At 70.3% G+C, this 44,407-nt stretch carries 35 protein-coding genes; 22 read left to right on the forward strand and 13 right to left on the reverse strand.

Annotated elements, in window-relative coordinates; genetic code table 11:
* Positions 1-49: 49 nt before the first annotated feature.
* Positions 50-1,669: a helicase HerA-like domain-containing protein gene (locus PKD06_RS07180; protein WP_324379049.1), complete on the reverse strand. Its 1,620-nt coding sequence runs from the start codon at positions 1,667-1,669 to the stop codon at positions 50-52.
* A gap of 96 nt (positions 1,670-1,765) precedes the next feature.
* On the opposite strand from PKD06_RS07180, the gene PKD06_RS07185 reads away from it, so the two are divergent.
* From PKD06_RS07185 to PKD06_RS07215, 7 genes are all read left to right on the forward strand, one after another.
* Positions 1,766-2,146, forward strand: coding sequence for a DUF2267 domain-containing protein (locus PKD06_RS07185; RefSeq protein WP_324379051.1), 381 nt, complete (start codon positions 1,766-1,768; stop codon positions 2,144-2,146).
* A gap of 85 nt (positions 2,147-2,231) precedes the next feature.
* Complete coding sequence (locus PKD06_RS07190; RefSeq protein WP_324379053.1) at positions 2,232-3,473, forward strand: glycosyltransferase family 4 protein; 1,242 nt, start codon at positions 2,232-2,234, stop codon at positions 3,471-3,473.
* A gap of 106 nt (positions 3,474-3,579) precedes the next feature.
* Positions 3,580-3,903: a preprotein translocase subunit YajC gene (yajC, locus tag PKD06_RS07195; RefSeq protein ID WP_324379055.1), complete on the forward strand. Its 324-nt coding sequence runs from the start codon at positions 3,580-3,582 to the stop codon at positions 3,901-3,903.
* Between the two features lie 22 nt (positions 3,904-3,925).
* Positions 3,926-5,530 (forward strand): protein translocase subunit SecD, encoded by a 1,605-nt coding sequence (secD, locus tag PKD06_RS07200; protein ID WP_324379057.1) that lies wholly within the window; start codon positions 3,926-3,928, stop codon positions 5,528-5,530.
* A gap of 25 nt (positions 5,531-5,555) precedes the next feature.
* Positions 5,556-6,509 carry a protein translocase subunit SecF gene (gene secF, locus PKD06_RS07205; protein WP_324379111.1) on the forward strand — a complete coding sequence of 318 codons (954 nt, stop codon included), beginning with the start codon at positions 5,556-5,558 and terminating at the stop codon, positions 6,507-6,509.
* A gap of 25 nt (positions 6,510-6,534) precedes the next feature.
* Positions 6,535-6,918, forward strand: a complete 384-nt coding sequence (locus tag PKD06_RS07210) for an MTH938/NDUFAF3 family protein (RefSeq protein WP_324379113.1) — start codon at positions 6,535-6,537, stop codon at positions 6,916-6,918.
* 13 nt (positions 6,919-6,931) lie between these two features.
* Positions 6,932-7,783 carry a phytoene/squalene synthase family protein gene (locus tag PKD06_RS07215; protein WP_324379059.1) on the forward strand — a complete coding sequence of 284 codons (852 nt, stop codon included), beginning with the start codon at positions 6,932-6,934 and terminating at the stop codon, positions 7,781-7,783.
* Here the strand turns inward: PKD06_RS07215 and recJ are convergent.
* The gene (gene recJ / locus PKD06_RS07220) at positions 7,780-9,600 is read right to left on the reverse strand and encodes a single-stranded-DNA-specific exonuclease RecJ (RefSeq protein ID WP_324379061.1); all 1,821 of its coding nucleotides are present in this window, start codon (positions 9,598-9,600) and stop codon (positions 7,780-7,782) included. The genes PKD06_RS07215 and recJ overlap by 4 nt on opposite strands.
* Before the next feature lie 304 nt (positions 9,601-9,904).
* On the opposite strand from recJ, the gene PKD06_RS07225 reads away from it, so the two are divergent.
* Entirely contained in the window at positions 9,905-10,696 is a 792-nt protein-coding gene (locus PKD06_RS07225) for an SPFH domain-containing protein (protein WP_324379063.1), read from the forward strand.
* Between the two features lie 13 nt (positions 10,697-10,709).
* Here the strand turns inward: PKD06_RS07225 and PKD06_RS07230 are convergent, their stop codons facing one another.
* Together PKD06_RS07230 and PKD06_RS07235 are read right to left on the reverse strand one after the other, a co-directional pair.
* Positions 10,710-14,054, reverse strand: coding sequence for a PAS domain-containing protein (locus tag PKD06_RS07230; protein WP_324379064.1), 3,345 nt, complete (start codon positions 14,052-14,054; stop codon positions 10,710-10,712).
* A gap of 70 nt (positions 14,055-14,124) precedes the next feature.
* On the reverse strand, positions 14,125-15,096 hold the full coding sequence (locus PKD06_RS07235) for a tripartite tricarboxylate transporter substrate binding protein (protein ID WP_324379066.1): 972 nt from the start codon (positions 15,094-15,096) through the stop codon (positions 14,125-14,127).
* A 105-nt stretch (positions 15,097-15,201) separates the two neighbouring features.
* Here PKD06_RS07235 and PKD06_RS07240 point away from each other — a divergent pair, with 105 nt between their 5' ends.
* From PKD06_RS07240 to PKD06_RS07250, 3 genes are all read left to right on the forward strand, one after another.
* Positions 15,202-15,450, forward strand: a complete 249-nt coding sequence (locus PKD06_RS07240; protein ID WP_324379068.1) for a hypothetical protein — start codon at positions 15,202-15,204, stop codon at positions 15,448-15,450.
* 52 nt (positions 15,451-15,502) lie between these two features.
* Positions 15,503-18,151, forward strand: a complete 2,649-nt coding sequence (gene pepN / locus PKD06_RS07245; protein ID WP_324379070.1) for an aminopeptidase N — start codon at positions 15,503-15,505, stop codon at positions 18,149-18,151.
* A gap of 199 nt (positions 18,152-18,350) precedes the next feature.
* Entirely contained in the window at positions 18,351-20,615 is a 2,265-nt protein-coding gene (locus PKD06_RS07250; protein ID WP_324379072.1) for an ATP-binding protein, read from the forward strand.
* A gap of 4 nt (positions 20,616-20,619) precedes the next feature.
* Here PKD06_RS07250 and PKD06_RS07255 read toward each other — a convergent pair whose 3' ends face one another.
* The 4 genes from PKD06_RS07255 to PKD06_RS07270 all read right to left on the reverse strand — a co-directional run bounded on the left by PKD06_RS07255 (position 20,620) and on the right by PKD06_RS07270 (position 27,267).
* A complete protein-coding gene (locus PKD06_RS07255) occupies positions 20,620-23,475 on the reverse strand; it encodes a bifunctional [glutamine synthetase] adenylyltransferase/[glutamine synthetase]-adenylyl-L-tyrosine phosphorylase (RefSeq protein ID WP_324379073.1) in 2,856 nt (951 codons plus the stop codon).
* A complete protein-coding gene (locus PKD06_RS07260) occupies positions 23,472-24,920 on the reverse strand; it encodes a HAMP domain-containing sensor histidine kinase (protein ID WP_324379075.1) in 1,449 nt (482 codons plus the stop codon). Before PKD06_RS07260 ends, PKD06_RS07255 begins: the two co-directional genes overlap by 4 nt.
* Before the next feature lie 9 nt (positions 24,921-24,929).
* Positions 24,930-25,616, reverse strand: coding sequence for a response regulator transcription factor (locus PKD06_RS07265; protein ID WP_324379115.1), 687 nt, complete (start codon positions 25,614-25,616; stop codon positions 24,930-24,932).
* A 403-nt stretch (positions 25,617-26,019) separates the two neighbouring features.
* Entirely contained in the window at positions 26,020-27,267 is a 1,248-nt protein-coding gene (locus PKD06_RS07270; RefSeq protein WP_324379077.1) for a deoxyguanosinetriphosphate triphosphohydrolase, read from the reverse strand.
* 116 nt (positions 27,268-27,383) lie between these two features.
* Here PKD06_RS07270 and erpA point away from each other — a divergent pair, with 116 nt between their 5' ends.
* The 3 genes from erpA (at position 27,384) to PKD06_RS07285 (ending at position 30,240) form a co-directional block, all read left to right on the forward strand.
* On the forward strand, positions 27,384-27,722 hold the full coding sequence (erpA, locus tag PKD06_RS07275; protein WP_324379079.1) for an iron-sulfur cluster insertion protein ErpA: 339 nt from the start codon (positions 27,384-27,386) through the stop codon (positions 27,720-27,722).
* 49 nt (positions 27,723-27,771) lie between these two features.
* Positions 27,772-29,547: a hypothetical protein gene (locus tag PKD06_RS07280; RefSeq protein WP_324379081.1), complete on the forward strand. Its 1,776-nt coding sequence runs from the start codon at positions 27,772-27,774 to the stop codon at positions 29,545-29,547.
* 96 nt (positions 29,548-29,643) lie between these two features.
* On the forward strand, positions 29,644-30,240 hold the full coding sequence (locus PKD06_RS07285) for an exopolysaccharide biosynthesis protein (RefSeq protein ID WP_324379083.1): 597 nt from the start codon (positions 29,644-29,646) through the stop codon (positions 30,238-30,240).
* Between the two features lie 15 nt (positions 30,241-30,255).
* Here PKD06_RS07285 and PKD06_RS07290 read toward each other — a convergent pair whose 3' ends face one another.
* Entirely contained in the window at positions 30,256-31,164 is a 909-nt protein-coding gene (locus PKD06_RS07290; protein WP_324379086.1) for a DMT family transporter, read from the reverse strand.
* 95 nt (positions 31,165-31,259) lie between these two features.
* On the opposite strand from PKD06_RS07290, the gene argS reads away from it, so the two are divergent.
* The 5 genes from argS (at position 31,260) to scpB (ending at position 37,189) form a co-directional block, all read left to right on the forward strand.
* Positions 31,260-33,017 (forward strand): arginine--tRNA ligase, encoded by a 1,758-nt coding sequence (argS, locus tag PKD06_RS07295; RefSeq protein WP_324379088.1) that lies wholly within the window; start codon positions 31,260-31,262, stop codon positions 33,015-33,017.
* Between the two features lie 99 nt (positions 33,018-33,116).
* Positions 33,117-34,613 carry an SPOR domain-containing protein gene (locus PKD06_RS07300; RefSeq protein ID WP_324379090.1) on the forward strand — a complete coding sequence of 499 codons (1,497 nt, stop codon included), beginning with the start codon at positions 33,117-33,119 and terminating at the stop codon, positions 34,611-34,613.
* Positions 34,614-34,644: 31 nt separating this feature from the next.
* Positions 34,645-35,646 (forward strand): beta-N-acetylhexosaminidase, encoded by a 1,002-nt coding sequence (nagZ, locus tag PKD06_RS07305; protein ID WP_324379091.1) that lies wholly within the window; start codon positions 34,645-34,647, stop codon positions 35,644-35,646.
* Positions 35,647-35,690: 44 nt separating this feature from the next.
* The gene (locus PKD06_RS07310) at positions 35,691-36,476 is read left to right on the forward strand and encodes a ScpA family protein (RefSeq protein WP_324379093.1); all 786 of its coding nucleotides are present in this window, start codon (positions 35,691-35,693) and stop codon (positions 36,474-36,476) included.
* On the forward strand, positions 36,473-37,189 hold the full coding sequence (gene scpB, locus PKD06_RS07315) for an SMC-Scp complex subunit ScpB (RefSeq protein WP_324379095.1): 717 nt from the start codon (positions 36,473-36,475) through the stop codon (positions 37,187-37,189). The genes PKD06_RS07310 and scpB overlap by 4 nt, the downstream gene beginning before the upstream one ends.
* 6 nt (positions 37,190-37,195) lie before the next feature.
* Here the strand turns inward: scpB and bcsS are convergent, their stop codons facing one another.
* A complete protein-coding gene (gene bcsS, locus PKD06_RS07320) occupies positions 37,196-37,951 on the reverse strand; it encodes a cellulose biosynthesis protein BcsS (RefSeq protein ID WP_324379097.1) in 756 nt (251 codons plus the stop codon).
* 226 nt (positions 37,952-38,177) lie between these two features.
* Here bcsS and PKD06_RS07325 point away from each other — a divergent pair, with 226 nt between their 5' ends.
* Positions 38,178-38,447 (forward strand): usg protein, encoded by a 270-nt coding sequence (locus PKD06_RS07325; RefSeq protein WP_324379099.1) that lies wholly within the window; start codon positions 38,178-38,180, stop codon positions 38,445-38,447.
* 96 nt (positions 38,448-38,543) lie between these two features.
* Here PKD06_RS07325 and PKD06_RS07330 read toward each other — a convergent pair whose 3' ends face one another.
* Positions 38,544-40,829 (reverse strand): NADP-dependent malic enzyme, encoded by a 2,286-nt coding sequence (locus PKD06_RS07330; RefSeq protein WP_324379101.1) that lies wholly within the window; start codon positions 40,827-40,829, stop codon positions 38,544-38,546.
* 54 nt (positions 40,830-40,883) lie between these two features.
* Between PKD06_RS07330 and PKD06_RS07335 the strand changes: the two genes are divergently transcribed.
* Positions 40,884-41,513 (forward strand): CatB-related O-acetyltransferase, encoded by a 630-nt coding sequence (locus PKD06_RS07335; protein WP_324379103.1) that lies wholly within the window; start codon positions 40,884-40,886, stop codon positions 41,511-41,513.
* A gap of 19 nt (positions 41,514-41,532) precedes the next feature.
* Positions 41,533-42,342 (forward strand): methyltransferase domain-containing protein, encoded by an 810-nt coding sequence (locus tag PKD06_RS07340; protein WP_324379105.1) that lies wholly within the window; start codon positions 41,533-41,535, stop codon positions 42,340-42,342.
* Positions 42,343-42,346: 4 nt separating this feature from the next.
* Here PKD06_RS07340 and PKD06_RS07345 read toward each other — a convergent pair whose 3' ends face one another.
* Entirely contained in the window at positions 42,347-43,222 is an 876-nt protein-coding gene (locus PKD06_RS07345) for a glycosyltransferase family 2 protein (protein WP_324379107.1), read from the reverse strand.
* Position 43,223: 1 nt separating this feature from the next.
* A partial coding sequence (aspS, locus tag PKD06_RS07350) for an aspartate--tRNA ligase (RefSeq protein WP_324379109.1) occupies positions 43,224-44,407 on the reverse strand: 1,184 nt, incomplete at its 5' end.

Here is a 44,407-nt window from a genome sequence, read left to right on the forward strand (position 1 = left end):
GCCTTCCGGCGTCGCGGGCTTTTTCTCCCCGGAAGCCCCCTCGGCCCCCCTATTTCGTCATGCCGCCGAGGGTGTTGCGCAGGATCTTGCCGGCCTCGCGCGCGATCTGGGTCGAAGCCGAGCGCGCGAAGGATTGCGCCGCGGCCCGGATCACCTGCTCGGTGACCGACATGCGCTGCCGGCCGCCCTTGGCCGGCTGGCCGCCGCCGAGCACCGAGCCGATCTCGCCGAGAAGCCCTCCCAATCCGCCGGATTCCTGCGCCCCCTGGGCGGCATCGGCCGGGAGGTTCTTGCGGCTCGCGAGCATCTCGTAGGCGCTCTCGCGATCGACGGTTGCGTCGTATTTGTGGCCGAGCGGGCTCGTCGCGATGACCTGCCGCCGCTCCTCAGCGGTCAGCGGCCCGACCCGCGCCATGGGCGGGGCGATCTTCGTCCGCTGCACGACGGAGGGCACGCCGCCCTCCTCCAGCATCGAGACGAGCGCCTCGCCGACCGCGAGCTGAAGGATCGCCTCCGAGGTGTCGAAGGCGGGGTTCTGGCGGAAGGTCTCGGCCGCGGCCCGCACCGCCTTCTGGTCGCGCGGGGTGAAGGCGCGCAGCGCATGCTGGACCTTGTTGCCGAGCTGCCCGAGCACCGTCTCGGGCACGTCGAGGGGGTTCTGCGTGACGAAATAGACCCCGACGCCCTTCGAGCGGATCAGCCGCACCACCTGCTGCACGGCCGTGAGAAGCGCCTTCGGCGCGTCGCTGAAGAGGAGATGCGCCTCGTCGAAGAAGAAGACGAGCTTGGGCTTCTCGGGATCGCCCACCTCGGGCAGGGTCTCGAACAGCTCCGACAGCATCCAGACCAGGAACGATGCATAAAGGCGCGGGCTCGTCATGAGCTTGTCCGCCGCCAGGATGTTGATGACGCCGCGCCCGCGCTGGTCGGTGCGGATGAAGTCCTTCAGGTCGAGGGCCGGCTCGCCGAGGAACTTGTCGCCGCCCTGGTTCTCCAGCGTGAGGAGCGCGCGCTGGATCGCGCCGATCGAGGCTTTCGAGACGTTGCCGTATTTCGTCTGCACGTCCGGCTGGGCGCCGATGAAATCGAGCAGCGCGCGCAGGTCCTTGAGGTCGAGGACGGGCAGGTTGTTCTCATCGGCGACCCGGAAGGCGATGTTGAGGACGCCCTCCTGGGTGTCGTTCAGCTCCAGGAGGCGCGCGAGGAGGAGCGGCCCCATCTCCGACACGGTCGCGCGGATGGGGTGGCCCTGCTCGCCGAACACGTCCCAGAAGACGACCGGGAAAGCCTCGGGACGATACTCGATCCCGACCTCCGCGGCGCGCTTCACGAAGCCTGGCTTGGGCTCGCCCGGCGCCGCGATGCCGGAAAGATCGCCCTTGATATCGGCCGCGAAGACCGGAACCCCCGCCCGCGACAGGCCCTCGGCCAACACTTGCAGGGTCACGGTCTTGCCCGTGCCGGTCGCGCCCGCGACGAGGCCGTGCCGGTTCGCGAGCTTCAGCGTCAGGAATTCCTGCTTGACGCTCTTGCCGATCAGGACGCGACCCTCGAAGCCAGGCGCCGGCGGAGCCGCCTCGCCCGCGCCGGAGGATGAGCCCCAGGGCCCCTCTCCCGGCTTCATCCTGATCCGGGGGACGCCGCCCGGACGCGCCTCTTCCTGCGCCATCGCGAATCCTTCCGATTGCAGCCTCTCCGTGCGGATGTCATACGCGTTCGGGATCGGGGCCGCTACCGAGAGAGGCGGCCATCGAAAGGACGCCCCATGGAAGAACTGGTCGCCAGGATCACGGCCGCGACGGGTCTCGACGCATCGACCGCGCAGACGGCCATCGGCCACGTCCTCGCCTTCCTCCAGAAGGAAGGCCCGCAGGACCAGATCACCCAGCTCATCGACGCCATTCCCGGCGCCCGCGAGGCCATCGCCCAGGCCGGCGACGCGGGCGGGGGCCTCCTCGGGGGGCTGATGAGCTCCTTCGGCGGCGGCGTGATGGTGCTCGGCCAGAAGCTGATGTCCGAGGGGCTGTCCATGGACCAGATCAAGACGCTCGCCTCGGAACTCCTGGCCCATGGCCGCGAGAATGCCGGCGAGGACGTGATGGGCCAGATCGTGGGCTCGATCCCGGGCCTTTCCCAGTTCGTCTGAGGCGCTGCCGAAGCCCCGTCATCCCGGAGCGCCGCCTCGCACCGGCCCGTTAACCCGCCCGCGCTAAGCATGGCCGCGCCCGGCCATGCGCATCCTCATCGCCAATTCCGGTCATCCGGCGACCATCAAGGGAGGCGCGGAGGCCGCCACCCTCGACCTCGCCGCGTCCCTTGCGGGACGGGGACACGAGGTGACGCTCGTCGTCCATCACGGCGGCGGGCATGTCGAGAGGTGGCAGGATCGGGGCGCGCGCGTCATCGCCCTGCCCTATCGGAACCTCTATTTCGGCTTCGACGGCAAGAAACGCCCGGCGCCGCTGCGCCTCGCCTGGCATGCGCTCGACAGCGCCAATCCCTGGATGGCGGGCGCCTTCGGCCGCATCCTTGACGAGGTCCGGCCGGATGTCGTGAACACCCATGTCCTCGTCGGGCTGTCGCAACTCGTCTGGCGGGAGGCGGCGCGGCGCGGCCTGCCGGTCGTCCACTACCTCCACGAATACGGCACGATGTGCCCGCGCGGATCGGCCTTCCGGGACGGGCATCCCTGCCCCTCGCCCTGCGCCGCCTGCGGCCTCCTCGCGATCCCCCGCAAGCGCCTCTCCGGGCTCGTCGACACCGTGATCGGCGTCAGCCGCTTCACCCTGGAGCGCCATCGCGGCTGGGGCTTCTTCCCGCAGGCGCGCGGGCTGGTCCTGCCGAACGTCTTCACAGGACTCGATTTTCGGCCCCGTCCGCCCGGGCGTCCCGGCGCGCCGCTGCGGATCGGCTATTTCGGCCGCCTGATCCCGGACAAGGGGCCGCAACTCCTCGTCGAGGCGGTCCGCCGGCTGGCACCCGGCCGCTGGAGCCTCGCGGTGGCCGGAACGGGCGAGGACGCCTTCGTCGCCGGCCTGAAAGCCCGCGCGCCGGAGGGCGTCGAGTTCCTCGGCTGGGCGCGGCCCGGCGACGTCTTTCCCCGTCTCGACGTCGCGGTGGTACCCTCGATCTGGCCCGATCCTCAGCCGCGCAGCATCTTCGAATCATTCATGCACGGCGTGCCCGTGATCGGCGCGCGGGCCGGCGGCATTCCCGAGCAGATCGACGAGGGAAAGACCGGCTGGCTGTTCGAGGCCGGATCGGCGCAGGATCTCGCCCGCATCCTCGCGGCCCGCATCGAGGACAGGGCCGATCTCGCGCTCGCTTCTCAGAACTTCCGCGACCGCCTCGCGCGCCTCGACCCCGGCGCCGTCGCGCATGCCTACGAGGAGGCCTACGAGGAGGCGATCGCGCGAAAGCGGGGCGCCCTGTCCGCGGCCCCGCGCCGCATGGAAAGCCGCGCCGTTCCCTGAAACATCGCCCCGCCTTTGAATCGGGCGGCGGCGTCACTATAAGCAGCCCGTTCGGCCGCGGGCCGCCGCGTCCGGCCCGGGCGCGCGCCACCACATGGAGCTTCCGTTGATCACCCCCGCCTTCGCCCAGGCCACCGGGATGCCGGCGACCGAGACGCTGATCCAGTTCGTCCCGTTCGTCCTCATCTTCGTCATCATGTGGTTCCTGATCATCAGGCCCCAGCAGCGGCGCGCGCGGGAGCACCAGGACATGATCAAGGCCGTGCGCCGCGGCGACACGGTCATCTCCACCGGCGGGATCGTCGGCCGCGTCACCAAGGTCACGGAGGATCCCGAGATCGAGGTCGAGATCGCCGACGGCGTCCGCGTCAAGCTGATGCGCGCGATGATCGCGGAAGTCCGCACCAAGGGCGAGCCGGTCAAGAGCTGACCGCCCGATCGCGAAAACGGCCATGCTGCGCTTCACCAGAACCAAGATCGCCCTGACGCTCGGCACCGTGCTGCTGGGCCTCATCCTCGCGGTGCCGAGCTTCTTCTCCAAGGAGGAGCGGCAGGCTTATCTCAAGGCGATTCCGAGCTGGGTGCCCTCCTGGCTCGTTCCCCAGCGCGCGATCGTGCTCGGGCTCGATCTCCAGGGCGGCTCGCACCTGCTGCTGGAAGTGGACCGGGCCGATCTCATCCGCACCCTGTCCATCCAGCTTCGCGACGACGTGCGGCGCACCCTGCGCGAGGTGGGGGTGAACCCGACGGGCGGCATCCAGATCACGCCGCGCGGCGTGCAGGTCCGCATCGCCGACGAGGCGGCCCGCGCCAAGGCGCTGCCGAAGCTCCGCGCCTTGTCGCAGCCGATCAGCAACGCCATCCTCGGCGAATCCGGCGGGCGCACGCTGGACATCGTCGAAGGCGCGGACGGGCTGATCCAGTTCAATTTCAGCGATGCCGGCCTCACCGACCGCACGCGCCGCGCCGTCGACCAGGCGATCGAGGTCGTGCGCCGCCGCATCGACCCGAACGGCACCGTCGAGCCCTCGATCCAGCGCCAGGGCGCCGACCGCATCCTCGTGCAGATCCCGGGCCTCCAGGACCCCTCCGAGGTCAAGAACAACCTCAATCCGGCGAAGCTGGAATTCCGTCTGATGGGCGATGCCGGCTCGACCGATGTCGAGATGCTGCCCTCGCGCGAGGCGGGCGGCCAGCGCGTTCCCGTCGAGCGCCGCATCATCGTGGCCGGCAGCGAATTGACCGACGCCCAGCCCGGCTTCGACCAGCGCACCAACGAGCCGATCGTCAATTTCCGCTTCACGCTGAAGGGGGCCCAGGCTTTCGCCGAGGCGACGACGCAGAATGTCGGCCGCCCCCTCGCCATCGTGCTCGACGGCGAGGTCATCTCGGCGCCGCGCATCCTCCAGCCGATCACCGGAGGCCAGGGCCAGATCTCGGGGCGGTTCACGGTCGAGGAGGTCAACCGCCTCTCGGTCCAGCTCCGCTCGGGCGCGCTGCCCGCCAAGCTGACCATCGTCGAGGCGAGGACGGTCGGGCCGGGCCTCGGCCGCGACTCGATCGATGCCGGCATCAAGGCGACGCTCTATGCCGCGATCTTCGTCGTCGTCTACATGTTCTGGACCTACGGCGTGTTCGGCTTCATCGCCAACATCGCGCTCCTGGTCCATGTCGGGCTGATCTTCGGGCTGATGTCGATGCTCGAGGCGACGCTCACGTTGCCCGGCATCGCGGGCATCGTGCTCACCATCGGCACGGCCGTCGATTCGAACGTGCTGATCTACGAGCGCATCCGGGAGGAGGCGAGGGCCGGACGCTCCGTCGTCTCGGCCATCCAGGCCGGGTTCGACCGCGCCTTCGCGACCATCATCGATTCGAACTCGACCATGGCGATCGCCGCCCTCATCCTCTTCTTCATGGGGTCGGGGCCCGTCCGCGGCTTCGCGGTCGTGTTCGTCCTCGGCATCCTGACCACCGTCATCACGGCGGTCACGATGACGCGGATGATGATCGCGCTCTGGTATAGCTGGGCCCGGCCCAAGACCATTCCGTTCTGAGGCAGAGACCGTGCCCCTTCCCCGCATCTATCCGCTCCGCCTGTGGCCCGACGAGAGCCATTTCGACTTCATGCGGCTGCGGCACATCTCCTTTCCGCTCTCGGCGGCGATCTCGGTCGCGGTCGTGGTCGTCTTCCTGATGCTCGGCCTGAATTACGGCGTCGACTTCAAGGGCGGCACGCTCATGGAGATGCAGCCGAAATCCGAAGCCCAGCGCCTGCCCGTCGCCACCGTGCGCGAGAAGGCGAACAGCTTCGGCTTCGGCGAGGTCGAGGTGCAGGAATTCGGCAATGACGGCGCCATCTCGATCCGCTTCCCCATCCAGCCGGGCGGGGAGGCCGCGCAGGGCGTGGTGGTGGACAAGGCGCGCGCCGTGTTCGGCGACGCCTACAAGTTCGAGCGGACCGAGACGGTCGGCCCCCGCGTCTCGGGAGAGCTGGTCCAGTCGGGGACGATCGGCGTCATCCTCTCGGTGATCGCGGTCCTCGGCTATCTCTGGTTCCGGTTCGAGCGCGAGCTCGCCATCGCCGCCATCGTCGGGACGCTGCACGACATCGTGCTGACGATCGGCTTCTTCGTGATCACGCGGCACGAATTCAACATGACCTCGATCGCCGCGATCCTGACCATCGTCGGCTATTCGCTGAACGAGACCGTCGTCGTCTTCGACCGCACGCGCGAATTGCTGCGCCGCTACAAGACCATGCCGACGGTCGAGCTGCTCAACCTCTCCATCAACACGACGATGTCGCGCACCGCCATCACCTCGATGACCACCATCCTGTCGCTGGTCGCGCTGGTCTGGTTCGGCGGGCGCGCCATCGAGGGCTTCGCCCAGGTGATGCTGGCGGGCGTCTTCATCTGCACCTATTCGGCCATCCTCATCTCCTCGCCGACGCTGATCTATATCGGCGTGCGCTCCTCGCAGCGGCGGAGCGAGGCGCGGGACGGCGGGCAGGTGGCGCAGGCGACGAAATAGCCGCCCGATGGTCGGGCGCCCCCCGATGGCCGAGCCGAACCAGGCAGGCTTCGTCCCCGGCCGGCACGCGATCGAGGCGTATGGCCGAGGCGGCTTCCGCTTCGCCGGCATGTCGCATCGCGGCTCGATCCTGATCCTGCCCTCGGGCATCCATGCCTGGGCGGTCGAGGACCCGCGAGCGATCGGCTCCCGCGAGCTCGCCCCTGTCCTGGCCGAGGGCGACAGGATCGAATTCCTGCTCATCGGGACGGGGCCGACCATCGTCCCGCTGCCGGACCGGCTGCGCCTTCCCTTCCGGGAGCGGGGCATTTCCGTCGACACCATGCAGACGGGCGCGGCCGCGCGCACCTACAACGTGCTCCTGGCCGAGGATCGCCGTGTCGCGGCGGCCCTCATCGCCGTCGCGTGAGGGGCGCCCCCCCGTGACCGCCGATCTCGAGGCGGCCTATGCCCATTGCGGCGACCTGCTGCGCGAGACGAGCCGGGACCGCTACCGGGCCGATCTCTTCGCGCCCGCCGGATTGCGACGCCATCTCTTCGCTCTCCACGCCTTCTGCGCCGAGATCGCCCAGGTGCGCGAGGCGGTTTCGGCGCCGATGCCCGGCGAGATCCGTCTGCAATGGTGGCGCGACGCGATCGAGGGCGAGGCGCGCGGCGATGTCGCGGCCCATCCGGTCGCCTCCGCCCTGCTCGACACGGTCGCGCGCTTCCGCCTGCCGCGGGAGGCGCTGCTCGACCTCGTCGATGCGCGGGTCTTCGACCTCTACGACGACCCCATGCCGAGCCTCGCCGATCTCGAAGGCTATCTCGGGGAGACCGCCTCCGCGCCGATGCGGCTCGCTTCGCTCGTCCTGGCGGAGGGGCGCGATCCCGGCTTCGCCGATGCCGCGGGCCATGCCGGCCTCGCCTACGGCCTCGCGGGCCTCCTGCGCGCCCTCCCCTGGCATGCCCGCCAAGGCCGTCTCTATTGGCCGAAGGACATCCTCGACCGGCACGGCGTGACGCGAGACGACATCGTCCGTTTCCGCGGCGGCCCCGGCGTCACCGGCAGCGCCCGCGATCTCATCGCCGAGGCGCGCCGCCATTATGGCGAGGCGCGCCGGCTTCTCGCCGGCCTGCCGAAGACGCTGCGGCCCGCCTTCCTGCCGCTCGCCCTGGTGCCGGGCGATCTCGACGCTCTCGCCCACCGCAAGGACCCGCTGGCCGCGCCGCCCGAGCGGCCGCCGCTCCTGTCGCTCTGGACGCTCTGGCGCGCGGCGCGCAGGGGGTTTTAGGAGCCCGGTGGACAGGCGGCCAGGTCGCAGATGCGTAGTTCCACCCTCTCGCCTCCGCCCCAGCGGTCCAGGGCGAGCGTGCCCGCGACATGGACCAGCCCGTCGCGGGCGCCCATGAGCGCCTCGCCGAGCGGCCCCTCGGCAGCCCGGAAGGCGATGCCGCGGAGCAGCGCCCCGTCGCCCGCCCGGAAGGTGGCGCGGACATGGCCGTTCCCCATCACGCGCCAATCGACGAGCCGGTGCCGGCCGAAGGCGACGACGGGCTCGGGCTGGCCGGCCCCGTAGGGACCGGCCTCCGCGAGCGAACGGACCAGGGACGATACCGCCCCGCCGGCCGCGATGACGCCGTCGATTTCGAGCATGTCCACGGCAGCCAGAGCCGCCACGGCCGCGCCGAGTTCCCGTTCGAGGCCCGCGCGGAAGCGCTCGATCCCCCCGGCCGGGAGCGTCGCGCCAGCCGCCATGGCGTGGCCGCCGCCCTTGATCGCCTCGCCGCAGGCCACCGCGGCGCGAACGGCGCGGCCGAGATCGATGCCCGCGACCGAGCGCCCGGAGCCGGTGAGCGTGCCGTCCGGCCTCGCCGCGAAGGCGAAGACGGGGCGCCCATGGCGCTCCTTCACGCGTGCCGCGACAAGGCCGACGATACCGGGATGCCAGCTGGGCGAAAACAGCACGAGGATCGGAAGATCGGGGCGCGAATCCAGCTCGTGCCCGGCCTGCGCCACGGCCTCCTCGACCGCAAGGCGCTCCATGGCCTGGCGCTCGGCATTCAGCGTGTCGAGCGTGCGGGCCATGGCGGCGGCCTCGCCCGGATCCTCCTCCAGCAGCAGCCGCGTGCCGAGCGAGGCGTCTCCGATCCGCCCCCCCGCATTGATCCGGGGCCCGAGGAGGAAGCCGAGATGCCAGGCTTCCGGCGCCGTCTCCAGCCGGGAGGCATCCGCAAGCGCGGCGAGGCCGACGCGGCCGCGGCCGCGCATGACCGCGAGCCCCTGGCGCACGAAGGCGCGGTTGAGGCCGATGAGCGGCACCACGTCGGCGATGGTCGCGAGCGCGACGAGGTCGAGCCCCGCGAGGAGGTCGGGCTCCTGGCGCCCCGCGAAGAAGCCGCGGCGGCGAAGCTCCCGTGCCAGCGCGACGAGCGTCATGAACACGATTCCGACCGCCGCGAGATGGCCGAGGCCCGAGAGGTCGTCCAGCCGGTTCGGATTCACGATCGCGGCGGCCGGCGGCAGGATGCCGGGGGCCCCGTGATGGTCGAGCACGACGACATCGGCCCCGAGGCGCGCCGCCTCGTCCAGTGGCTCCTGCGCCGCCGTCCCGCAATCGACGGTGACGACGAGCCGCGCGCCCTGCGCGACGAGACGCCGGATCGCCTCGACATTGGGCCCGTAGCCCTCGGTGATCCGGTCCGGGATGTGGATGGCCGGGGCGAGGCCACAGCCGCGCAGGAAGCCGGCGAGAAGGGCGGCGCTGCACGCGCCGTCGACATCGTAGTCGCCGAAGATCGCGACACGCTCCTCGCGCACCACCGCATCGGCGAGGCGCGAGGCCGCTGCCGCCATGTCGGTGAGGCGGTCGGGATCGGGCAGGAGGTCGCGCAGGCGCGGGCGCAGGAAGCCGGGGGCCTCGTGCACGCCGATGCCGCGCCCGGCGAGGACGCGGGCGAGAAGGTCGGGCAGCCCGTGGGCCTGGGCCAGGGCCGTCGCGACGGGCGCGGCCTCCGGCGGAAGCCGCTCGACCCAAAGCCGCGACAGAGCCGAGCGCTCGACACCCAGAAGCGCCCGCCTCTCGCCGCGCGGGAAGGCTGATTCGGACATCCGGGCAAGGTAGCCGAGGCGGTCCGCGGCGCCAGCGCCCTGGGCGCAAGGGAGAGAGGAGCCCACAGGAAGCGTCCCCCCGGCTTGCGGAGGATCGCGGCGCATGCCAGGACGCCGAAATCGGCCCGTCACCATCCGCGCGACGACCCGCAAGGGCGCGGCCAGCGGTCAGGCGGACGATATCCAGAGTGAAACTCTCCGGCCTCCTGGAATCCGCAGCCAGGCAGCCAGGAGCGAGCCAGCGGGCCCCGGCCCCCGCTCGCTCCCCGCGATTCCGGGAGGCCACCCCGCCAAGGACCGATCCGTGGACAGTCTCGTCTCTACGCTCCTGCCGCTGATCGTCGCCGCCATCGTGGTCACCTTGAGCCTGAGGCTGCGCCAGACGGCCTGGACGACCGTGAGCGCCTGGAATTTCGGCCTCGACTATCGGGACGGCCGCTTCGTCAAGGTGCTCGAGCCCGGCCGCTACTTCACGCCCGGTAGCCGGCGGGTGATCCACGCGGTGCGGCGCACCGAGCAGGTGCTGGCGACGCCGCCCGTCGAGGCGACCAGCAAGGACAGGCTTCCGTTCCGCCTGTCGGCCTACCTGACCTATCGGGTGGTCGAGCCGCGCGAGGCTTTCGAGAACGATTTCGCCGACAAGCTCACCTACGCCGCCCGCGTCGCCCTCGCCGAGATCGCCGCCGGCCTCTCGCTGGAGGAACTGCTCTCGGAGCGCCCGGCGCTCGGCGAGGCCCTGAAGGCCACGATCGGCGAGACGGTCTGCGGCTGCCGGATCGAGAAAGCCGCCATCGGCGAGGTGACCCTGCCCCCCGAGATCCGGCGGCTCTTCTCCGAGGTCGAGCGCGCCCGGCTCGAGGGCGCAGCGGCGCTGGAGCGCGCGCGCGGCGAGCAGGCGGCCCTGCGCTCGCTCGCCAATTCGGCGCGGATGCTCAAGGGCAATCCCGAGCTGATGAACCTGCGACTGCTCCAATCGGTCTCGGGCTCGGCCAAGGCGTCGCCGACCCTCGTGCTGTCGCCGAGCGCCTTCTGGCCCCTCTCCCCCGTCCGGCCGGACGAGGAGGTCCCGCGGGAATCGCAGGACGACATCCGGTAGACCAGGCTGGTCGCTACTGCGCCGCCCGCGCCGCCCCTTCGAGCATGGCCCGCACCCGGGAGACGAGGACGTCGACGGAAAAGGGCTTCGTGATCATCTCCATGCCCGGGGCGAGGAAGCCCTTGAGCGTCGCATTCTCGGCATAGCCTGTGATGAAGAGCACCGGCAGGCCCGGCCGCGCGCGCCTGCCCTCCTCGGCCATCTGGCGGCCGTTCATCGCCGGCAAGCCGATATCGGACACCAGGAGATCGATCCGCTCCGGCCCTTGCAGGACCCTGAGCCCGGAGGGGCCGTCGACCGCCTTGAGGACGCGAAGCCCCATCTCCGTCAGCACCTCGACCACGAGGTCGCGCACGATCAGCTCGTCCTCCACCACGAGCACCGTTTCCCCGCGCGCGGCCGGCGCGGCCGGCGCGGCGGAATCCCCGCCCGCCGCCGACGGCGCCTCGCCACGGTGGCGCGGGAGAAGGATGGTCACGGTGGTGCCGCGGCCGGGCTCGGAGGCGATCATGGCCTGCCCCCCCGATTGCCGGGCGAAGCCGTAGACCATCGAGAGGCCGAGGCCCGTGCCCTGGCCGATCGGCTTGGTGGTGAAGAAGGGCTCGAAAGCCTTCTTGAGGATGTCCGGCGGCATGCCGGTGCCGGTATCGGTGACGCTGATGCGCACGAAGGGGCCGGGATCGATGCCGGCATGGACCGGCGCCGAGACGCCGTCGAGGAAGGTGTTCGCGGTTTCGATCCGCAATTCGCCCCCGCCCGGCATGACGTCGCGGGCATTGATGGCGAGGTTCAGGATCGCGCTTTCAAGCTGGTTCGGATCGCACAGGACGGGCCAGAGGCCGGGCTCGCCGACGATCCGCAGGCCGATCGCCTCCCCGATCGTGCGCCGAAGCAGGTCCTCCAGCGAGCAGATCAGCGCCGAGGCATCGACCGGCTTCGGATCGACCGGCTGGCGCCGGGCGAAGGCGAGCAGGCGATGCGTCAGGGCGGCAGCGCGCTTGGCCGAGGTCGTCGCCGCCTGGAGATAGCGCTCGAGGCCCTCGGTCCGGCCCTGCCGCATCCGCGTCTGGAGAAGGTCCAGCGAGCCGATGATCCCCGTCAGGAGATTATTGAAATCATGGGCGATGCCGCCCGTGAGCTGGCCCACCGCCTCCATCTTCTGGGCCTGGCGGAGCTGCTCCTCGGTCTCGCGCTGATCGGTGATGTCGCGGCCGACGAAATAGACGACGCCCCTGTCGGGGACCGCGCTCCACATCACCGTGCGGGCGCTCCCGTCCCGGGTGCGGAGCTGGCAGACGAAGCCCTCGATCGCCTCACCGGCGCCGAGCCGGCTCACCACCCGCCCGACCTCCCCCCTCTCCTCCTCCACCACGAGGTCGAGGGAGGGGGTCGAGAGCAGGTCTTTCTCGGGCCAGCCGAGCATCCTCGTCCACGCCGGGTTGACCGAGGTCAGGGAGCCGTCGGGGCCGGCCGTCCCCATGAGGTCGCTCGTGGTCGACCAGAGGCGGTCGCGCTCGCGCGTGCGCTCCTCGACGCGGGAGGCCAGCAGGCTGTTGGCGCGGGCGAGCGCCTCGGCCGTCTCCTTCTGCTCGTGCACATCCGTATTCGTGCCGATCCAGCGTCCGATCACGCCCCCCTCGCCGCGGATCGGCAGGGCGCGCGAGAGGAACCAGCGATAGCTGCCGTCCCGGCGCCGCAGCCGGAACTCGATCTCGAAGACTTCTCCCCGTGCCACCGTCTGCCGCCAGCGCGTCCTCGCCTGGTCCCGGTCGTCGGGATGAAGCATCGCGCTCCAGCTTGCCTTCGTCAGCGGGGGCACGAAGTCGAAATAATCGATCGCCTGCTGGTTGAGCCAATCGATGCGCCCCTCCGCATCCGCCGCCCAGACCTGGTTCGGCATGGCCTGGGCGAAGACGCGGAACAATTCCTCGCTGGCCCGCAGGGCCGCCATGGAGCGGGCACGGGTCATCGCGGCGAGGGTCGCATCGGCGACATTGCGCACGAAGCTGAGATCGCCCTCGCTCCAGGTCCGGGCGCGGGCCTCGTTGAGGTAGAAGATGGCAACGAGCCGGCCCTGGTCCAGCACCGGCAGGTTCACGAGGGAGCGGATGCCGATCGCATGCAGGGCCGGCGCGAAGGAGGCCGTGCGCGGATCCGTCTCCGCATCGGACACCACCACCGTCTCGCCCCGCTTGAGGTCGTCGACGAAGCCGCCGAAATCGCGCAAGCGGAGGCGGCCCGGAAAGCTGCGCCCTCCCGGGGATAGCCAGTCCTGCACGATCTCGACCGTCTCCCCCTCGGCATCCACCGCGGCATGGCCGGCCCGGTCGGCATGAAGGGTCCGGCCCATGGCTTCCGCCGCCGCGAAGGCCATGGCCGAGGGATCGTCCAGGTCCCGCAGGCGCTCGCCCAGCTCGGCCATGGCGCTGCGGCGCCGGGAGGCCCGGTTGGGCTCCGTCAGGTCCAGCATCGCGCCGATCATGCGGCGGGCCCGCCCGTCCTCGTCGCGGATCAGGGAGCCGCGGTCGAGGATATCGGCATAGCTCCCGTCCGCCTGCCGGAAGCGGTACTCGGCCGCCCAGCGGGACCCGCTCCCCTCTTCCACGGCGTGGATGGAGGCGAGGACGCGCTCGCGGTCGTCGGGATGAATCCGCTCCTGCCACCAGTCGCTTCCCGTCCCGACCTCGTCCAGCCGGTAGCCGTATGTCTCGTGCAGCGCTTCGTTCCAGCGCACGACGTCCCGGTCGATGTCCCAGTCCCAGATCGCATCGCGCGTCGCCGCAGCGAGAAGAGCATAGCGCCGGACGGCCTCCTTCTCCTGCGACAGGGCCCGGTCCCGCTCGATCACGGCCCGGCGCAGCTCCAGATGCGACATCACCTGCCGGGCAAGGGCCCCGAGCGCCTCCTCCTCGTCCGGCGCGAGGCCGCCGGGGCGCGGCTTGCGGTCGATCACGCAGACGGTGCCGAGAGGGCGGCCGTCCGGCGTCGTCAGCCTCGCGCTGGCATAGAAGCGCAGGCCGTTCTCGCCGGCGACGAAGGGATGGCTGCGATAGCGCGGATCGGCCGCGAGATCCGGCACGGCGAAGATGCCCGGCCGGCGGATCGCCTCCTTGCAGATCGAGAGCTCAAGGGGGGCCTCCCGCAGGCCGAGGCCGATCTCCGCCTTGAACCATTGACGGTCCGAGGCGAGGAAGCTGACCAGCGCGACGGGAACGCCGAAGAGCCGGGTGGCGATCCGAACGATATCGTCGAACTCGGCCTCCCGCTCGGTGTCGAGAATGCCGTAGCGGGAGAGGGCCGCGAGCCGCTCGCTCTCGCTCCAGGCCGCATCGGCAAGCGGGTCGGTCAGCGCACTCAACGTATCCGCTCGATCTCCGCCCGGCTTGTATCCTGTCCCGGGCCGCGCCGCCAGCGAGAGCGCGGTCAGTCTATCGGCCCATCCTGATCCCGTTGCGGCGGATCACCGGGCCCCAGCGTTCCAGCTCCGCGCGGAGCGTGGCCCGGAACTCGTCCGGCGTGCCGCCGCGCGGCTCGATGAACTGGATCCGCAGCTTCTCCTTCATGCCGGGCTCGGCGAGAGCCTCGCGCACGGCGGCCCCGAGCCTGCCGGCGATGGCGGGCGGAAGCCGCGCGGGCGCGACGAGCCCGATCCAGGCATCGGCCTCGACACCCTCGATGCCAGACTCCCGGAGCGTCGGAAGATCGGGCAGGAGCGGCGAGCGCTCGGGCAGGGTCACCGCGAGGGCGCGAAGCTTGCCGTCCTCGACGAGCGGCATCGCCCCGCCCGCCGGCAGCACCGACAGTTGCACGTCCCCCCGGATCAGGGCCGTCACCGCGGCGGGCGAGCCGGAAAACGGGATATGCGCCACATGCACGCCGCTCTTCATCAGGATCGCCTCCATCGCGAGATGGGAGAGCGAGCCGATTCCGATCGAGGCGAAGGTGTAGCGGTCCGGGTCGGCCCGCAGGAGCGCGAGCAGCTCGGCGACGTTCCTCGCGGGCAGGTCCGGATTGACCACGAGGACGCTCGGCTGGCCGCCGAGGATCGAGATCGGCAGGAGGTCCCGCGCCGGATCGTAGGGCATCGAGGGAAAGAGCAGCGTGTTGAGGACGAGCGGCCCGACGATCGAGACGCCGAGCGTGTAGCCGTCCGGCTCCGCCTTCGCGACCGCGTCGGTGCCGAGATTTCCGCTCGCGCCGGCCTTGTTCTCCACGATCACCCTCTGGCCGAGTCGCGGCTCGAGCCTGTCGGCCAGGAGCCGGGCGGCGGCGTCCGGGGTCGAGCCGGGCCCGAAAGGCACGACGATGCGCAGGATGCGGGACGGCCATTCCTCCGCCGCGGCGGCGAGGGACCCGAGGGCGAGGAGCAGGGCGAGAAGGCCGGCGGCGAAGCGGGACAAAGCGGACTCCTGATGGGAGCGGGCTCGCAATAGCCCTCGGGGCCCTCGCAATCCAGCCCGCGATGGGCCACATACGGCTCGCGTAGGGCGCCGGAGGAAGCTGGAATGATCGAGGTCGGGGCGAGGCGGATCGCGTTCCTGCTGGGGGCCGTCCTGGCCGCATCCGCTCCCGCCCTCGCGCAGAGCGACCAGGAAATGGCCGAGTTCCGCCGCTACTGCGCGGGCGATTATACGCGCCTGTGCTCGGCCTACGACCCGGATTCGCCCCAGGTGCGGCAGTGTTTCATGGCCCGCCGCGCGGAGCTGTCTCCCCGCTGCGCGGCGACGATCGCGAAATACGGCAAGCGCCGCTAGGGCGCGGCCATCCGCCGCCGGCCGGCGGCTTTTCCTCTCTGCGGCTCGACCCATGCGCACCGACACTCCGATCGTCACCCGGCTCGCCGACTATCGGCCGAGCGACTATCTCGCCGAGACGATCGCGCTCGACATCCTCCTGCATCCGACCTCGACGCGCGTCACCGCCGAGACCCTGTTCCGCGCGAATCCCGAAGGGCGCGCCGGCGCTCCCCTGATGCTCGACGGGGACGAACTGACCCTTCGCGCCGTCCTGCTCGACGGGCAGGCGCTGCCGCCGGAGACCGTGGAGGCCACGCCCCAGGGGCTGATCCTTCATCGCCCCCCGGCGCGGCCTTTCCGCCTCACGGTCGTCACCGAACTCGATCCGGACGCGAATACCAAGCTGATGGGGCTCTATCGCTCCTCCGGCATCTATTGCACACAATGCGAGGCGGACGGGTTCCGGCGCATCACCTATGCGCTCGACCGGCCGGACGTCATGTCCGTCTACACGACCCGGATCGAGGCCGAGGCGGAGGAGGCGCCGACCCTGCTCGGCAACGGCAACCTCGTCGAGGCGGGGCGGGTCGAGGGCACGGGCCGCCACTACGCCGTCTGGCACGACCCCTTCCCGAAGCCGGGCTATCTCTTCGCGATCGTCGGCGGCCGCCTCGGCCGGGTGGGGAAGAGCTACGTCACCTCGAGCGGGAGGCAGGTCGAGATCGCGGTCCATGTCGAGCCCGGCAAGGAGGGGCGGGCCGAATACGCGCTCGATGCGCTGGAGCGCTCGATGCGCTGGGACGAACGGGTCTTCGGGCGCGAATATGATCTCGACGTCTTCAACATCGTCGCCGTGTCCGACTTCAACATGGGCGCGATGGAGAACAAGGGCCTCAACATCTTCAACGACAAATACGTCCTCGCCAGCCCCGACACCGCGACCGATGCCGACTACGCCAATATCGAGGCGGTCATCGCGCATGAATATTTCCACAACTGGACGGGCAACCGCATCACCTGCCGCGACTGGTTCCAGCTCTGCCTGAAGGAGGGCCTGACGGTCTTCCGCGACCAGGAATTCTCTTCCGACCAGCGCTCGCGCGCCGTCCACCGCATCGGGGAGGTGCGCACGCTGCGCGCGCGGCAGTTCAGCGAGGATGCGGGTCCCCTCGCCCATCCGGTCCGGCCGAGCCAGTACCGGGAGATCAACAACTTCTACACGGCGACCGTCTACGAGAAGGGCGCCGAGATCGTGCGCATGCTCAGGACCCTGCTCGGCGAGGCGGATTTCACCGCCGGCATGGCGCGTTATTTCGAGACCTGCGACGGCACAGCTGCGACGGTCGAGGATTTCCTCTCCGCCTTCGCCGCCGCCTCGGGCCGCGACCTGTCCGCCTTCGCGAAATGGTACGATCAGGCGGGCACCCCGGCGGTCTCGGCGAAGGCCGCCTATGACGAGGCCGCCCGCAGCTTCCGCCTCGACCTCACCCAGGCGACACCGCCGACGCCGGGGCAGGAAGAGAAGGAACCGCTGGTGCTGCCGATCGCCCTGGGGCTCGTCTCCGCCGCGGGCGGGGAGCTTCCCCTCGCCTGCGAGGAGGTCCGGCCGGACGGGGTCCATGTGATGGCGGGCGAGAGCGCCACGCTGGTCTTCCGCGATCTCGACGAGAGGCCGGTGCCGTCGCTGTTCCGCAATTTCTCCGCGCCCGTGAAGCTGACGCTCGCCCTGTCGGACGAGGACATGCTCGTCCTCCTGCGGCACGATCGCGACCCCTTCAACCGCTGGCAGGCCGCCCAGACGGTCGCCTTGCGTCTTCTCGCCGCGCGGGCCTCCCGCCGCGCAGCCGATCCCGGCCCGGCGGCGCTGGAGCGGCTGGGCGAGGCCCTCGACGCGGCCCTGGCGCGGGATGCGGAAAGCGACCCGGCCTTCGCCGCCGCGCTGATCGCCCTGCCGGGCGAGGCCGAGATCGCCCAGGAGATCGGCCAGGAGATCGACCCGGATGCGGTGCGCGCCGCCTTCGTCGAGGCGCGCCGCACCGTCGGGCGCACCCTCGCCCCCCGCCTCGCCGACATCCGGCGCGCCACGGAGGAAGCCGGCCCCTATTCGCCCGATGCCACCGGCGCCGGTCGGCGCTCGCTGCGGAACATGGCCCTCGACCTCCTCGCCCAGGCCGATCCCGAGACGGGCCGGGAGGAGGCGCGGCGGCAGATCGCGCAGGCGACCAACATGACCGACCGCCTCGCCGGCCTCGCCGTTCTCGCGCAGATTCCGGGGCCGGACCGCGAGGACGCCTTCCGCGCCTTCGCGGAGCGTTACGCCGAGGAGCCCCTCGTCCTCGACAAATGGCTCGGGCTCCAGGCGGCGATCCCCGAATCCGGCACGCTGGAGCGCGTGCGCGCCCTCATGGGCCATCCGGCCTTCGCGATGTCGAACCCGAATCGGGTACGCGCCCTCATCGGCAGTTTCGTGCTGGCCAACCCGACCCAGTTCCACCGGCCGGACGGCGCGGGCTACCGCTTCCTGGCCGGGCAGGTGCTGGCGCTGAACGGATCGAACCCGCAGGTGGCTGCGCGCCTCCTCACCGCCTTCTCGACCTGGAGACGCATGGAGCCCGGCCGCCGGCGGGAGGCCGAGGCGGCTCTCGCCGCCATCGCCGACGCTCCCGGCCTGTCGCGCGACGTCGCCGACATTGTGGCCCGCTCGCTCGCCATCGCCTGAGAGGCAGGGCTATCGCATATGGCGGTTTCCGCCATATGCGATAGCCCTGCCGGAGAACATCGGACGAAACGGCCGGTTGCCCACAGCTTCGTACGGGGACTCTAGACAAATCGGCAATTGAAGATTCTATTGTTGCCGATTCGACGAGATGCGGCACATCTTCGGCGGATAATCTGAAATCACGCGAGGGGGCTCGCGCATGAAAGCGGACGCCGCGGGCGGTTTTGCGCGCCTGCGAACATGGCCGGCTGCCTGTGTCAGATCGGCCCATTCCGCCCATCTCCGGGGCACCCTTTTCGTCCTTTCCGCCGTCATCCTCCTGCTCGCCTCCGTCGCCGTCCTGGTCTGGTGCCTGTGGCGCCAATTCGATACCGCCATCCCCGCCCGCTCGATCGACCGGCTCGATCTCGTGGCCGGCGTCGCGGCCTACGAGGTCCAGCTCGCGGCCGGGAAAGAGGCGCCGACGCGCGAGCACGTCAGCCTCCTCGGCAAGCGCCTGCCGCCGCTGGCGCTCGCCAACGAGCGCACGGTCTATGTCGTCGACTGGCGCGGCGCCGTCGTGGGCACGACCTCCCCGGACCCGCGCATGCCGCGCCTCATGTCCGAGCTTCTGGCGGATGACGATATCGAGCCGCTGAGCCGCACGGGAACTGTCGGGCGCACGCATCTGCGCGACGGAACCCCGGTTCTCGTGGCCTTCCGCAACCTGCCCTCCGGCCACATCGCCGTCGTGCAGCCTTTCGCGACCGCCCGCCTCGACGGGGATCACCGCTATGTGCACGAGGCCGCCCCCATCGCCGCCTTCGTCGCCCTTTTCGGCCTCGGAGCGGGCTGCCTGCGCTGTCGGCAGAACCTGCTGCGCAACCGCCTGCGCCGCTCGCGCAGCAGCCGGATCGACACCTCGCTGACGCATGGGCGCTGCGGCGTCTGGGACTGGGACACGACACGCCGCCAGGTGTTCTGGTCGGCCTCGATGTACCAGCTCCTCGGCTACGAGCCGCGGGGCGATCATCTTTCGGCCGGCGAGGTCCTCGCTCTCCTGCATCCCGAGGACGGCGGCGTGCGGGGCCTGATGGCCGCGCTCTCGACCTCCGATGCCGGCACGCTCGACCGCGAGATCCGCGTCCGCACGGCCCGGAACGACTGGATGTGGCTGCGCATCAAGGGCGAGACCATCAACGAGCCCGCCGACGGCTCGCGGCACCTGATCGGCCTCGCCATCGACGTCACGGCCGAGCGCATGACTGCCGAGCAGCGTGCGCGCGACGACCTGCGCCTGCACGAGGCGGTCGACGCCCTCTCGGAAGCCTTCGTACTCTGGGACGCGGAGCAGCGCCTCATCGTCTGCAACTCGAAATTTCTCGCGCTGAACGGCATTGCCGGGGACATCGCCGTTCCGGGCACGCCCTCGCGCGAGATCATGGCCGCGGCCCGCCCGCCGATCTCCTCGCGGCCCCTCGACCTCTCGCCGGGCTCGGCGGAAGGCGCGAGCCGGGTCGAGATCCAGATCGGGGACGGCCGCTGGTTCCATGTCAGCGAGCGCCGCACGCGGGACGGCGGCATCGTCTCGGTCGGGACGGATGTGAGCGAGCTGAAGCGCAAGGAAGCGAAGCTCCGCGCCCGCGAGCAGCACCTGCAAGGCTCGGTGCGGGCGGCGGAAACGGCCGCCCAATGCTACGCCGCCGCCGCCGAGCGGAACTACGAGGCGAACCAGGCGAAGACGGAATTCCTGGCGCGGGTCAGCCACGAATTGCGAACGCCGCTCAACGCCATCATCGGCTTCTCGGACGTCATGCGCCAGCAGATGCTCGGGCCCCTGGACGACCGCTATGTCGGCTACACGGCCGGCATCCATGCGAGCGGCGTCAAGCTCCTGGAGATCATCGACGGCATCCTCCAGATGTCGCGCATCGAGAAGGGCCAGTTCGGTTTCTCCCCCGGCCTCCTCATCCTCGACGAGATCCTGCCCGACGTGATCGGCGCGGTGTCGGAGGATGTGGACGCCAAGGGGATCGCCATCGCGGCCGACATTGCCGGCCCCGTGACGCTCCAGGCCGACGGGCCGGCGATCCGGGAGATCCTGGTCCAGCTCCTGCGCAACGCGGTCAAGTTCACGGCCTGCGATGGCCAGGTCCGCATCCGGGTACGCCCGGCGCTCGGGCGCATCAACATCTTCGTCGAGGATGCCGGGATTGGAATCCCGGCGGAGATGCTGCCCGAGATGGGGCGCCCCTTCGCCCAGATCGAATCGGAATACAGCCGGAGCTGCGGCGGCGCCGGGCTCGGCCTCGCCATCGCCCAGGCCCTCGTCGAGCTGCATGGCGGCAAGCTCGTGCTGCGCTCCCAGCTCGGCGTCGGCACCATCGCCCTGGTGAGCCTGCCGAAGGTCCAGCCCGCCGCCAACGACGCCTCCGCGCCCCGCCCGGCGCCGCCCGTCGCCCGCTGGCTGATCGCCGCCGAGTAGAGAATCAGGCCCGCAGCACGCGATCGAAGATCTCGCGGACGGGACGCCGGATCTCGGCGAGATGGGCGCCAAGCACCTTCGGGTCCGGCGCTCCGACCAGCGCCGCGAGCCGCGCCCTGAGGCCCGGCGTCTCGGCCCCCTCCTCGCCCTGCGCCCCGAGCGTCAGGCGCTGCCAGTGCATGACGTCGTCGAGCATTCGGTAGGCTTCGGCAAGGACGCGCGCATCGTCGCGCGCCAGAAGGCCGAGCCGGCCCGCCTCGGCGAAGACCTCGATGGCGGGCATGCCCACGAGCTTCCCATGCTCGGCCGCATGGGCCAGGACGAGCGCCTGGGCCAGGAAATCGAGATCGAGCAGGGCGCCGGGCGAGAGCTTGAGGTCCAGCTCGCCTCCGTCGCCCTTCTCGCGGCCGACGAGCGTGCGCATGTCGTGGACGGCCTCATAGACGTGCCGCTGCTCGCGGGGCCGGCGCAGGACCGCGGCGATCGCCTTCTCGATCCGGGCCCTGAAGGCGGGTGGCCCGGCAAGAACGCGGGCGCGGGTCAGCGCCATCTCCTCCCACAGCTCCGCTTCCCCGTCGTGATAGGCGAGGAAGCCCTTGAACTGCGTTGCGATCGGCCCCTTCGACCCCGCCGGACGCAGCCGCAGATCGACCTCGAAGAGCCGCCCCCGGCGGGTCGGCACGGTCAGCGCCGCGACGAGACGCTGCGTCAGGCGCAGATGATAGACGACCGAATCGAGCGGCCTGTCCCCGTCGCTCGTGCGCTTCTTCTCGTTGAACTCGTAGAGCACGACGAGGTCGAGATCGGAGGTCGGTGTCAGGTTGCGGGCGCCGAGCCGCCCGAGGCCCAGCACCGCGAGATGGCCGCCCGGCGCCTTTCCGTGCTCGCCCTCGAAGGCGGCCTCGACGCGCGCGAGGGCGGCGCGAATGGCCGCTCGCGCGATCGCGGCATTGGCGAGCCCCGCCTCGTGCGGCGCCAGGATGCCCGAGAGAAGACGCGCCCCGGTCACGAATTCGAGCTGGTGGGCCGCGTCCCTGATCCGGTCGAGGAATTCCTCGAACCCCTCCGGCTTCCCGACGAGGCCGAGGAATTCGCGCTCGATCGCCTCCTCGTCGCGCACCGGCACGGAGAAGGCCGGATCAAGCACCGGGTCGAGCACGTGCGGGCGTGCCGCGACCTCGTCGGCGAGGCGGGGCGCCGTGCCGAGGAGATCGGCGAAGAGGAGCCGCAGGCGCTCGTGCTGGCGCAGGATGCCGAGCAGCTCGACCGCGGCCGGCATGCGCGCGAAGGCCGTGTCGAGATAGGCGAGGCCGCCATCGGGATCGGCGGTGCCGCCGAGCGCCTTGAGCAGGGCGGGGACGAGCTCCGTCAGCACCTCGCGGGCTCGCGCCGAGATGATGGCGGGCCGCCGCCCGAAATGCCAACCGCGGATCGTCTCGGCGACCTTCGGCGGGTCGCGGAAGCCGAGCCGGGAGAGGGTCGCGAGCGTCGCCGGATCGTCCTCGGTGCCCGTGAAGACGAGGTCGCCAAGGTCGGAAGCGAGTTCCGGGGCATCCTCGAAGAGGAGGCCGTAATGGCGCTCGACCCGCTTCGCCTGTGCTGTCAGCGCCTTGGCGAAGGCCGGCAGGCCCGAATAGCCGGCGAAGCGGGCGAAAGCGGCGAGATCCTGCGCGTCGGAGGGCAGGCGCTGGGTCTGCTCGTCCGCCACCATCTGGAGCCGGTGCTCGATGCCGCGCAGGAAGCGATAGGCTTCCGACAATTCGTCGCGCGCCTTCTCCGTCACCCAGCCCTCGCGGTGAAGCTCGGCCAGCATATCGAGCGTGCGCCGGCCGCGGAGCGCCGGGCGCCGCCCCCCGAAGACGAGCTGCTGGGTCTGGACGAAGAACTCGATCTCGCGGATGCCGCCCCGGCCGAGCTTGATGTCGTGCCCCTCGACGGCGATCGAGCCGTGGCCGCGCACCGCGTGAATCTGGCGCTTCATCGCATGGATGTCGGCAATGGCGTTGAAGTCGAAATACTTGCGCCAGATGAAGGGCCGCAGATCCTGGAGGAAGGTCTCGCCGAGCGCCCTGTCGCCGGCGACGGGGCGCGCCTTGATCATCGCGGCGCGCTCCCAGTTCTGCCCCACGGTCTCGTAATAGGTGTAGGCGGCGGGAAGGGAGACGGCGACCGGCGTCGAGCCCGGATCGGGCCGCAGGCGGTAATCGACGCGGTGGACATAGCCCTCCGCCGTGCGCTCGGAGAGAAGCTTCAGCACGCCTTGCGCGATGCGCATGAAGATCCGCCCCGCCTCGTGCGCGTCGCGGACGGCCGGCGCGTGGGGGTCGTAGAAGACAACGAGATCGATGTCGCTCGAATAGTTCAGCTCGCCCGCGCCGTGCTTGCCGAGGGCGAGGAAGGTCACGCCGCAGCCGGCCCCGTCTTCGCCGATCCGCTCCCCGTCGAGCTTCCCGGATTCGACCGCCTCGCGCAAAGCGACGCCCAAAGCCGTCGCGACCGAGGCATCGGCGAAATCGCTGAGGGCTTGCGTGACCCGATCGACCGGCCAGGTCCCCGCGAGATCCGCCAGCGCGACGAGCAGCGCCTGCGCGCCGCGATTGCGCCGCAGCTCCACGGCGACACCGTCCCGGTCGAGGTCGCCCGCCTCGAACCGACGTAGAAGCCCAGCCTGCGCCGAGCGGATCGCCTCGAACGCCTCTTCGGGCGGCGTCGCGGCGAATCGGGCGAGGCGCTCCTCGTCCGCCTCGGCCAGCTCGCGCAGGAAGGGCGACCCGACGCGAATCGCCTCCAGGACGGCCTCGAAGGCGGCCTCGCCCCTGCTGCGCCCCCAGTGCGCCCGGCTCGCGAGCGATTCGGTCAAGATGCGGCGCCCGCCCGCAGCGGAATGGACAGGGTGGCCCTGAGACCCGGCCCGTTGTCGCCGAGCGTCAGGCTGCCTCCGTGGAGGCGTGCCACCGCCGCCGCGAGGCTGAGGCCGAGGCCGAAGCCCGGCTGGCTGCGCGAGGCTTCGAGGCGGACGAAGCGCCCGAGGACGCGCTCGCGATCGGCCTCGGGAATGCCCGGGCCGCGATCGGCGACGGTGATCCTGATCATGCCCTCGTCGCGCTCCGCCGTCACGGTGACCGGCCCTCCCTGCGCCTCGGAGGCGCTGCCGTACTTGATGGCATTGTCGAGCAGGTTCGCAAGGGCCTGACCCACCAATTCGCGGTTGCCGTGGGCGGGCAGCGATTCGGCGATGTCGCACGTCATGCCGAGCCCGGCTTCTTCCGCCGAGGGCTCGTAGAGTTCGGCGAGGTCGCGCGTGATCTCGGCGGCGTCGAAATCGGCCATCGCGGCGGCGCCGTGCCCCGCCTCGACCCCCGCGATCATCAGGAGCGCGTTGAAGATGCGGATGAGGTTGTCGCCCTCCTCGATCACCCCGTCGAGGGCCTCGCGCAAGGCGTCGGTCCCCTCGGCGGTGCGGAGTGCCTCGTCGGCCCGGTTGCGCAGGCGCGTGAGGGGCGTCTTGAGGTCGTGGGCGATGTTGTTGGACACCTCGGCGATGCCCGTCATCAACTCGCCGATGCGGTCCAGCATGGCGTTGAGGCTGAGGGCGAGGCGGTCGAATTCGTCGCCGGTGCCGTCCACCTTGAGCCGGCCTTCGAGATTGCCGGCCATGATGGTCGCGGTGGTCCCCGTCATCCCGTCGATCCGGCGCAGCACCCGTCTCGCCACGAACCAGGCGCCGAGGCAGCCGAGGATGGCGACGAGAAGCAGCGAGACGCCGAGGGCCCGCCCCATCACCGCACGGATGCGGTTGCGGTCCTCGATGTCGCGCCCGACCAGGAGCCGGAAGCCGCTTTGCAGGATGAAGACCCGCACGATGGCCCGGTGGTCGCGAACCTCCTCGTCCTGGCGGGCGTAGTCGATCTCACTCTGGCCCTCCTTCTCGAGCGTTCCCGGCGGCAGCGAGCCGACATTGCCGGCGATGCGCTCGCCCTGGAAGGTCGTCAGCAGGTAGAGCGAGGCGCCCGGCTGCCGGCTGCGCCGGTCGACGATGGCGACGAGGCGGCGGATGCCGGCCGTCTTGTACTGCTCCGCGAGCCCGCCGATCTCGGCCTCGATCGTCTCGATGATCTGCTCGTTGAAGATGCGCGTCGCGTTCCAGGCGACATAGCCGAGGATCAGGAAGACCGTGACGGCGAAGACGCCCAGATAGATGAGCGACAGCCGGAAGGCCGTGGTGCGGAACAGCTTCGGCAGCAGGCTGGAGCCCGGCCGCGAGGAAGCGGAAGGCGCCTCGGCCCGGACTTCGTCGCTCGCCATGGTCGGGTCCTATCGCGCGCCGTCGCGCACCATGTAGCCGGCGCCGCGCACCGTGTGGATGAGCGGCCGCTCGAAGCCCTTGTCGATCTTCGAGCGCAGCCGGGAGACGTGGACGTCGATCACGTTGGTCTGCGGGTCGAAATGATAGTCCCAGACGTTTTCCAGCAGCATGGTGCGGGTGACGACCTGCCCGGCATGGCGGACGAGATATTCCAGGAGACGGAATTCCCGCGGCTGGATGGGGATTTCCTGCCCCGCCCGCGTGACGCGATGGGACAGCCGGTCCACTTCGAGATCGCCGACCCGGTAGGTCGTGGCCTCCCCGGCCGGGGCCTTGCCGCTGCGCCGCGCCAGAACCTCGACGCGGGCCAGCAGCTCGGAGAAGGCATAGGGCTTCGGCAGGTAGTCGTCGCCGCCGGCGCGCAGGCCCTTCACGCGGTCGTCCACCTGCGAGAGGGCGGACAGGATCAGGGCCGGGGTCTCGACCTTCTGCTCGCGCAGCGAGCGGATGAGCGACAGGCCGTCGAGCTTGGGCAGCATGCGGTCGACGATCAGCACGTCGTAGTCGCCGTCGCGCGCGAGCGCGTAGCCGTCGAGCCCGTCGGCGGCCTGGTCGGCGGTGTGGCCGGCCTCGCGGAACGCCTTGACGAGATAGGCCAGGGCCTCTCGATCGTCCTCGATGATCAGGATTCGCATGCCCGACATGTAGCGTGCCCGAAAGCGGAACGGCAGGCCGGATATGATCCGGCCTGCCGTCACGAAACGCCGAGCTGGCGGGGGGCGACGAATGCAGCCCGCGTCTCGTTTCTCCGGGACATCAGGCCCGGCCAGGACCGCTCGGGGGCGGAGCGGTCAGGCCGGAATGACCCGATCCGATGAGGAGAATATGAGAGGGTGAGCCTTACCCCGCCATCTCCCCCGCATGAACATTCGGTAAGGTTTCGCGCACGATCGCATTCTCTTGTCATTCCCGGCCGGAGCGAAGCGGAGGGGAAGGGGCTGACAAGAGGGAGCTTCGAACACTTCATATCCATTCCATCGATCAAATTGATCGCGGGCAAGACGCTTCACCCTATCGCCCCCAGGGCGCCCCGAAGCCTCAGACGATCCTCAGCGTCGGAGTGTGCTCGAAGAGGCGGCGATGCTCGAGGAGCGCGAAGCGGTCGGTCATCCCGGCAATGTAATCTCCCGCGCGCCGCGCGATCGCCTCCGGCGCGGCGGCATCGAGGCCCTGCCGCCAGTCGGCCGGAATCGCGGCGGGATCGCTCGCGAAAAGCTCGAACAGGTCCCGCACCACCTGCTCGGCATCGCGCCGCACCGCCATCAGCCGCTCGTGACGATAGAGGCGCGGAAAGAGGTGGCTTTTGATCGAGCGGTCCGCCTCCGCCATTGCGGGCGAGAAGGCGACGAGGGACATCCCCGCCCCGCGGATCGCGTCGGCATCCCGCGGGCGCGCCCCGGCGAGGCGCCGCCCGCTTTCCGCGATCACATCCTCGACGAAGCGCGTGATGACGCGCCGCGTCAGCTCGTGGACGGTCCGGGGCGCATCGAGGCCGGGATGGCGCCTATCGATCTCCCCGAGCAGTTCGGCGAGGAACGGGACTTCGTGCAGTTCCTCAAGACGCAGGATGCCCGCGCGAAGCCCGTCGTCGAGATCGTGCGCATCATAGGCGATGTCGTCCGCGAGCGCCGCCGCCTGCGCCTCGCCGCTCGCGAAAAGGTCGAGACCGAGAGGCTGGATGCGATCGTGATCGAGGATCGGGGCCGGCACGACCCCATGGCGGTTGCTCTCGGACGGCTCGCCTCCGGGGCCGATCAGGGGCCCGTTATGCTTCACGAGTCCTTCAAGCGTCTCCCAGGTCAGGTTGAGGCCGGGGAATGCGGCATAGCGATTCTCGAGCCTCGTCACGACGCGCAAGGCCTGGGCGTTGTGGTCGAAGCCGCCGATCCCAGCGAGGCAGGAATCGAGCGCCTCCTCCCCCGTATGGCCGAAGGGCGGATGGCCGAGATCATGCGAGAGCGCGATGGCCTCGGCGAGATCCTCGTCGAGGCCGAGCGCGCGGGCGATGGCCCGCGCGATCTGGCTCACTTCGAGCGTATGGGTGAGGCGCGAGCGGAAATGATCGCCCTCGTGATAGATGAAGACCTGGGTCTTGTGGGTGAGGCGGCGGAAGGCGGCGGAATGGACGATGCGGTCCCGGTCCCGCTGGAAGTCGCTGCGGGTGGGCGAGGCGTCCTCGCGATGAACCCGGCCCCGGCTCGCCCCCGGATCGCAGGCATAGGGCGCGCGCCAGCGCTCGCCTCGGGGGCGAGTGTCGCGCGAAGCTTTCGGGACGGCCCGCGTCATCTCGTCGGAGCGCCTCCCGCGCCATGCGCCGCCCTGCCCGGGTTGCGGCGCAGCAATTCGCGCCTTACCTTCGCCACAGGCTTATCGGCAAGTTCCGGGCACTCTCGAATTCGGCCATGAACGCTCAAGGCACCGACATCGTCATCACCGCCGCCGCCGCCCGGCGGATCGGCGAGATCCTTGCGGGCGAGCCTGCGGGGTCCATGCTGCGCATCAGCGTCAATGGGGGCGGCTGCTCCGGCTTTCAATACGGTTTCGACATCGATGCCGAGCGGGCGGCGGACGATCTCTTGGTCGAGAAGGACGGAGCGAGCGTGCTGATCGACGAAGTCTCGCTCCAGTATCTGAAGGGATCGACGCTCGATTTCGTCGACGACCTGATCGGCCAGTCCTTCAAGATTGACAATCCGCAGGCAACCGCGTCCTGCGGATGCGGCACTTCGTTTTCGCTCTGAGAACCGGTCCTCGTCCGGTCCCATCCAGGTCGCCCCAAGGGAGCCTTTCGTGCGCCATGCTTCGTTGACACCCTCCGGGCGCGGCCTCGCCCTCGCGCTCGCGATCTGGGCGGCCCTCGCGGGAGCCGCCGAGGCCCAGACCGAATCCGTGGTCCAGAACGTCCGCTTCGGCAGCGACGCGATGTCCTACGAGGCGCCGCGGGTGATCGTGCGGGGATCGGCGCTCTCGCAGGCGGAGCTGTCGCGCCTGCTCGATCCGGCCAGCCCCGAGCCCTGGAGCGATCGCCTCGCCAAGCTCGACGCGGAGGAGATCCTCGCCCCCGAAGTGGTCGCCACCCTCAAGATGCCGCGGATCGACCAGCGCACGACCTATCGCGACGTCTCCCTCAAGAGCGTCCGCGGCGGCCGCATCGCCACGATCACCGCCGCCGGCGGCTCCATGGAAGGCACCCAGCAGGGCAGGAAGGTCACGAGCACGAACGGCCCGCTGTCGATGCAGGACGTCGATGCCGGCGCCGCGCTGGCGCTGCTCTCCCCCGCGAAGGGGCCGGCGGGGCCGCTGCGGCAGATCTACGGCGCGTTCTCGATGGAGGCGGTCCGGGTGACGGATTCCTCCGGCATCACGACGCAGGTCGGCCGCATGAGCGGCAGCGGCTTCTCCGCGCGGCCGACGGCGCTGGGCTGGACGGGCACCATCGAGGCCCTCGGCGCCGCCGAGGCCGCCAAGGACGATCCCGCCGCCCTGACCCGGACGATGGACTCGCTCGCGGAGCTTTTCGAGGCCTTCTCCATCGGCACGGTGGAGGCGTCCGACATCTCGATGAAGGGCCATGTCGAGAAGGACGATGTCGATCTCGACGTGAAGATCGCGCGCGCCGGCTTCACGGGCGCGGCGGCCGGTCGTGGAGGCGAGATGAAGGTCGAGGATCTCGACATCTCGGCGGCCGGCATGCGCATCCGCTACGGCACCCTGGCCTTCGGGGGCCTCAACGGCAACGCCCTCGTCGAAACCTTCCGGGAGCTTGCGGCCAATCCCGACCATCCGGGCCCGGCCCTGGTGCGGCGGCTCCTGCCGGTGATCTCCTCGATTCGGATCGAGAATCTGGACGTCCAGATGCCGCCCGGATCGTCGGCCTCCGGGGGCGAGCAGCCGGGCCGCATCGGCCTCGGACGCTTCGAGATCGCGGCCGAGAAGCCCATCAACGGCATCCCGACCGACCTGCGCTTCACGATCCGCAACATGAGCGGGCCCGTCTCGATCGCCTCCGACCAGGCCGGCATCGCCATGCTGGGCGAGCTCGGCTACGAGCGCCTCGACGGCTCCCTCGGCCTGAATCTCGGCTGGAACGAGCCCGGGCAGGAACTGGTCGTCCGCGACATCTCCGTCGACGGCAAGGATATGGGGACCGCCACCCTGCGCGGCGTGATCGGCCGGGTGAGCCGCGAGGTCTTCAACACCGATACGGCGGTCGCCTCCGTCGCGCTGCTCAGCGCCGCGGCCAAGTCGATCGAGCTGGTCATCGAGGATCGCGGCCTCTTCGAGCGCATCGTCGCGCGCGAGGCGAGGAGGCAGAAGCGCGCGCCCGAGGACGTGCGCCGCGAATATGCCATGGCAGCCTCCGTGGGCATTCCCGCCGTTCTCGGCAGCGGGCCGGCGGCCAAGACCCTGGCCCAGGCCGTCGCCCGGTTCGTGGCCAAGCCCGGCAAGCTCACGATCCAGGCGCGCGCGCGTCAGCCCGGCGGCTTCGGCCTCGCCGACTACATGGCCAATCCCACCCCGGCGGGGGTGCTGGAGGCGATCGACCTCACGGCGACCGCCGAGTAGCCTCACGTGACGAAACCCTTGCGCAGCCCCCCTCCCTTGGCCGGGACGGTGACCTGGTCTAGAGAGTGCGGCTCCCTTCCCCCCCGGTCGGAATCCGTGTTCCCTGAAGCTCGAATTTCGGCGATCCTGCAATCCCTTGTCAGGACCGCGGGCGAACGGCTGACCGTCGCGGACATCGTGTCCGTGCTGGGGGACCGCGCCTTCGCCATTCTCGTCGTGCTGCTCGGCCTGCCCAATTGCCTGCCGATGCCGCCGCCCATTCCCCTGGTCTGCGGCCTGCTGCTCGCGCTCGTCGCGCTTCAGCTCGTGGCGGGGCGGCCCTCGCCCTGGCTGCCGGCGGCGCTCCTGCGGCGCTCCATTCCGCAGGAAGCCGTCGAGCGCGCGGTCGAGCGCGCCCTGCCAGTGCTCCAGAAGCTGGAACGCTGGTCCCAGCCCCGAATCGAGCTTCTCGAATCGGGGCTGGCGCTGCGGCTGATCGGCCTCGTGCTCTTCGCCCTCGCGCTGGGACTGATCGTCGCCGCCCCCGTGATCGGGCAGATTCCGCTCGGCCTCGCCGTCTGCCTGATCGGACTCGGCCTCGTCGAGCGCGACGGCATCGTGGTGATCGCGGGCATGGTCTTCGGCGCCCTCGGAATCGGCGTCAATTTCGGCTTCGCCTACGCGATCTTCGCCCTGATCGAGAAGCTGTTCTGACCTCCGCGGCGGTGCCTATCCCGGATCGGCTTTCGGGGCGGCCGGCGGCTTCAGGGCGAGCGCGACGCCGCTCAGGACGAGGAGCAGGGCCGCGATCACACGCCAGCCGAGCGGCTCGCCGAGCGCCAGCCCCGCCGCGACGATGCCGACCAGCGGGACCATGAGCGTGCCCATCGAGGCCGTCGCGGGGGGAAGCAGGCGCAGGGCGGCGAACCAGGTCACATAGGACAAGCCCATCGGCACGAGGGTCATGTAAGCCTGGAGCGCCCAGCCGAGCGGGCTCAGCGGGCCGATCCTCTGCCTCTCGAAGACGAGGCCGATGAGCAGCATGGGCAGGCAGCCGAGGCCGATCTGCCAGGCGACGAGCGCCAGCGGGGGAAGCGGCGGCGGCTTGCGGTTCAGGATGCCCCCGAGCGCGAAGAGGATGGCCGAGGAGAGCCCGAGCGCGACGCCCCACGCCTTGTCGCTGCCCAGCTGGATGCCGCCGCCGAGAAGGACGGCCGTCCCCGCGATGCCGAGCGCCAGCGCCGCCGTCATCCGGGGCGTCGGGCGGATGCCGAGGAGCGGCCAGGACAGCAGCATCGACCAGATCGGCATCGTGTAGACGAGGAGCGCGCCCTCGGCCACGGTGACCCATTGCATCATCACCGTGGTGAGGCCCATCCAGAAGAAGACGTTGGTCAGGGCCAGGAGGCAGAGGCGCGGCAGGAATCGCGGCGGCACGGCGAGGCTCTCCCCCCTGCGGAGCGCGAGAGCCGCAAGGAGCAAAGCCGCGACGACGCCCGCGAGCCCGCGGGCGAAAAAAGGCGGCCATTCGCGCAGGAGCACCTTCATCGCCGGCCAGTTCAGGCCCCAGCCGAGGGCGGTGACGAGGAGGCACAGGAAGCCGGCCCAGCGCGCATTCCCGCCCGTCGCAAACCTCAACGCCGCTCTCCTTTTGGAACGACACCTACCCTTTCGGCGGCGCGGTTGCTATTGCCCCCGCTTTCGCGGCCCTCGCTGGGACATTCGATCGTCATATGAACATCTTCGGGCTCTTCGAACGGCGCGTCGCCGAGGCCATCGAGCGGCTGGCCGCGGCGGGCAGCCTGCCGCCGGGCCTCGATACCGGCCGGATCCTGGTCGAGCCGCCGCGCGATCCGAGCCACGGCGACCTCGCCACCAACGCGGCCATGGCGATCGCGAAGCCCGCCCGGGCCAATCCGCGCGCCCTCGCCGAGCTGATCGCGGCCGATCTGCGCGCCGATCCGCGCGTGACGGAGGCGACGGTGGCGGGGCCGGGCTTCATCAACCTGCGCCTCGCGCCGCATGTGCATCACGACGTCATCCGGGCCGCCCTCCTCGATCCGAAGGGATTCGGGCGGAGCGGCCGGGGCGCGGGCGAGGCCGTGAACGTCGAATACGTCTCGGCCAACCCGACCGGGCCGATGCATGTCGGGCATGGCCGCGGGGCGGTCTTCGGCGACGCCCTCGCCAATCTCCTCGAAACGGCGGGCTACGCGGTCACGCGCGAATACTACATCAACGATGCGGGCGCGCAGGTCGACGTCCTCGCCCGCTCCGCCTTCCTGCGCTACCGCGAGGCCCTGGGGGACGAGATCGGCGAGATTCCCGAGGGCCTCTATCCGGGCGACTACCTGAAGCCGGTCGGGGCCGCCCTCGCCGAGGCCCATGGCCGCTCGCTGCTGCAAATGCCCGACGAGGAATGGCTGCCGCTCGTCCGCGAGGCCGCGATCGACGCCATGATGGCGCTGATCCGCGAGGATCTCGCCGCCATCTCCATCCGCCACGAGGTGTTCTTCTCGGAGCGCTCACTGACCGCAGGGCCCGCCGACCAGATCGCGGCGACCATCGCGGAGCTGCGGGAGCGCGGCCTCGTCTATGAAGGCCGCCTCGCGCCGCCCAAGGGGCAGCCGGTCGAGGACTGGGAGGATCGCGAGCAGACGCTGTTCCGCGCGACGCAGTTCGGGGACGACGTGGACCGGCCGCTGCTGAAATCGGACGGCTCCTATACCTATTTCGCCGCCGACATCGCCTATCACCGCTCGAAATTCGAGCGCGGCTTCACCCATATGATCGACGTCTGGGGCGCCGATCATGGCGGCTACGTCAAGCGCATGGCGGCGGCGGTGCAGGCCGTCAGCGGCGGGCGGGCCGATCTCGACGTCAAGCTGTGCCAGCTCGTGAAGCTCCTGCGCGAGGGCGAGCCGGTCAAGATGTCGAAGCGCGCGGGAGATTTCGTGACCTTGCGTGACGTCGTGGACGAGGTCGGGACCGATCCCGTCCGCTTCATGATGCTCTATCGCAAGAACGACGCCCCGCTCGATTTCGACCTCGCCAAGGTGCTCGAGCAATCCAAGGACAATCCGGTCTTCTACGTCCAATACGCTCATGCCCGCGCGGCCTCGGTGTTCCGGCAGGCGCAGGAGGCGCTCGGGCGCGTCCCGGAGCCGCAGGAACTGGCCGCAGCCGAGCTTCACCTCCTGTCGGACGAGGCGGAAGAGGAGCTGATGCGCCGCATCGGCCAGTTTCCGCGCGCGGTGGACGCGGCGGCGGCGGCGCACGAGCCGCACCGGATCGCGTTTTATCTGTACGATCTCGCCGGTCTTTTCCATGCTCTCTGGAACAAGGGCAAAGACTTGCCGCAATTACGGTTTGTTAAGCAAGACGATGAAAAGTCGACGGTCGCGAGACTGGCGCTGGTCGGCGCGCTGAAAGGCGTGCTGGCCTCGGGCCTCGCGATCCTGGGTGTGCGGGCACCGGACGAGATGCGCTGAACGCGTCCTCTCTCCGGCAAGCATCTTGGCCTTTTGCCGCGGTGTCGCCCACCTCATGGTCTAGGACCTCGCCAGGTCCGGATCTGGACCGGAGAGTATATGATGAGTGAAGCCAGGAACCAGCGCTTCGAGATCGACATCGACGAGATCGAAAAGCAGCTCCGGCGCTCGGTCGAGATGCCGCAGCCGGCGAAGCCCGACCCCTTGGCCGAGCTGGCGCGCATCGTGGGCCAGAACGATCCCTTCCGGGGCATCCTGAGCCCCGCCCATTCCGCCTCGGAAGCCGCGCCGCAGCCGCAGCCGGCGAACGCCAATTTGCCCGCTCTTGTCGGGCCGAGCCACGACGCCTTCTCCTTTGCGGCCGAGGACGCTGCCGCGCGGTCCTATTCCCCCGCCGGGCACCATCATCACCACCACCACGAGGTGGAGGCGCCGCGCGACTACGACCCGGTCGCCGAGGCCTACGGGTCGCAGGAAGACGCGCTGGCCGCCGAGGACTATTCCCCTCCCCTTCGCCGCCGCCCCTCGCGGGCCAAGCTGATCGCGGTCATGGCCGGGCTCGCCGCCACGGTGAGCGTGGTCGCCCTCGGCCTGTCCTACCGCAAATCCGGCCTTCTCTCCTCCGGCGCGCCGCCCGTCATCGCCGCGGATCAGTCCCCGCTCAAGGTCGCCCCCGAGAATCCCGGCGGCGTCGAGGTGCCGAACCAGGATCGCCAGATCTATGCCCGCGGCCCGCAGGACGGGCAGAGCCGCGTCGTCGACGGGCGCGAGCAGCCGGTCGACGTGCGCGCCGTCACGCCGCCCGTCTCGGCGCGCGCTCCGGTCTCTCCCGCCCGCGACGCCGTCGCGGACGCCCTCGGCAGCCCGCGCCGCGTGCGGACCGTGTCCGTGGCGCCGGACGGCAGCGCCTACAACCCCGCCGTCACCGGCTCGGCCACGCCCCTCGCCGCCGGCGCGCAGGACGTCATCCCGAGCGGCGGCCTGCCGCCGCCGGTGTCGGTCCAGACCATCTCCGTGCCCGCGCGCCCCGCTGCCGCGGCTCCCGCCGCCATGCGCCCGGCCGCGCCCGCCCCGACGCCACAGGCCGCGGCGGCTCCCGCTCCTGCTCCCGCCCCGGAACCGGCTCCCGTCGAAGCGGCGGCGGAACCGCCCGCGGCGCCTCCCCCCGTGAGCGTGCTGCCTCCGGCGCGTCCGGCCTCCCTCGGCCATGCGGCCGCGGCGCCGCGAGTCGCCTCCGTCGAGCCCGCGGCGCCGGCGCCGAAACCCGCCGCCGCGAAGCCGAAGCCCGCCCACGAGGCAGCCAGGCCCGCCGCCGAAAAGCCCCCTGCGGCGGAGAAGCCGGCCGCCGCCGCCCGCGGCTATACCGTCCAGATCGCGGTGCGCTCGACGGAGCAGGAGGCGCGCGCCGCCTGGGACCAGGCGCAGGACAAGTTCGGCAGCGCCCTCGACAACAAGCCGGCGCGCCTGACCAGCGCCAAGGTGAACGGCAAGACCGTCCATCGCGTGCGGCTTGGGCCGATGAGCAAGCCGGAAGCCGACGCGATGTGCAGCCGCCTCAAGGCAAAGGGCGGCAATTGCTTCGTCGCCGTGAACTGATTCGCGCTCGCGCGACCGACGAGGCTTGACCATGCGGGCATTCGTGGCCGGCTGCCTGGGCCCGGCACTGACGCCGGACGAGCGCGCCTTCTTCCGGGAGGCGGACCCATTCGGCTTCATCCTGTTCCGGCGGAACATCGAGCACCCGGAGCAGGTGTTCGCGCTGACGGCCTCCCTGCGCGAAACGGTCGGGCGGGCCGATGCCCCCATTCTGATCGACCAGGAAGGCGGGCGGGTGCAGCGCCTCGGGCCGCCCCATTGGCCCCGCTATCCGGCCGGGCGCGCGTATGGCCGTCTCCCGGTCTCCCGCCGCGAGACGGCCCGCCTCGGCGCGCGGCTGATGGCGCACGACTTGCGCGAGATCGGCATCACCGTCGACTGCCTGCCCGTGCTCGACGTGCCGGTTCCGGGCGCGCACGACGTCATCGGCGACCGCGCCTATGGCGAGGATCCCGGCACGGTCACGGCGCTCGGGGGAGCGGCCGCCGCGGGGCTGATGGCGGGCGCCGTCCTGCCCGTTGCCAAGCACATTCCCGGCCACGGCCGGGCGGGGGCGGACAGCCACCTCGCCCTGCCGCGCGTCGATGCCCCGCTGGAGGAGCTGCGGGCGCGCGACTTCGCCCCCTTCAAGTGCCTCTCGCACCTGCCGGCCGCGATGACGGCCCATGTCGTCTACGAGGCGATCGATCCCGAGCGTCCCGGCACCGTCTCCCGGCGCGTGGTCCAGGACATCATCCGGGGCGAGATCGGCTTCGAGGGCCTGCTCTTCACCGACGACCTCTCGATGAAGGCGCTGGCCGGCTCCTTCCGCACCCGCGCCGAGGAGGCGATCGCCGCCGGCTGCGACATCGCCCTCCATTGCTGCGGCGATCTCGCCGAGGCCCGCGGCGTCGCCGAGGGCGTGCCGCTCCTCTCCGGCGCCTCCCTCGAGCGGGCCGAGGCGGCGCTGGCAATCATCGCGCGCGACCCTGAGGATTTCGATCCTGTGGACGCCCTCGACGCCTTCGAGATGGCGCTTGCGCTGACGGCCTAGCCGGTCACATTCCTGCTCCCGGCGGGAATCGCCCCGGAGATTCAGTGCAGGACACCCCATTCGAGACGGAGCGGGCCGAGAGCGATCCCCAGCTCGTGGTGGATGTCGAGGGTTTCGAGGGACCGCTCGACCTGCTGCTCGACCTCGCCCGGCGCCAGAAGGTGGATCTCCACGAGATTTCCGTCCTGGCCTTGGCCGAGCAATATCTCGCCTTCATCGAGGATGCGCGCGCCATGCGGCTGGAGCTGGCGGCGGATTATCTGGTGATGGCGGCCTGGCTCGCCTTCCTGAAGTCGCGCCTGCTCCTGCCCGAGCCGCCGAAGCCCGAGGAGCCGAGCGCGGGCGACCTCGCCGCCGCCCTCGCCCTGCGGCTGCGCCGCCTGGAAGCGATCCGGGAAGCGTCGCGGAAGCTCGGCGAGCGCGCGCAGCTCGGCCGCGACATCTTCGGGCGGGGCGCCCCCGAGCCGCCGGTCGCCCTGCGCGCGGCCTATACCGGCTCGCTCTACGACCTCCTCGCCGCCTATGCGGCCCAGCGCCAGAAGAAGATCGCCTCCCACGTCACCGTCGCCAAGCGCCATGTCTGGTCGCTGGTCGAGGCGCGGGAAGCGCTGGAGCGGCTTCTCGGCCATGCGGCCGAGTGGGTGGAGCTGGACCACCTCCTCCTGCGCTATCGGGCCGAGCCCGTGATGCGCGGCACGGTCCTCGCTTCCGCCCTCGCGGCGACGCTGGAGATGGTCCGCGAGGGCAAGGCGAGCCTGCGCCAGGACAGGCCCTTCGCTCCTCTCATGATCCGCCGGCGCGAGCCGGCCTTGCGGCTGGTGACGCCATGAGCGCCGCGACCGTCAGGCACCTGCGCGAGGTCGCGCGCCTCGTCGAGGAACCCGCTGCCCCTGCGGCTCCCCCAGTGCCGGACGAGGCCGTGCGCGTCGCCGAGGCGCTGATCTTCGCCTCTCCGCAGCCCCTCAAGGATGCCGAGCTTGCCGCGCGCCTACCGGCCGGCACCGATCTCGGCGCCGTCCTCGCCGAGATCACGCGGAACTATGCCGGACGCGGCATCAATCTCGTGCGGGTGGCCGGGGGCTCTGCCTTCCGCACCGCGACCGACCTCGCCTATGCGCTCGCAGGAGACGCCGCCCCTCCGCAGAAGCTGTCGCGCGCCGCCATGGAGGTGCTGGCGATCATCGCCTATCACCAGCCTGCGACGCGAGCCGAGATCGAGGAGATCCGCGGGGTCGCGACCTCGAAGGGAACGCTCGACATCCTGCTGGAGACGGGCTGGATCAGGCTGCGCGGCCGCCGCAAGGCGCCGGGGCGCCCGGTCACCTTCGGCACGACGGCCGCCTTCCTCGCCCAGTTCGGCCTCGAGGCGATCGGCGACCTGCCGGGCCTCGAGGAACTGAAGGGCCTCGGCTTCCTGGAAGGCCGCATCCCCGCCGACATGGCCATGCCGCTTCCCTCCGACGCCCTCGCGCTCCAGGCGGACGAGGAGCCGCTGGAGGCCGACATGCTGTCGGTCACGCCCTTCGAGCCGGACGGGGAGTGAGAACCGCTACAGGCGGATCCAGGCGCTGAGGCCGGCATAGGGGGAGAGCGAGCGGCGGTTGTCGCCCGTCATCATCCCCGCAGAGAGGCGCAGATTCACGATCCCGATCGCCGCCCCGGTCAGATGGCCGCCAATGCGCGCCTCCCGATAGGTCGGCGTCACGTAGACGGTGACCTCCGGTCCGACATAGGCATTGGCGAAGAGCTTGATCCCCGTCGAGGCACGGCCCCAGAAGCTGGTGGCGGCCGAGCTTGCGACGAGCGTCGTCGTGACCAGCGTGTCCGGCGTCGGATTGTACCAAAGCTCGAACTGGCCGCGCAGACCGAAACGCGGCTGGGACAGGCGGGAGAACCGCCCATCATAGGCGACCTGCTCATGCTGAAGCTCGGGCCCGGCATAGGCCGCGAGATAGAGCGGCCCGATCATGGTCTGGTAGCCGCCGAGCATGCTGGCCTGATGCGTGAAGCGATCGATCGGCAAGACCATCCCGCCGAGACGCGCCCTCTCGCGCGTCAGTCCGATCCCGCTCGATTCCATGACGAGGAAACCCGGACGGTCGAGCGGGCCGACGAGGGCCTGTTTCGATCCGCCCGCCAGGAAGACGGAGCTGCCGAGATCGGCGCTGGCGAAGAGCGTCCAGCGCTGGTCGATCGGCCGAATGAACAAGTCCTCGTCGCGCGGCGTTGCCAAGGCCCCGGTGACCGCCCAGCCGGCGCCGAGAAAAACGAGCAGACAGATGATGATCGAGGCGAGACGCAACAATGTTCGATCTCTGTGGCACGGCGACCACAGGATATCGCGCGCCGACCGGCCCGCCAGCCCGCCCGAAACTGCGGCACGCGATTTGCGGCGATGTGTGTGATGAATGTCGGGCGGGGGCTGAACCCCGGACGGGTGATGAAGCGTTAACGGTTCAGGGCGACACTTTCAGCGTCGCCACGGTTTCAAGACGACAGGAGCTTGCAGCAACAAGAGGAAAGGGGTTGAAATGGTCTCGAAAGATTTCCTCCGTCAGCTCGAAGGCTACGGCCTCACCACGGCGACCATCCTCTACGGCTTTCCCGATCATCCCAAGCTGCTGCAAACCTTCGTCTGGCAGAATTACGACCTCGCGCCGCGGTTTCCCTTGCTCCGCAAATTCCTTGATTTCTGGCGCTGCGAGCTCGAAGGGCCGCTCCATTCGGTGACCGTCGCCCATAGCCGGCTGATCAGGCCGGCCGAGTTGCGCACCGTCGGTTCCGAGTTCCGGCTGCATTGAAGACGGCAGCGATCATCCCGGAGCTCGCGAAGCGAGTATCCGGGACCGTCCTTCGCATGGCGATCCCGGCTCTTCGGCCGGGATGACGGGCCGGGCTCAGGCCGGGCCCGACTGCGCCTCCACGACGGCGACCGCCGTCATGTTGACGATGCCGCGCGCCGTCACGGACGGCGTCAGGATGTGGACCGGCTTCGAGGGCCCGATCAGGATCGGCCCCACGGGCAGGGCATCCGCAAGCATCCGTACGAACTGGAAGGCGATGTTGGCCGCATCGAGATTCGGCATCACGAGGAGATTCGCCTCTCCCTTGAGCGTCGAACCCGGATAGACGCGGTCGCGGATGACCTGGGACAGCGCCGTATCCGCCGCCATCTCGCCATCGACTTCCAGGTCGGGCTCCAGCTCGCGCACCAGGGCGAGAGCCTTGCGCATCTTCTTGGACGAATCCGTGTCGCCCGAGCCGAAATCGGAATGCGACAGGAGGGCAACCTTCGGCGTGATGCCGAAGCGGCGGACATGGCTCGCACAGGAAATCGTCATCTCGGCGATTTCCTCGGCGGTTGGGTCGGGCCGCACATGGGTATCCGCGAGGAAATAGGGCCCCTTGGAGGTCACCATCAGGCTCATGGCGGCGAGCTGGTGCAGGCCGGGCGCGAAGCCGACAATGTCGGTGATGTGGCGCAGATTCGAGCGGAAGCGGCCCTCCAGCCCGCAGAGCAGCGCGTCGGCATCGCCGCGCATCAGGGCCAGCGAGCCGATCACGGTGGCGTTGGTGCGCGCGAGCGTCCGGGCCGCATCCGGCGTGATGCCCTTGCGCCCGGCCAGCTCGACGAAGGTCGCGACGTAGTCGCGATAGCGCGGATCGTCGTCGGGATTGATGAGGTCGAAATCGCGCTTGGGCGTCATCGACAGGCCGAAGCGCTTGAGCCGCGTCTCGATCACCGCGGGGCGGCCGATCAGGATGGGACGGGCGAGCCCCTCCTCCACGACGGCCTGGACGGCGCGCAGCACGCGCTCGTCCTCGCCCTCCGCGTAGATCACGCGCCGGGGCGCGGCCTTCGCGGCGGTGAAGAGCGGCTTCATGATGAAGCCGGAGCGGAAGACGAAGCGCGTCAGGCTCTCCGTATAGGCCTCGATATCCTCGACCGGCAGCCGGGCGACGCCCGAATCCATGGCGGCCTTGGCGACGGCCGGGGCGATGCGCAGGATGAGGCGCGGATCAAAGGGGCTCGGGATCAGCGAATTCGGCCCGAAGGGCCGCGCCTCCCCGCCATAGGCGCGGGCGACGACGTCCGAAGGCGCCTCGCGGGCGAGGGCGGCGATGGCCTTCACGGCCGCGCCCTTCATCTCCTCGTTGATCGTGGAGGCGCCGACATCGAGCGCGCCCCGGAAGATGTAGGGGAAGCACAGGACGTTGTTGACCTGGTTGGGATAATCCGACCGCCCGGTGCAGATGAGCGCGTCCGGCCGTGCCTCGCGGGCGGCTTCCGGCATGATCTCCGGGTTCGGATTGGCCAGCGCCATGATGAGCGGGTTCGGCGCCATCGTCTTGAGCATCTCGGGCTTGATGACGCCCGCCGCCGAGAGGCCGATCACGACGTCGGCGCCTTCCATCACCTCCGCGAGGGTGCGCTTGTCGGTGTCCTGGGCATAGACCGACTTCCAGCGGTCCATCAGCTTCTCGCGGCCCTTGTAGACGACGCCCTCGATATCGGTGACCCAGATATGCTCGCGCGGCACGCCGAGGGAGACGAGGAGGTTCAGCGTCGCGAGCGCGGCGGCGCCGGCGCCGGAGGTCACGACCTTGATGTCGCCGATCTTCTTGCCGCCGATCTCCAGCGAGTTGAGCACCGCCGAGGCGACGATGATGGCGGTGCCGTGCTGGTCGTCATGGAAGACGGGAATGCCCATGCGGGCCTTCAGCTTGTCCTCGATGTCGAAGCATTCGGGGGCCTTGATGTCCTCGAGGTTGACGCCGCCGAAGGTCGGCTCGAGCGCGGCCACGACATCGACCATCTTGTCGATGTCCCGCTCGTCCACCTCGATGTCGAAGACGTCGATCCCGGCGAATTTCTTGAACAGGACCGCCTTGCCCTCCATGACGGGCTTCGAGGCGAGCGCGCCGATGGCGCCGAGGCCGAGGACGGCGGTTCCGTTCGAGATGACGGCGACGAGGTTCTGGCGCGCGGTATATTCGGCCGCCTTGGCGGGATCGGCCGCGATCTCCTCGCAGGGGATGGCGACGCCGGGCGAATAGGCGAGCGCGAGATCGCGCTGCGTGCCGAGCGGCTTGGTCGGCTGGATCTCCAGTTTTCCAGGGCGGGGGAACCGGTGGTAGGAGAGCGCGCTCTTCTTCAGGTCGTCGGAAACAGTGCCCGCCATCTCTCCCCCCTTTGCACGCTCGCCTCGGCCGTATCCGCCTGGAGCTTCGTTTCGATGACGTTATTGCAACGGCTGAGGCTCAGTAGCAATCCGCATAACCAGACCGCCATTCACCTGGCAGCGCTGATTCGCAAGTGGGGCCACGAAATAGGCGAGTACTCCTACGGCCACCCCAAGGTCCGGTTCTCCGAGACGGGCGCCAAGCTGCGCATGGGGCGCTACTGCTCGGTCGCCGACAAGGTCGAGATCCTGCTCGGCGGCAACCACCGGCTCGACTGGGCGACGACCTATCCTTTCACGGCGCTGCCGGGGCTGTGGCCCACCGCCCGCGGCCTCGAAGGCTCCCACGCTTCCAAGGGCGACGTCACCATCGGTCCCGACGTCTGGCTGGGCTCGGCCTGCACGATCCTGTCGGGCGTGACGGTCGGTCCCGGCGCGGTGATCGCGGCCCGCGCCGTCGTCTCGCGCGACGTTCCCCCCTATGCCGTCGCCGCGGGCAACCCCGCGCGCGTGATCCGTATCCGCTTCCCGGAAGAGGTGGTATCGGCCCTCCTGGAAGCCGCCTGGTGGGACCTGCCGCGGGACGAGGTCGTGCCGCTGATCCCGCTCCTCCAGAGCAACCGCATTCCCGAACTGCTCGCCACGATCGCCGCCCTTCGCGGAGGCGGGGCGGCCCCGCGTTGAAGCCACCGAAGGACAGCCCATGCATCTCTCCGCCCTCGACAAGGCGCGCGTGTTCCGCGCGGCCTATCTGGCGAGCGTCGAGACCGAGCCGCTGGTCGTGCTCGACGTCGGCTCGGCCATCGTCGATCCGACCCAGCATTCCAATCGCGACGCGATGACCAACCCGCTCTGGACGGCAACCGGCCTCGACATCGAGCCCGGCCTCAATGTCGACGTCGCCGTCAAGGACCCCTATGACTGGCGCGAGGTGGCGAGCGGCTCGGTCGATGTCGTGACCTGCTCGGAGGTCTTCGAGCATGCCGAGTATTTCTGGGTGACGATCCTCGAGATCGCCCGCATCCTGCGGCCGAACGGCCTCGCCTTCATCACCTCGCCGAGCTCGGGCCCTCTGCACCGCTATCCGGTGGATTGCTGGCGCTTCTACGACGACGGCCTGCCGGCCGTGGCCCGCTATGGCGGCTTCAAGGTGCTGGAGGCGCAGGTGCAGTGGATGCCCGTCTATCGCAAGGGCATGCAATGGCGCGACGCCTCGATCGTGCTGCAGAAGCCGAACGCGCCCGAGGGCGAGGCCGCCGCGCATCTGCGCAACTGGGCCGCCAAGCTGATCCTGAAGGGGGATCTCGCGGCGGAGGATTTCGCGGCCCCTCCCCCGGAGCCGGATTTGGTGCCGAGCGTCATTGCGCCCCTCGAAGGCAAGGGCGCCTTTGCGGCCCGCGAGCAGGAGCTGGCGCGAGCCGGCGGCCTGCGCCAGAAAGGCTCCGTCCTCGCCCGCCAGCTCCGCGAGGTGTTCCGCACCATCGGCGAGCCGCTGACGAAGCTCAGATACTGATCGCCTACTCGACCCCTTCCCGCGCCAGAGCCGAGCGCCCGCGCAGGAAGGCCCAGGCGCCCGCGGCCGAGCCGGCATAGCGCTCCACCAGCGCCGGCCGGAAGCTCGCCAGCGCGAGAAGCGTCCGGGGCCCGTTCAGCAGGAACATGGAAAGGGCCGGCGACGGCAGCCGCCATTTCCGCGAGACATAGGCCCGCGACCATGCCTGATGCCAGCGCGAGCGGAAGATGCGGCCGGGCGCAGGAGCACTCGACTTGCCCCGCCCGTGACGCGCCACGGCGTCGTGGACATGGACCAGCGCGAGCCCCGCATCGGCGACGCGCCGGCAGAGGTCGTCGTCCTCGTAGAAGAGGAAGATCGCCGGGTCGAAGCCGCCGAGCGCCAGGAAGGTCTCGCGTCGCAGGAGGAGGCAGGCGCCCGACAGGAACGGCGCGCAGCAATCGCCCTCCGGCTGGCAGGAGGCGCCGCGCGGATTGGTCAGGAAGGTCGAGAGCAGCGAGCGCGCCTGGAAGAAATAGCGCCCGTCCGGCTCGATGATGCGCGGCGCGTAAAGGCCCGCCTCGGGATAGGCGGCAAGGGCAGCGCGGAAAGCCGCCACCGCCCCCTCGTCGAGGACCAGATCGGGATTGGCGATCAGGACGAACTCGGCCCCGCTCGCCGCGATCCCGGCATTGTTGGCTCGCCCGTAGCCCTCGTTGCGGTCCATCCGCAGGACCCGCGCGCCACCCCGCTCGGCGATCTCGGCGGAGCCGTCGCCGCTGGCATTGTCGACGACGATCGCGGGCACCCCCTCGCGCCGGAAAGCCGCGAGGCAGGCGGGCAGCACCTCGGCCGAATCGTGGGCGACGACGACCGCCTCGATGGCGGCTGCCTTTTCCACGCTATTTCTGCGGCAGGTTGAGCCGGATATGCAGCTCGCGGAGCTGCCTGGGCGTCACCTCGGAAGGCGCGCCCATGAGGAGATCCTCGGCCCGCTGGTTCATCGGGTAGAGCACGACCTCGCGCAGGTTCTGCTCGCCGCAGAGCAGCATGACGATGCGGTCGATGCCGGGCGCGATGCCGCCGTGGGGCGGGGCGCCGTAGGTCAGCGCGCGCAGCATGCCGCCGAACTTGGCCTCCAGCACCTCCTCGCCGTAGCCGGCGAGCGCGAAAGCACGGCGCATGACGTCGGGGCGGTGGTTGCGGATCGCCCCCGAGGACAGCTCGATGCCGTTGCAGACGATGTCGTACTGGAACGCCTTGATGGCGAGGATCGTGTCCTTGTCCTCAGGTGCGAGCGCCAGGAACGCCTCGCGGTCGAAATTCGGCATGGAGAACGGGTTGTGGGAGAAGTCGATCTTCTTCTCGTCCTCGTTCCACTCGAACATCGGGAAGTCGGTGATCCAGCAGAAGGCGAACTGGTCCTTGTCGCTGAGGCCGAGATCGTCGCCGAGGCGGATGCGCGCCTTGCCGGCGAGGCTCGCAGCCTTGGCCTCCTCGCCCGCCGCGAAGAACACCGCGTCCCCCGCCCCGACGCCCGCCCGGAGCGCGATCGCCGCCTGCACGTCCGGCGGGATGAATTTCGCGATCGGCCCCTTGCCCGCGAGCCGGCCGCCTTCCTCGCCGAAGATGATGTAGCCGAGGCCGCCCGCGCCCTCGCTCCGTGCCCAGTCGTTCAGCTTGTCGAAGAAGGAGCGCGGCTGCGTGGCCGCGCCTGGCGCCGGGATGGCGCGCACGACGCCCCCCGCCCCGATCACGCTCTTGAAGGCGTTGAAGGTGACGCCCTCGTCCTTGAATTCCTCGGTGACGTCCGCGATGACCAGCGGGTTGCGCAAATCGGGCTTGTCGGTGCCGTATTTCAGCGCCGCCTCCGCAAAGGTGATGCGGGGGAATTCGCCGGTGACGCGCTTGCCCTCGGCGAATTCCTCGAAGACGCCACGCAAAACCGGCTCCACCGCCTGGAAGACGTCCTCCTGCGTGACGAAGCTCATCTCGATGTCGAGCTGGTAGAACTCGCCCGGCGAGCGGTCGGCGCGCGCATCCTCGTCGCGGAAGCAGGGCGCGATCTGGAAATAGCGGTCGAAGC

It is taken from the genome of Enterovirga sp. (assembly GCF_035325185.1).
In the GTDB taxonomy this organism is placed as follows: domain Bacteria; phylum Pseudomonadota; class Alphaproteobacteria; order Rhizobiales; family Beijerinckiaceae; genus Enterovirga.

Coding starts and splice junctions, on each gene's coding strand:
- PKD06_RS07335 (WP_324379103.1), top strand. CDS start 40,884: ATGACGTTATTGCAACGGCTGAGGCTCAGTAGCAATCCGCATAACCAG.
- PKD06_RS07180 (WP_324379049.1), bottom strand. CDS start 1,669: ATGGCGCAGGAAGAGGCGCGTCCGGGCGGCGTCCCCCGGATCAGGATG.
- PKD06_RS07190 (WP_324379053.1), top strand. CDS start 2,232: ATGCGCATCCTCATCGCCAATTCCGGTCATCCGGCGACCATCAAGGGA.
- PKD06_RS07260 (WP_324379075.1), bottom strand. CDS start 24,920: ATGGCGAGCGACGAAGTCCGGGCCGAGGCGCCTTCCGCTTCCTCGCGG.
- PKD06_RS07340 (WP_324379105.1), top strand. CDS start 41,533: ATGCATCTCTCCGCCCTCGACAAGGCGCGCGTGTTCCGCGCGGCCTAT.
- pepN (WP_324379070.1), top strand. CDS start 15,503: ATGCGCACCGACACTCCGATCGTCACCCGGCTCGCCGACTATCGGCCG.
- argS (WP_324379088.1), top strand. CDS start 31,260: ATGAACATCTTCGGGCTCTTCGAACGGCGCGTCGCCGAGGCCATCGAG.
- PKD06_RS07240 (WP_324379068.1), top strand. CDS start 15,202: ATGATCGAGGTCGGGGCGAGGCGGATCGCGTTCCTGCTGGGGGCCGTC.
- PKD06_RS07265 (WP_324379115.1), bottom strand. CDS start 25,616: ATGCGAATCCTGATCATCGAGGACGATCGAGAGGCCCTGGCCTATCTC.
- PKD06_RS07270 (WP_324379077.1), bottom strand. CDS start 27,267: ATGACGCGGGCCGTCCCGAAAGCTTCGCGCGACACTCGCCCCCGAGGC.
- PKD06_RS07185 (WP_324379051.1), top strand. CDS start 1,766: ATGGAAGAACTGGTCGCCAGGATCACGGCCGCGACGGGTCTCGACGCA.
- secD (WP_324379057.1), top strand. CDS start 3,926: ATGCTGCGCTTCACCAGAACCAAGATCGCCCTGACGCTCGGCACCGTG.
- erpA (WP_324379079.1), top strand. CDS start 27,384: ATGAACGCTCAAGGCACCGACATCGTCATCACCGCCGCCGCCGCCCGG.
- PKD06_RS07300 (WP_324379090.1), top strand. CDS start 33,117: ATGATGAGTGAAGCCAGGAACCAGCGCTTCGAGATCGACATCGACGAG.
- scpB (WP_324379095.1), top strand. CDS start 36,473: ATGAGCGCCGCGACCGTCAGGCACCTGCGCGAGGTCGCGCGCCTCGTC.
- PKD06_RS07330 (WP_324379101.1), bottom strand. CDS start 40,829: ATGGCGGGCACTGTTTCCGACGACCTGAAGAAGAGCGCGCTCTCCTAC.
- PKD06_RS07250 (WP_324379072.1), top strand. CDS start 18,351: ATGAAAGCGGACGCCGCGGGCGGTTTTGCGCGCCTGCGAACATGGCCG.
- recJ (WP_324379061.1), bottom strand. CDS start 9,600: ATGTCCGAATCAGCCTTCCCGCGCGGCGAGAGGCGGGCGCTTCTGGGT.
- PKD06_RS07210 (WP_324379113.1), top strand. CDS start 6,535: ATGGCCGAGCCGAACCAGGCAGGCTTCGTCCCCGGCCGGCACGCGATC.
- nagZ (WP_324379091.1), top strand. CDS start 34,645: ATGCGGGCATTCGTGGCCGGCTGCCTGGGCCCGGCACTGACGCCGGAC.
- PKD06_RS07325 (WP_324379099.1), top strand. CDS start 38,178: ATGGTCTCGAAAGATTTCCTCCGTCAGCTCGAAGGCTACGGCCTCACC.